Raw genomic sequence first — 55,702 nt, forward strand, 5'->3', positions numbered from 1 at the left:
CGTGTGGGAGCGGCCTTGGCCGCGATGGGTGCTTGCCGCAAGCCCCATCGCCAGCAGGCTGGCTCCCACCAAAACTCCTGCGATACCCGCTCGTGTGGGAGCGGCCTCGGCCGCGATGGGTGCTCGCCACGAGACCCCACACAGGCAGGCCCATCCGTTCGCCGCATTTTTGACGGATGACACTTATTTCTTGTCAATTCCTGCGCGTGAACGGCAAAGCGGACCCACGTCACGGAACGTGAAAGTTCGCTCCGAAAAATCGTCCGACTCACCCTATTTAGTATTGTGAGTGTCATTCGCTAGGCGGATGATCCGCCGCGACAGCGTCTGGACGGCTAAACCCTGGGCAGCGGGTTCGAACAGTCCACTCATCGCAAAACGACCGCAGGAAAGCCGGCGACCCATCGCCGGCTATCGGCGTCGTGCGCGCTGCGAACCGCGCTGTTTCCCAACGTGGCTCAAACAGGGGCTTAACCCAATGAAGCGACATCCCGCATCACCCCCGCGTCCGCGGCGAGCAGGACTTTCCGTCCTCGTCGCCATGGCCGTCCTGGGCGTGACCGCGACGGCCCAGGCCGTCACGCTCGCGCCTTCGGATCGCCAGGACATCAACCTCGGCGCGCAGCCGTGGAAGTACACCAAGCAATCCATCGTCAATCCGAACGATCCGACGGTGTACGCACCGCTGCCGAACGGCGACGAAGGCGCGGCGATCGGCTACGACGACAGCAAGTGGCTGACCGTCGGCCTGCCGCACGCCGCCAACGATTTCACGACCTTCATCAACCAGGAGTCCGGCGGTGGCCAGGGCAGCCTGGACGGCGAGACCAGCTGGTATCGCACGAAGCTCGCCGACTCCGCGTCGTATCGCGGCAAGAAGGTGATGGTGGAGTTCGAAGGCGCGCACACGGGCGACCGCGTGTACGTCAACGGCCGCTTCATCCCAGGCACCGGCGTGCTGAACCAGCCGGGCCAGGTCGATGCGCAGGCGACTCACGTGATCGGCTTCCTGCCGCACATCGTCGACCTGACGCCGTTCCTCAAGTTCGACGGCACCGACGTACTGGCGGTGAAGGTCGCGCGTGGAGGCGGCTTCTTCGAAGACCCGGGCTTCTCGGGCTCGTTCCGTTTCGGCCAGGCCGAGGCGGGCATCTTCCGTCCGGTAAAGCTGCACGTCACGAACCTCGTGCACATCCCCGAGAACGTGTACGCGGGCCAGAACACGTGGGGCACCTACGTGGGCACGCAGGCGCTGAGCGCCGACCACAAGCAGGCGACCGTCCGTGTCCAGACCAACGTGGTCAACGAAACGGCGGCCGCCCAGGAAGTCACGCTGACGACGCAGATCGTCGACGCGAACGGCAACGTCGTCGCGACCGATCAGAAGCAGGCGACGCTCGCGCCGCACGTGATCCCGGGTGACGAAAAGCCGGTGTTCGACGAGACGCTGACGGTCAACAACCCGACGCTCTGGTATCCGAACAACAGCCTCGACGGCAAGCCGTACCTCTACAAGGTCTACCACACCGTCAGCATCGACGGGACCGTGGTCGATGCGAAGCAGAGCACGCTCGGCATCCGCACCATCACGTGGGACAAGGATTTCCCGTACGTCAACGGCAAGAAGCAGTACACCTGGGGCGGTTCCGGCCGCTACGACTACCCGGGCCTTGGTTCGTCCGTGCCGGAAGAGCAGCAGTGGCGTGACCTGAAGGATCTCGCCGCCGCCGGCGGTAACCTGTGGCGTCCGGGCCATTCGCCGTCGAGCCCGGAGTTCGTGGAAGCGGCCGACGCGCTCGGCGTGTTCATCGTGCAGCCCAGCGGCGACGGCGAGAACGGCTTCGCGGACCCCTGCAAGGCCGGCGACACGCAGTGCGCCAACATGTGGACGATCAAGCGCGAGGTCCATCGCGACATCGTGATCCGCGATCGCAGCCACCCGTCGATCCTGGCGTGGGAGCACAACAATGGCGTGATGTACACGCCGTTCGCGCAGGAACTGCGCACGCTCGCCCGCACCTGGGACGCGATCGCGCCGCGCGCCGCGGCCGACCGCACGCCCAATGCGGCGAACGGCGACATCCTCAGCTGCTCGAAGGCGGGTTGCGAAACCAACCTGCACCAGACCACCCCGAACAAGCCCGCATGGGGCGCGGAATACTGGGGCGACGGCGTACTGCGTCATTCGTACGACCTCGAACTGGCATTCGCGCTGAACTACCTCGTGCCGTATTCGGAGGCGCGCAAGGCCGGTACGTTCGGCATGGCGCAGTGGTACTTCGCGGATACCCCGGGTGAAACCGTCGAACTGGCCGATGGGCTGGAAGACGATACCCACTGGGTATACGGGTACAAGAACGGTGCCATCGATCACAACGCGGATGGCACGCCGGTCAAGCAGTTCCGGCATAACGCCCGTGGAAACAACGCGTCGATGACGGACGCGAACCGTTTCCCGCGCATGCTCTACTACATCTACCAGTCCGTCTGGGTGCCTTACGACCTGCGTCCGGTGGTGAAGCTCGCCAACCACTGGAATCGTTCGGGCGACATCACGGTCAGCGCGTTCAGCAACTGCCCGAAGGTGCGTCTGCTGATCAATGGCGTGCCGCAGGGCAACGATCAGACCCCCAACCCCTGGGATACGATCGACAAGGTGTCGCAGGTCGCGGAAAACGGACCCCGCGACACGCGCACGGGCCGAATCGTCGGTGCCGACGTCGCGCAGAAGACGACGAAGCTGCCGGGTCAGGTCCACTGGGACGTGAAGTGGCAGGCGGGCACCGCGGTGGCGCAGTGCATCGACACCGTGGGCAACGTCCGGAAGGACGCCAACGGCCTCGACGTCGCCGATACGCTGACGACGGCGGGCACCGCCGACCACATCGAACTCGAGGTGGTGAACACGAAGGATCCGATCGTTCGTCCGGACGGCTCGACCTTCCAGATCACGGCCAACGGCTCCGACGCGGCGTTCATCGTCGCGCGCGTGGTGGACAAGGACGGCAACTGGGTGCCGACGGCATCGCAGAAGGTCACGTTCGACGTCGACAGCGGCGCGTCGCTGGTCACCTATAACGGTGGTACCCAGCAGGCGGTGGATTACAGCGCGGGTGAAGTGCCGGATCAGAACGGCGGCATCGCCGAGCCGATCCATTCGTACCACTCGCCGGGCTCGCACGAGCTGCAGTTCGAAGGCGGTCTGCAGAAGATCGCACTGCGCACGAAGTTCACCACCGGCACGGTCTCGGTCAGCGCTTCGGCGCCGGGTCTGCTTGCTGGCCACACGTCGTTCACGATCAAGGCAGTGCCGCAGGCACCGACGCCGTCGGGTCCGCCGTCGGTCATCGCCAACCCGGTCGACGACAACGTGACCGTCGGCGACACGGGGCACTTTGCCGTGACGGCCTCGGGCGCTCCGCCGCTCAGCTTCACGTGGAAGAAGAACGGCGTCGAGATCGCGGGTGCCACCTCGGCCAGCTACACCACCCCGGCGACGACGCTCGCCGATAACGGCGCGGTCTACACCGTCGTGGTGCACGGCAAGGGTGCCGACCAGGAGTCGAGCCCGGCACGCCTGGGCGTGTTCGCGTTCTCGCCGGTCGTCATCTCGACGCAGCCGGTGGCACAGAACGTCGATGCGGGCCAGACGGCTCACTTCGCGGTGGTCGCGTCCGGTTCGCCGAAGGTGAAGTACCAGTGGTACGCGAACGGTGTCGCGATTCCCAATGCGACCTCGCCGACGTACGACACGGGCCTGCTGACCACGGCCGACAACGCGAAGAAGTTCGAGGTTCTGGTCAACAACTCCAACAGCCAGCAGAAGTCGGACGTCGCGACGCTCACCGTGAACGCGGCCCGTCCGCCGGTGCTCACCGGCGACATGTCGGATGTGCGCGCCAACCCGGGCCAGCCGGCGACCTTCGATGCGTCGAAGATCGTGGCCGGTACCACGCCGTTCCACTACAAGTGGTCGCATGACGGCCAGCCGGTCGGCGACGACCTGCCGACCTTCACGATCGGCGCGGTCCAGCTTTCCGATATCGGTTCGTACAGCGTGACCGTCACCAACTACGTCGATGGCGCCACCGTCACCGCGACGGCGAAGCTCACCCTGGCGCCGCCGGGTGCGAACCTCGCCCGTCAGAAGCAGACGTTGTCGACGGAAGTGGAGAACGTGCAGGGCACGCCCGCATGGGCCGCCGTCGATGGCGACGCGACGACGCGTTGGGCCTCGAAGCAGAAGGTCGACGATGCCTACCTGACCGTGGACCTCGGCAGCTCGCGCACGTTCAACCGCGTGGTGCTGAAGTGGGAGAACGCGCACGCGACCGAGTACAGGATCCAGTATTCGGACAACCCGGATTCGGGCTTCAAGGACGCGTACCACAACAGTGCGAGCGTCGGCGGTACCGAAGACGTCACGTTCGACGCGCCGGTTACCGGTCGCTACGTTCGCATGCAGGGCGTCAAGCGTTCCACCGACTACGGCTACTCGCTGTACGAGTTCGAGGTGTACAACTCGGCCGGTTGCTGCGGCGCGAACGAGCGTTACACCACCACGTCCGGTTCGAAGTTCGTGACCGACACGCTGAGTGGGCTGACCTGGGATCGCGTGCAGCGCGGCTACCAGGACCAGGGCGCGCAGTTCACGCAGTCCATCGCCATCGCCGAGTGCGCGAAGGACGGCATGCGCCTTCCGACCGTGGCGGAAGCGCTGGCCATCAGCGGCCAGAGCTACTCCACCGCCGCCTTCCCGGGTGCGTGGACGACGTGGACCGAAGGTAAGGATCCGACCGATGCGACCTACGCGTTCGTCGTCAGCTCGCTCGGCGTGAAGAGCCGTGCGGTCGCGGAGAACAATCCGGGTCATGCGCTCTGCGTCAAGGGCACGAAGGTCGTTCCCCCGACGATCACGGCGCAGCCGGCGAACCAGAAGGCCGGTGCGGGTCGTTCCGCGCACTTCGCCGTCACGGCGGCGGGCGTGGGTCCGATGTCGTACGACTGGTACAACGTGAGTAAGGACGCCGATGGCGTCGACGTCGAAACGCTGCTTTCGAGCACCGCCGACGGCACCTATGCGACGCCGGCCCTCGTGGCGGCCAACAACGGTGCGCGCGTGCGTGTGAAGGTGGTCAGCGCGCAGGGTCTGTCGACGACCAGCAACGACGTGTTCCTGACGGTCGACAATTCCGGCGATGGCTTCGATCCCGTCTTCGGCGCGCCGGGCAACCAGCAGCCGCAGCAGCCGGGCGATGGCGACAACGGTGGCGGCAACCCGCCGAGCCCCGGTACGCCGGGTGACGGCAAGGGTGGCGTGAACATCGCCATCGGTGCCACGGCGTCGTCGCACGTCGACCCGGAACGCGGCGACCTGGACGTGTCCAAGGCCATCGACGGCAAGTTCGACACGCGCTGGAGCTCCGCTCCGAAGATCGATCCGACCGACTTCGTGCTCGACTTCGGCACGGCGAAGACGTTCGACCACATCATCATGCGGTGGGAAAACGCGGCGTCGGCGAAGTACACGATCGACACGTCGGACGACGGCAACGTGTGGCACACCGTCGTGGGCCCGGTCACGGGCAAGGGCGGCGTCGACACGCAGACGTTCGCCGCGCAGACGGCACGCTTCGTGCGCATGAACAGCACGGCCCGCACCACGGGCTACGGCAACTCGCTGTTCGAGTTCGAGGTGTACCAGGCCGCCGGCCAGCAGCCGGTCGGCGAGCAGCCGCAGACGCAGCCGCAGCAACCGCAGCAGCCGGAGAAGGATCCGGGCGTTCCGGCCGATGGCAACCTTGCGTTCAAGCGCACGGTGCTGGCGTCGGATAGCGAAAACCCGGTGGCGTTCAAGCCGGAGAACGTGAACGACGGCGACGCCGGCACGCGCTGGTCCTCGGAGTTCACCAACGACCAGTGGATCCAGGTCGACCTGGGTTCCGTGAAGACGATCGGCAAGGTGGTGCTCTCGTGGGAGAACGCGCATGCGCTCGCCTACCGCATCGAAACGTCGCTCGACGGCAAGCAGTGGAACGTCGCGTACGACGAAGAGAACAGCCAGGGCGGCGTCGAAACCGTCACGTTCCCGGCCGTCTCGGCACAGTACGTGCGCATGCAGGGCCTGAAGCGCTCCAGCCCCTACGGCTACTCGCTGTGGGAGATGGGCGTGTATGCCGCCAGCGACACCGGCACCCAGCCGGGTAACCCGGGTTCCAACGACCCGTCGCAGGGCTTCGACTACGAGACGTACCCCGGCTTCATCGGTACGCAGCTGCGCAACACGACGAACGGCAAGTGGCGCGACGACCAGATCTTCGTCGCCGTCATCGGTCGCGATCCGAAGTCGCAGGTGTTCTCGTGGGTGAAGCCGGATGGCACGCTGGTCGCCGCGTCCGAACAGGACAACGACGGCCAGGGCCACCTGACCAAGAACGGCCAGAACTACCCGAACTACTTCTTCACGCTCGCGCAGGCCAAGCTGCTCAAGCTGCCGAAGATGGACTCGGGCCGGATCTTCGTCTCGGTCGGTGAACCGATGTACATCAAGATCCTGAAGGCTGCCGACGGCACGATCGGTTTCGCGGGCCCCAACCCGCTCAACGCCACCGATCCGAACATCGGCGTGTACTACGACTGGTACGAGTTCACCTGGAACGACAACGCCATCTTCATCAACACGACGCAGGTCGACCAGTTCTCGATCCCGCTGTCGCTCGATGTATTCGGCGGCAACAAGACCAGGCACGAGTCCTCGGGCATCACGCAGACGCGTGCGCAGATCTTCGCCCAGTACAACCAGGAGGTTCCGGCCGAGTTCCAGCTGGCCGAAGCCGATCCGGTCCGGATCCTGGCACCGGGCAAGGCGGCGTTCGACGCCGGCAAGCCGCAGGAGCACTACTTCGACGATTACATCGACCAGTCGTGGACGTACTACCAGTCCCACGTGCTCGAGATGACGATCGGCGCGAAGAAGTTCGAGGGAACCGTCGTGGACGGCGTGCTGACCTTCGTCCACACCAACTGGAACGAGACCCGCGAACCGAACGAGCCGGAAGGCATGCTGTTCAAGGTGGAGAAGCCGACGACGCAGGCCGTGCTGGAAGGCAAGGACCAGCTCGCCCGTTCGCATGACGCGTGGGGCGTGGAAGGCCAGCTCGAAGCGCAGATCTGCGCCGCGTTCAACCGTCACGTGATGGAAGACACGACGACCTGGAAGGATCCGTCCTCGTACTACCAGCAGTCGCCCGCGAACTACTATTCGCGCTTCTGGCACCTGCATGGCGTGAACGGCAAGGCGTACGGTTTCGCGTACGACGACGTTTCGGACCAGAGCTCGACGCTGATCGAGACCCAGCCGGAGCATCTCGAACTCGGGATCGGTTGGTAAGCCGCCGACGCGGTGAAAAAAGAAAGGGCGGTGGAGAAATCCACCGCCCTTTTCTTTTGTCGTTCCTGTTCCTGGTGATCAGTCGCCCGACGAGGCTTCCAGCTCCTTCAGGATCCGATAGATCTCCCGGAACGCATGCAGCGGCTTGTTCGCCTCGCGCTCGGCCTTCGCCTGGCGCACCAGCGAACGCAGGTGCTGGCGATCGAGATCCGGGTGCTGGTCGAACAGCTCGCCCAGCGCCACGTCGCCGCCTTCGAGCAGACGCTCGCGCTTCGCTTCCAGGCGGTGCATGTGCGCGGCTTCCTGGCGCTGGCGATCGCGGTCTTCGCCCAGCGCGGCGCGCGCGTCCACGAAAGCCTCGTCGCCGTGGCGACGCATCTGCTTGGCGAGGAACGCGAGCTGGCGCTTGCGCGCGATGTGCGCCGTGACCTTACGCGTGCGACCGATCTCCTCGACGATGTCGTCGGGCAGGTTGAGCTTGGGGATGCGGCTGGGCGGCAGTTCCATCAGCTGGCCCGCCAGCTTCAGGATGTCGAGCGCGTTGCGGCGCTTTTCGCTGCGGCTGGGGCCGAGGTCTTCTTCGTCGTCATCGCGCGGACGGTCGTCGAATGGCTTCATGGGAGGAGATCCGTGATGGACTGGAAGTCGTCCGCCTCGCGCTCGAAGGCGAAGCGGGGAAACGTCTTGCCGTCGCGTTCGACGGTTTCGGCGAACATGGCGGCGGGGCGCACCCAGAGCCGGCGCTGATCGTAGAGGTCCTGGTAGATCACCATTTCCTCCATGGTTTCACTGTGCAGGGACGTGCCCAGCACGCGGTAGGGCATGCCCTTGAAGTGGCGGTAATAGCCGACACGGACGCTCATTCGGGAATTCCATGGCACCATGGGTGGTGCGTTGCTTTTGATCGGGCGACGCGACCCCATCTGTCTGGGGATGGCCGCGTACGGCCCGTCATTCTAACTCTCTGCCCCCGGGAAGCCCACGTGAGCCAAGTTGCCGCCCTCGACACCAGCCACCAGGACCTCGACCGCCTCGCCAGCCTGGCCGAGGACACGATCCGCCGCGCGCGGGCCGCGGGGGCCACGCAGGCCGAGGTGTCGGCGAGCATCGACGTCGGGCTGAACGTGAACGTGCGCCTCGGCGAGGTCGAGACGGTCGAGCACACGCGCGATCGCGGCTTCGCGCTCACGGTGTATTTCGGCCAGCGCAAGGGCTCGGCCAGCACGGCGGACCTCAATCCGGATTCCATCCAGGCCACCATCGAACAGGCCTGCGCCATCGCCCGTTTCACCGAGGAAGACCCGGCCGCCGGCCTCGCGGATGCCGATCGCATGGCGACCGCCTTCCCCGATCTCGACCTCTGGCACCCCTGGGACGTCGACGTGGACGGCGCCATCGCGCTGGGCCAGGAAATCGAAGACGCCGGCCGCGCCATCGCGGGCATCACGAATTCCGACGGTTCGAGCGTCAACGCCGGCCAGAGCCTTTCCGTCTACGCGAACTCCCACGGCTTCCGCGGCCGCGAGCGCGGCACCCGGCACTCGTTGTCGGTGGCGCTGATCGCCGGCGACGACGACGGCATGCAACGCGACTACTGGTACGACAGCCAGCGTCGCGCATCGGATTTCATGGACGCGGGCGAGCTCGGCCGCAAGGCCGCCGAGCGTACGCTGTCGCGCCTGGGCGCGCGTCGCCTCGGCACGCGACAGGCGCCGGTGCTGTTCGCGCCGGAGGTATCCCGCTCGCTCCTCGGCCACCTGCTCGGGGCGATCAGCGGCGGCTCGCTGTATCGCCGCTCGAGCTTCCTGCTCGATCACGCCGGCAAGCAGATCCTGCCGTCGTGGTTCCGTCTCGACGAGAAACCGCTCGTGCCTCGGGGCATGGGGTCGTCCGTGTTCGATGCCGAGGGTGTCGCGACCGTCGACTCGCCGCTGGTCGTCGATGGCGTGCTCCAGCGTTACGTGCTGGGCAGCTATTCGGCACGCAAGCTGGGTCTTGCGAGCACCGGCAATGCCGGTGGCGTGCACAACCTCTTCGTGAAGACGGGCGACGACGATTTCGCGGGCATGCTGCGCAAACTCGGCACGGGCCTTCTCGTCACCGAGGTGATGGGGCAGGGCGTGTCGATTGTCACGGGCGACTATTCGCGCGGCGCCTCCGGTTTCTGGGTCGAGAACGGCCAGATCGCGTTCCCGGTCGAAGAGATCACCATCGCGGCCAACCTTCGCGACATGTACGCGAATCTGGTGGCCGTCGGCGCCGATGTCGATCGCCGCTCGCACCTCCTGACCGGATCGTGGCTGATCGAGACCATGACCATCGCGGGCGAGTGAAGACCATGTGCCGTCCGTCGTCTTGACAGGCGACTGGGCGGAACGGACAGTGGGCGCGACATCGCCCACGGAGTTCCGCCATGAGTACGCCGTCCGATCAGATCCCGCCGTCGCCGCCGCCGACCCCTCCGCCCTACGAGCCCCCGGGTTCCGCCGTCGTCAACGCGGACGACCGGAACATCGCGATGCTCACGCATCTGTCCGGTCTCATCTTCAGCATCATCGTCCCGCTGATCGTCTGGCTGATCCACAAGGATCGCGCCGACAAGGCGTACCTCGTGACCGAAGCGAAGGAAGCCCTCAACTTCCAGATCACCGTGCTCATCGGCTACGTGATCTGCTGGGTGCTCACCGTGATCGTCATCGGCGCGTTCCTCACGCCGCTGCTGTGGCTGTTCAACCTGGTGTTCTGCATCGTCGCGGCCATCCGCGTCAGCCAGACCGGCAGCTACCGCTACCCGTTCACGCTGCGCCTGATCGCCTGATCAGCGGGTGACGCGCTCCCCCGTGGGAGCGCGCTCGCGCGCGATGGGTGCTTGCGACAAGCACCCATCGCGGCCAAGGCCGCTCCCACACGACGAGCCGACCTGCGGCAGAGTGCCGTCCTAATGCCCGCGCGTGGCCGAATAGCGCGCCAGCGCGGCGAGCCATGCGCCGCGTTCGCCCAAGGGGGCAATGGCTTCCAGCGCATCGTCGACCAGGGCCGCGAGTCGCTCGCGCGACGCCTCCAGTCCGATAATGGATGGAAAGGTCGGCTTGTCGGCGGCCGCGTCCTTGCCGGCGGTCTTGCCGATCACGGCGGACTCGCCCTCGACATCGAGGATGTCGTCGCGCACCTGGAACGCGAGGCCGACCGCGTGGCCGTAGCGATCGAGACGGGCGAACATCGCCTCGTCGTCGCAGCCGGCGGCCAGCGCGCCGAGACGGATGGAGGCGCGGATGAGCGCGCCGGTCTTGTAGGCATGCATGCGCTCGAGCTCATCGAGCGTCAGCGTGTGTCCGACGCCCGCGAGGTCGAACGCCTGGCCGCCGGCCATGCCTTCCGCACCGCAGGCCAGGCCGAGCGTGCGGAGCATCGCGATGCGCCGCCGTGCGTCGTCGTCGCCATCGGATCCGGTCGCCAGCAGCTCGAACGCGAGCGCCTGCAGCGCGTCGCCCGCGAGGATCGCCATGGCCTCGCCGAAGACGATGTGGCAGGTGGGGCGACCGCGGCGCAGCGCGTCGTCGTCCATCGCCGGCAGGTCGTCGTGGACGAGCGAGTACGCGTGGATGATCTCCACCGCGCAGGCCGGCGCGTCGAGGATCGCGCCGTCGCAGCCAAGCGCCTGCCCGGCGGCGTAGACGAAGAGAGGGCGCAGGCGCTTTCCGCCGCCCAGTACCGCGTATCGCATGGCGCGGTGGAGATCGGTGGGCGGGAGGTCTTCGGCGGGGAGCGCGCGCGCGAGCGCGTCGTCGGCGCGTCCGACCAGCGCCTTGAGCGGCGCCGGCAGGTCAGTCGATGCGGGAGTCAAAGGGTTCGGCGGTGTCGGGGGCTTGGGGGTCGAGCAGCAGGCGGACGCGCAGTTCGGCCTGCTCCAGCGCCGTCTGGCAGTGCCGGTAGAGGCCGATGCCGCGTTCGAACGACTTCAGCGATTCGTCGAGGCTGAGCTCGCCGCCTTCCATGCGCGTGACCAATTGTTCGAGTTCGTCGAGCGAGTGCTCGAACTCGGCGATGGACGACGCGGGTACGGGGGCGGCAGGAGACTTCGGCATGCGCGCAAAGCTAGCTCACATGGCCGTTGCGATCAATCGCCGCGATGACGCGCGGTGCGCGCGCAGGGCGCGCATATGATTGAATGCGCAAGGATTATCGCGCGGTTATGTCGACTTCGTCATGCCCGCCCGAGGGTGCGATCGCTATGCTCTCCCGATGGCTTGCATCGCAGGACGATCGATCATGGTTCCGAAGTTCATGGGCATCGCGCTGGCACTGGCGTCGATGGCCGGCATCGCGCATGCCGAAAAGACGGCCTCCGCGAAGGCCGACGTGCTCGTCAGGACGGATGCCTCGTGGAACGGGGTGGCGTACACGGCCTACACGACGGGCCGACCCGAGCTGACGGTACTGAAGATGACGATTCCCGCGCACACCGCGCTGCCGTGGCATACCCACCCCATTCCGAACGCGGCATACGTCCTGTCGGGCTCGATCACGGTCGAGGACAAGGCCTCGGGCCGGAAGCAGGCGTTCCACGCCGGGGAGGCGCTGGCGGAAGAGGTGGGTCAGGTCCATCGCGGCGTCACGGGCGACGAGCCCGCGGTGCTCGTCGTCACCTATGCGGGCACCCCGGGCACGCCGACCTTCGTTCCCGAGCAGGGGCAGAAGCCCGAGTATTGAGAGGCTGGCTCACACTTCGACGGCGGGGCGTTTCAGACCTCGGCGCCGCGCAGCCAGCGTGGCCGGGCGCCGATGCCGTCGAAGAGCACCGCCGCGTCGTCGCTGACCCAGCGATCGCCCACCGCCATCAGGCGGCCCTCGTCGTCGACGATGAGCGGCATGCACGGGCGATCCCACGGCGGCACGCCACCGCGCTGGAAGAGGTCGCGCAGTTCGCGCGTGTGCCTGTCGCCGACGGGGCGCAACGTTTCGCCGCCGCGCCGGTAGCGGACCGTGAACGCCTGTGGCAGGCGCGCGTCGCCGAGTGTCAGGACACCGCCGCCTGGCAGGTCGAGTGCCTCGCCATGCCAGGATGATTCCCACTGCGCGTCGAACGGCCCTGAGCGCGCGAGCGCCCAGAGGCGGCCGCGCCAGACGCGCACCTCGGTATCCAGCCAGCCCATCCGGGGCAGGCGATCGGCGGCGGCGTCGCGTATCTGGCGCTCCAGCGCTTCCCGTTGTCCGCTCGTCGGCGCCTGCCGTCCCGCATCGTGCAACCACTGGTCGAGCACCGGCCAGCGCAGCGCCGGGGGCAGGGCGAGCCAGCCCGGTGCGTCGAGACTGCCGTCGCGCGCGCGCAGCGCGTCGAGCGCCGGAGCCCAGGCGTCGCGGAGCGCGTCGGCGGCCTCGCGGCACAGCCGCGCGCTGTGCACGATGCTGCGCGACGCCTGCGGCCAGAGTTCGCCGAGCGCGGGCATCACGGTCGAGCGGAGGAAGGCCCGCGCGACGCGCGGATCGTCGTTGGACGGGTCGTGCACGGTGTCGAGGCCATGCAGCGCCACGTGGGCGAGCAGCGTCTCGCGCGGGAGGTCGAGCAGCGGTCGCCATTGCTCGCCCGCGCCGAGCGGTCGCCGCTCGCGCATGCCGCCGAGGCCTTCGGGGCCGGCGCCGCGCAGCAGTTTGAGCAACACGGTTTCGACCTGGTCGTCGCGATGGTGGGCGAGCACGAGTCGCTCGCCTTCCCGGAGCCGGGCCATGAAGGCTCCGCGCCGCGCGCGCCGTGCCGCGGCTTCGACGCCTTCGCCCCGGCTCAGGTCCACCGTGACGCGGAGGGATTCGAACGGCACGTCGAGCGATTCGCAGAACCGCCGGCAATGCATCGCCCAGATACCGCTTTCCGCGTGCAGGCCGTGGTCCACGTGCAGCGCGCGCATGGCCGGTCGCGGCGAGCGCGTGGCGAGGGCGTGCAGCAACGCGGTCGAATCGGGGCCGCCGCTGTACGCCACGACGAGCGCGAGCGGGCCCTGATCGTCGAGGGCCGCGTCGAGGTGTTCGCCGAGCGTGGAAGTCATTTGCCCTTGGCTTTGACGCGTACGAACAGATGCTTCGCATTGCCGATCTGGCGGTCTTCCATGTCGAACAGGCCGACCGCGTTGATCAGTCCGCTGAATTTCGAGTACCCGTAATCGCGTGGATCGAATTCGGGCGACCGCTTGTTGACGATGCTGCCGACGGCACCGAGCGATGCCCAGCCGTTCTCGTCCGACGAGGCGTCGATGGCATTGCGCAACATGTTCATGAGCTTCGTGTCGCCGCGTAGTTCGTTCGGCGTCTTCTTCGCCTTCGGTTCTTCGGGCTCGCTTTCCACCGTACCCACGAGGCGATCGGTGTAGATGAACTTGTCGCACGCCGAGACGAACGGCTGCGGCGTCTTGCGTTCACCGAACCCGTACACGGTAAGGCCCGCTTCGCGGATGCGCGAGGCGAGACGCGTGAAGTCGCTGTCGCTGGACACGATGCAGAAGCCGTCGAAGCGCGACGAATAGAGCAGGTCCATGGCGTCGATGATCATCGCCGAGTCCGTCGCGTTCTTGCCCGACGTGTAGGCGAACTGCTGGATCGGCTGGATGGAATGGTCGAGCAGCACCGACTTCCAGCCACCGAGGTTCGGGGCCGTCCAGTCGCCGTAGATGCGCTTGACGTGCGCGGTGCCGAATTTCGCGACCTCCGCGAGCAGTCCGTCCACGATGGCCGGTCGCGCGTTGTCCGCGTCGATCAGGACCGCAAGCTTGTCGGTGACGTCGTTGGCCATGGTCGGGACCGGTGTGGAGAGTGGCCTGATCGTACAACCTTCGCCCGGACCGGATCGCAGAGTGGGAGCCAGCTAGCTGGCGATGGGAGCTCGCGGCAAGCTCCCATCGCCAGCAGGCTGGCTCCCACCAAGAGCAGAGCGATCAGCCTTCGCTGAACGCGCCGTACCCACGCAGGCGCTGGTAGCGCTTCTCGAGCAGCGTTTCGAGCGGCAGCGCTTCCAGGGCGTCGAGCTCGTTGAGGAGCACGGCCTTCAGGCGCACGGCCATCGACTGCGGATTGCGATGGGCGCCGCCGAGCGGCTCGCGGACGATCTTGTCGATCAGGCCGTTCTCGAGAAGACGCGGCGCCGTGAGGCCCATGACCTCGGCGGCGTCCTTCGCCTTGTCCGCGCTCTTCCAGAGGATGGAGGCGCAGCCTTCCGGCGTGATGACCGAATAGGTGGAGTACTGGAGCATCAGCGTGCGGTCGCCGACGCCGATGGCCAGCGCGCCGCCCGAGCCGCCTTCGCCCGTGACGGTGCAGATGACCGGGACGCGCAGTTCCGCCATTTCCAGCAGGTTGCGGGCGATGGCTTCAGACTGGCCGCGTTCTTCCGCGTTGATGCCCGGCCACGCGCCGGCGGTGTCGATGAACGTGAAGACCGGGATGTGGAACTGCTCGGCCATCTTGAACAGGCGCAGTGCCTTGCGATAGCCCTCGGGGCGCGGCATGCCGAAGTTACGCTTCACCTTGGTCTTGGTGTCGCGACCCTTCTGGTGGCCGACGATCATGATCGAGCGGCCGTTGATGCGGGCGAGGCCGCCCACGATGGCCTGGTCGTCCGCGAACATGCGGTCGCCCTTCAGCTCGTGGAATTCCTCGCACATGCCCTGGATGTAGTCGAGCGTGTACGGCCGCGCGGGATGGCGCGATACCTGGCTGACCTGCCACGGCGTGAGGTTGCGGAAGATCTCGGCGGTCTTCACCTTGAGCTTCTCGCGGAGCCGGCCGACTTCTTCGTCGATGTTGAACGCCTGCCCGCTGCTGGCATGGCGGAGCTCTTCGATCTTCGCCTCCAGTTCGGCGATGGGTTGTTCGAAATCGAGGAAGTTGGGATTCATGGAGTCGGCGCTTCGGACAAGACCGCTGATTATACCCATCTGCGAAACATCGCCGTGTGCGCCAGGGTACGGAACCTGGCGCAGCGGCTAAGTCGCTGACTGAGAAAGCCTTCCGTCGGAGGCGGGCCGTGTTGGCCCGCCCGGGACATCAGCCTTCGATGTCCGTATCGGCGGACTGGACGAGGAAGACGTCGTCCACCTGCACGACCGAACTCGCGCCTTCGTTATCGATCTCGATCATGACGTGGGCGGGGGCGGGATAGGCCTTGCCGTCGACCAGCAGTTCGACCTCGGTCCACTCGTGGTGTCGCGCAGTGGTGGTGATCGCACCGAGCTTCGCGCCCCGCACGCCCGCGGCGTTGCTCATGGACAGCGTGGCGCGCACCGGCGCGTCGTGGCTTTCCGACAGCAGCCGGAAGCGCAGCACGTAGCTGGCATCCTTGCTGAGCGTGCCGAAGTCGGCGTACACCGCCTGCTTCAGGCGGGAGCCGCCGCGAATGGCGGCGTACTGGTTGCCGGTCGCGTCGCCGCCGCGCGAGACGTCGCCCTCGGCGGCCCAGCCGTCGAGCGTGTCGAAGGTCGGCTGCTTTACCGGGAGGCGGCACGCGTCGAAGACTTCGGACGAGTTGCAGGACGGGAGACCGGCCGGCGACGGGCCGATGTGCGTGAAGCCGGTCGACGAAAGGCTGCCGGCGAACGCGGTACCGGCGAGGGTGGCGGCGCAGAGGCCAGCGGCGATGAAGGCCAGGGAGGTATGACGGGTCATGGTGTTGTCCGTGTCTTGGGGAAGGGAGCGCCTGAGCGCTTGCGGAATCCGATTCCGCCCCCGGATTAAAGCTTAGTTGTCATCTGCCATGGGCGCCGCTTACGTGACACGAGCGGCACGCCTACGCTGCGGATCGGCTCACGCGAAACTGCTCGCCCCGCCCGGCATCAATCGGCCGGGCGCACCATGCGCAGCTCCGCACCGAGCACGCCGGGCAGCGTGCGCAACGTGCGCACGAGATCGGGCACGGCGCGTACGCGCCATGCGTCGCCGAGTTCGAGGCTGGCCTGTCCGACCGCGTTGCGGTAGCCGGCGAGCAGCAGCGGCGTACGGCCGCCGCGATACGCCATCAGCGCCTGGCGCAGGTGCAGCGGGAAGTCCGGACCGACGCCGTTGAGTTTCAGCGTGAGCAGCCGGCCGAAGTGCTCCATCGCATCGGACAGCGCGTATGCCTTGCGCGCGCGCAATTGGTAGCCACCCGCGAAATCGTCGATACGCAGGCCGCCCTCGACGACGATCATCGTGCCGCGGGTGAGCAGATGCGCCGACTCGCTCAACACCTCGCGGAAGAAACTGGTTTCCAGCAGCCCGGTCGCGTCTTCGACCTGCACGAACGCGTCGCTCTCGCCGCGTTTGCGCACGCCGACCACCATGCCGGCCACGGTCCACGGCGTTTCCGGCCCGCGCCGGAAACGGCTGGCGTTCTCGTCGTCGTCGTTCCGGCGCGGCTTCGGCGGCTGGTAACGCTGCGGAATCTCGCCGATGGGGCAGCTCGAGAGCTGGCCGAGCTCGGCCTTCCACGGATCCGTCGGATGGCCGGAAAGGTAGTGACCGAGCGTATCGAGTTCGCCCTGCAGCAGCTGCTCGAGCGGCCACTCGGGTACGGAGCCGGTCAGCTCGATGATGCTGGGTGCCTCGGCCTGGCCGAAGGCGTTGCCGAAGATGTCGACCTGGCCCGACGCGCGATTCTTCGCCTCCTGATCGGCGGCGCGCATCGCTTCCGGGATGTGCATGATCAGCGTGGCGCGGTTCTCGCCCAGGGCGTCGAGCGCGCCCGACTGCACCAGTGCTTCCATCGTGCGCTTGTTGAGCTTGTTCGAGCCGACACGCTGGCAGAAATCGACCAGGCCGCGATACGGGCCGCGCGCGCTGCGCTCGGCGACGATCTCTTCGCAGATGCCCTGGCCGACGCCCTTGATGGCGCCGAGGCCGTAGCGGACGACTTTCGGTTCCACCGCTTCGAACATGTACGTCGACGCGTTGACGTCCGGCGGCAGCACGGTGATGCCGATGGCGCGCGTCTCGTCGAGGAAGGTCACCGCCTTCTCGGTGTTGTCCATGTCCGACGAGATCGTCGCGGCCATGAATTCGGCGGGGTAGTGGGCCTTCAGCCACGCGGTCTGGTACGACACCAGCGCGTAAGCGGCCGCGTGCGACTTGTTGAAGCCGTAACCGGCGAACTTCTCCATGAGGTCGAAGATCGCGTCGGCCTTGTCGCCCTCGATCCCGTCCTTCGCCGCACCCTCGCGGAACGTCGCGCGGTGCTTGACCATCTCCTCGGCTTTCTTCTTGCCCATCGCGCGGCGCAGCAGGTCGGCGCCGCCGAGCGTGTAGCCGCCGACGATCTGCGCCATCTGCATCACCTGCTCCTGGTAGACCATGATGCCGTAGGTCTCTTTCAGGATCGGTTCGACGCGGGGATCGGGGTACTCCACGGCTTCCTTGCCGTGCTTGCGCGCGCAGAAGCTGGGGATCAGGTCCATCGGGCCGGGGCGGTACAGCGCCACCAGCGCCACGATGTCCTCGAAGCGGTCGGCCTGCGCGTCCTTGAGCATGCCCTGCATGCCGCGCGATTCGAGCTGGAAGACCGCGACCGTCTGCGCTTTCTTGAGCAGGTCGTAGACCTTGGGATCGTCGAGCGGCAACGACTCGATGACGAGCGGCTCGGTGCCTTCCTTCGCGCGGCGGCGATTGATCGCCTTCACCGCCCAGTCGATGATCGTGAGCGTGCGCAGGCCGAGGAAGTCGAACTTCACGAGGCCGACAGCCTCGACGTCGTCCTTGTCGTACTGCGTGACCACGCCTTCGCCGCTCGGTTCGCAGTACAGCGGCGCGAAGTCGGTCAGCGGCGTGGGCGCGATGACGACGCCGCCCGCGTGCTTGCCGGCATTTCGCGTCAGGCCTTCGAGGCTGAGCGCGAGGTCGATCAGCGTGCGCGATTCTTCTTCGGTGTCGTAGACGTCGCAGAACTCGCGCACGACGCGGTCGGGTTCTTTCTTCGCTTTCTCCGTGCGGCCGAGCGCGTCGCCGAGCGTGAGGTCGAGCGGCCGGTTGGGGATCAGCTTCGCGAGCCGGTCGACCTGGCCGTAGCCCATGCCCAGCACGCGGCCGGAGTCGCGCAGCACGGCCTTCGCGGCCATCGAGCCGTAGGTGATGATCTGGCTGACGTGGTCGCGCCCGTACTTGCGCGCGACGTAGTCGATCACCTCGTCGCGGCGGTCCATGCAGAAGTCGATGTCGAAGTCGGGCATCGACACGCGTTCGGGATTGAGGAAGCGCTCGAACAGCAGCTCGAACTGGAGGGGATCCAGATCGGTGATCTTCAGCACCCACGCCACGAGCGAGCCCGCACCCGAACCGCGGCCGGGGCCGACGGGAATGCCGTTCTGCTTACCCCAGTTGATGAAGTCCGCCACGATGAGGAAGTAGCCCGGAAAGCCCATCCGGATGATGACGTCGACTTCGCGGTCGAGGCGCGCCTGATAATCCTCGCGCGTCTTGCCGGGCGCGATGGGATGCGTCGCGAGACGCTCCTCGAGGCCCTGCTGGGCCTGTTCGCGGATGAACGTATCGAGCGTGTGGCCCTCGGGCACCGGGAAGTTCGGCAGGTAGTACGTGCCGAACTCCAGTTCGAGGTTGCAGCGCTTGACCAGTTCGACCGTGTTCTCGAGCGCCTCGGGAATGTCGGCGAACAAGGCCTCCATCTCGCCGGACGACTTGAAGTACTGCTCTTCGCTGTAATCGCGCGGACGCTTGGGATCGGCCAGCACGCGACCCTGGTTGATGCACGTGCGCGCCTCGTGCGACTCGAAGCCGTCGCGCGCCAGGAAGCGCACGTCGTTGCTGGCGATGACGGGCAGCGCGTAGTCGCCGGCGAGCGCCATCGCGGCTCGCACCCAGTGTTCTTCGTTCTCGCGGCCCGTGCGGGTCAGTTCCAGGTACAGGCGGTCGGGGAAGATGCGGACGAGCGCGTCGAGGCGCGCGCCCGCGGCCGCGAGGCCCGTGCCGAGCGCGACGCGCGCCACGTCGCTTTCGCGGCCGGCGATGGCGATCAGGCCGCGCACGGTGTCCGGTGTCATCCATGCGGCGTCGACGAGCGCGCGGCCGGTGCCCTGGCCTTCGCGCCACGCGCGGGAGACCAGCCGCGACAGGTTCAGGTAGCCGTCGCGATCCTGGCAGAGCAGCGTGAGACGCGACGGGCGCGGATCGGCCGGATGCGAGACCCAGATGTCGCAACCCGCGATCGGCTTGATGCCGGCCGCGGCGCACTGCTTGTAGAACTTCACCAGACCGAAGAGGTTGTTCTCGTCGGTCAGTGCGACGGCAGGCATGCCTTCGCGCACGCAGGCCGCGACCAGCTGCTTGATGCGGATGGTCGAGTCGACCAGCGAATACTCGCTGTGCAGGTGGAGGTGGGCGAAACGGACGGACATGGATGGTGCCTGGTAGGCCACCGGTGAGGCTAACCGGGAGGGGGTGCCGGAGCAAGAATTGACATGCCGGAAAAGCGCCCCCATGCGCGGGAACCGTCAGCGCATGTGGGCATCCGGATGTTCGATGAACCAGAGTCCCGCGAAGAGCTTGGCGTCGATCGAGTAGCCCTCCTGAGCGCGCTGGAACAGCCAGCGGCCGGCCTCCGACCGCGGCACCTCATGCACCGTGATGTTCTCGGTCTCGTCGCCGCCGCCGGCGCCAACCTTCTCCAGGTCCCACGCCCGCGCGAACGCGATCATTTCCGTGCTCATGCCGGACGACGAGGGGCCCTCGTGCACGAATTCGATCCGGCCACACGCGTAGCCGGTTTCTTCTTCCAGTTCGCGGCGCGCGGCAAGCAGGACGTCCTCTTCCTCGGAGCCGGCGATGTCGCCCACCAGGCCGGCGGGCATCTCGATCGTGTTCTGCAGGATCGAGACCCGGTATTGCTCGACGAAGATCACCTTGTCGTCCGGCGTCACGGCGAGAATGATGACCGCGCCGCCCGGGTTGTTCCGCGCCGCGTACTCCCAGCGACCGCGTTTCTTCAGCGTCAGCCACTTACCCGTGAACAGCGTTTCCTCGGGTGCGCTGGCGTCGTCGGGAACGTGGGACGCGTGGGGCAGCGTGCTGTTCTGCATGGGCGGGCTCCTTGGGGTGACGGCGAAGTATCCGCCAGAAGGTATCGCACGGATGTGACGTTGCGGGAGGGGATCCCACCCGACCGGTCAGATCAGTGCCTTCAGGCGGGTGCGGGTCAGCGGCCCGAAGCGGATGCGCTCGCAGAGATCGTCCATGGCCGCGGCGTCGCCCGACCGGCGACTGAGCGCGTCGGCGGTTTCCGCCACGGCGATGTCGAGCGCGATGCGCGTGAGGCGGCGGCACATCAGGGCCTGTTCCGCATGCTCGCGCAGGCGCGCCGCGCACGAGGCGGCCCCGCGGATGCGCAGGAAGGCCACCTCGTCGATCCGGTCGAGGAGGGCGTCGAGGCTGCCGAAGTGCGCGAGCAGCGCGGCGGCCGTCTTCGCACCGATGCCCGGCACGCCCGGGATGTTGTCCACGGCATCGCCGCAGAGCGCGAGGTAGTCGGCGACCTGATGCGGATGCACGCCCATGCGCTCGAACACGCCCGAGGCGCCCCAGCGAACGTTCTTCGCGAAATCCCACTGCTCGTCGAACTCGCCGAGCAGCTGGCCGAAGTCTTTGTCCGCCGAGACGATCACGCCACGGAAGCCATGCGAGCGAAGGCCCCACAACGCGCTGCCGATGAGATCGTCGGCCTCGTACTGGTGGTCGTTCAGAACGGTGAGCCCGAGAGCCGCCGCGATCTCCCGGCACAGCGCGAACTGGCGTACCAGCTGCGGCGGCGGAAGCTCGCGGTTCGCCTTGTAGGCGGGGTAGATGGCGTTGCGGAACGACGTGGTGAGCGACGCGTCGAATGCCACCGCGATGTGTTCGGCACGGCTGCGTTCCAGCAATTCGCAAAGGAAACGGGTGAAGCCGTGCACGGCGTTGACGGGTTCGCCGTCGTGGTCGTGGAACTCGTCGGGCATCGAGTGCCAGGCGCGGAACACGTAGAGGCTGCCGTCCACGAGATGGACGAGGGAGTCCGTGCTCACGGCGTCCACGTGCTCACGATGTCGTCGTAGGACGGACGTTCGCGTTCGGGCGCGTCCATCGTCGGGGTGCCGACGTGGATGAACCCGACGATGTGTTCGGACTTCTTCATCCCGAGCAGCTTCGCGACGCCGCGATCGTAGGCGGCCCAGCCGGTGAGCCACTGCGCGCCGAAGCCGAGCGCCTGCGCGCCCAGGAGGATGTTGTAGGCCACGCAGCCGGCGGTGAGGTTCTGCTCGAGCTCGGGCACCTTGCTGTCGGTGTCGAGTTTCGCCGACACGACGAGCACCAGCGGCGCGTGTTCGTAGCGACGCTGCTCCTTGTCGCGCTTGGCGTCGGACATGTCGGGGTTCGCTTCCACCGCGAGCCTGGCGAGGGTGCGGCCGAAGGCGAGCTTGGCCTCGCCGCGGAGCACGCGGATACGGAATGGCGTGAGCTTGCCGTGGTCGGGTACCCGCAGGGCGGATTCGAGCAGCCGACGCAGCGTGGCGTCGTCGGGGGCGGGTTCGCCGAGCTGGCGCGAAGGCACCGAGCGGCGGGCGTCGAGGAAAGCCAGGTCGGTCAGGGTCATCCGACCATTTTACCGGAGCGGGGGCGTCGCCGGACATGCGTCGACGCGGACGCCCGTGCTCAGGGCCTCGGAGGGTGGTCCCCGGGCGGGGGCGGCAGCGCGTCGTTGGGGCCGAGGTGATCGACCGCGTCCCGGCGCTGTTCCGGCGTGAGGTCCCGCCACTTGTCCACCAGCGCGTCGCGCTGCTGGGGCGTGAGCGTGCGGAAGCGCTCGAACGCGTCGTGCAGGCGGGCCCGCTGCTCGGGCGTGAGGTCCTGGAATTTCTGCCGGTTGCGGCGTGCCTCGTCGCGCTCCTGCGGCGTCATCTGCTGCCAGCGCGCGATCCGGTCGCGGATCTCGGCACGGCGCTCGGGCGGCAGGCCACGCCAGCGCTGAGCCTTGTCCAGCATTCTCGACTGTCGCTGCGGCGGGAACGTGTCCCAGTCGCGCGCGAGGGGCGAGAGGATGTCCTTCTCGTCCGCCGTGAGCGCGCTCCACGGCCGCGGGGCCGGCATGGGGGCATCGGCGCCGGGCGGCGGCCGATCCTGCGCCACCGCGCCGAGGGGCGCGCCGGCGGCGAGCAGCATGGCGAGAACGAACGGAACGCGGCGCATGGGCATCACTTGCGGGACGGGGACGGGGTGTCGTTGTAGGCCAGCCAGCTGTAGAACTGGAGGTCCTTGTAGAGCGCCGGATCCGCGCTATCGGCATCCGGCGGCAGGTCGTTCGGATCGCTGTCGACCGACGCGCCCAGCGCGGTCGGGGAGGGCGGCGCGCCGCCCGGCTGCCAGATCATCAGGCTCGCCAGCGCCAGCACCGCGAAGGCGCCCGCCGGAAGGAGCAGGCGCCGCGCCGTCGACGCGTGCGACCGGGGCGCCAGCGCGGTGCGCCGCGCGGCGCGCAGGCGGCCCGCCATCGCCGGATCCACGTCCTGGCTGGCGCGCAGGAAGAGCTTCCTGGCGCGACGTTCGAGTTCCTGATCGTGCTGGCTCATCGCCATGCCTCCAGTTGCTCGCGCAGCGCATGCATCGCGCGCGAAAGATGGGTCTTCACACTGCCATCCGAGCAGCCCATGGCCTTTGCGGTCTCGGCCACGTCCAGTCCTTCCATGATACGAAGCGTGAACGCCTCGCGCTGCCGACGCGGCAGGTTGCGCAGGGCCGCCACGATGTCGCCGTAGGCCTGCGAGTCCTGCAACCTTGCCGACGGGTCCGGACTGTCGTCCGCCGGCTCCCACGCGGGCAGGTCGTCGCCATCGTCGTCCTTGCCGCCACCAAGCCAGCCCACGACGATCGAGCGCACCTTGCGACGGCGCTGCAGGTCGACGATGCGCCGACGCAGGATGCCCCAGAACAGCGGCGTCCATTCTTCGGCGGGCTTGCCCGCGTAGTGGTGAACCAGCCGCATCATGGCGTCCTGTACCGCGTCGAGGGCGTCCTCGCGATGGCCGAGATGGATTTCGGCCATGCGCCAGGCGCGCCGTTCGATGGAGGCGAGAAACGCGTCCATGCTGGCCGGCACCTCGCGAACGTCGTCGAGTGACGCGTCGCCGAGCGCGAGCGAAGCGTTCACGCCTTTCTCCGCATCGTCGGTGTCCGCATCCTCGTGCTCCATCGGCTCGGTTCGACTCCGGTAACGCGGTCGGCGACCGCCGGTTGACTTGGCGGGAGGGATTCCCGCGGCGGCACATCTTCCGTGCCGGCGTGTTTACGGCTTATGAAGTGCCCCGCCGCGGCGCACGTCGAGCGGCCAGGCGACCAGCGCCGCCAGCAGGGCGCCGGCGCCGGCGAGGAGATAGTCGCCAGGCCCCTGGGCCAGACGCGCCAGGGCGATGAGCATCCCCGGGCCGGCGTCGGCCAGGGTGTCGGCCAGGCCCATGCCCATCATCCCCGCGATGGTCGCGGCGGCGACGAGACAGGCCGTGTAGGCGGCGGCCAGCAGGGTCGCGCCAGCCGCGAGCAGGCCGCCAGCCAGGCCCTGGAATCTCAGCCAGCGGCGCACCACCACGCCGAGCACCCATCCGGCCGGCAGCACCAGCGCGGGGAGCGCGCGCCCGAACATCATCTGGGGAACCATCCACACGGCGCCGACGGCGAAGCCGAAGGTCGCGGCGCAGAGGACGCCGAAGACGAGGGCGGGGAGGCCGGGACGCTCAGCCGGCATGGGAATCGGTCAGGTCGCGCATGGGATCGGGTGGCCGGGCAAAGCGGTCATCATAGCGGGCGAACCCCTGGCGCGCTCTTGAGGGACCGGGGTCGGGCCCCACATTGAGCCGTGGATGCTTACCCGCGCGGTCGGACGGGAGCATAATCGACGACTTTGCGGCCGCGGCGCGGCCTTCACAGGACAAGCATGAGCGGTTTCAGCCTCAGCAGCGAACCCTTCACCCTCGAGCGCGACTGCCAGGCGGTCATGGTGCCCCAGGGTGAAACGGTCACGCTTCCCGCCGGGCAGATCGGTTACATCACCCAGGCGCTGGGCGGCAGTTTCACGGTTTACGTGGAGGGCAACCTGTTCCGCATCGCGGGCAACGATGCCGACGCCCTCGGCAAGGAACCGCCGAAAGCCATCGAGCTTCCGGACGACGCGTCCGACGACGACGTCGAAAAGCTGGTGTGGTCGCAACTGCGCACGTGTTTCGATCCCGAGATCCCCATCAACGTGGTGGAACTGGGTCTGGTCTATGACGTGTCGCTGGAAACCAGCGACGACAGCGTGCGCAAGGTGTACGTCAAGATGACGCTGACCGCGCCGGGCTGCGGCATGGGCGACATCCTCGTCGACGACGTGCGCACCAAGCTCGAGCTCATCCCCACCGTCGCCGAAGCCGACGTGGACCTCGTGTTCGATCCGCCCTGGAACCATTCGATGATGTCCGACGCGGCCAAGCTCGAAACCGGGATGCTCTGACGCGGGCGGTCGTTCAGGCCGATTCCGGCGCGGTCGGCATCACGGCCGTGTCGAGCGATGCGCCGTATCCCGCGATCGCCTTGACGTTCGCGGGGGAAAGGTAGGCCGCCGGCACGCGATCGGCGTACATGCGGGTTTCCAGCGCGAAATGCGCATCGAGATCGTGAGCGCGCGTGGCGGCGACGATCTCGTCGCGATACGGCGTGAGCGCGCGGAGCAACTCCGACAGCGCATCGTCCAGCATGTACGTCCGTTGCCACGGCAATTCGAAACACCAGCCGTTCGTGCGTCGCTGCAGGTCCGATGCCGCGATGCTCTCGCCTTTCTGCCACGTGGTGGCGCCTTCCAGGCCGATGTCGCCGAGCAGGTGATCGAGCGTCTGTCGTTCCGACGTGAGGCGGAACGCCGCGCGCACGGAGGGCGTGAGCTGGCGCAGTTCGAATTCGATGTCGGAGTTCGCGCTCATCCCGGTGTCCTTCGCGGTGACGTGGTGGATTCGTGCGTAGCATCGCGTTTTTGCGACGCCTAGGGAAATCCCTAGGTAGTCGACCGTGACATCTTGCGCTAGGTTGACCGTGACCCCTCAACCGGGGCCATCAGCACACCACGGGCATCGCGCCGAGGCGCGAATTCATATCGTTCGGAATGTGGTCCTCACGGCCGCAATGGCTTCGTGCGGCCCATTCCTGGAGGAGGAACGTAATGGCAAGTCATGTTCGCTTGAAACTCCTGGTCGCGTCGCTGGCCATCGCCGCGACATCGGTCGCCATGGCAGGCGCCGAGCAGTCCCTGCAGGCACGGAGCCTCGGCGCCGTCCCGGCCAGCCAGCTCGCCGTCAAGCTCGGGCTCTCGTCCGACAACGCGTTCGTCGCGAAGAACGCGCTGCCGACCGTCAAGGGGACGCAGACCGTACGCATGCAGCAGACCTTCAAGGGCGTTCCGGTCTACGGGCGCAGCATCGCGGTGGAGCAGGATGCGCAGGGGAATTCGCTGGTCGCCTCGGGCATCGTGACCTCGGACCTCCAGGTGGATATCGCCTCCGTCACGCCGCGCCTCGACCAGGCGGCTGCCGTCGCGGCGCTGTCGAGGCAGTCGCGCACGCTCGGCGCCGCGGCGAAGCCGGAGAACGTCAAGGCCGACCTGTACGTCTACCCCGTCGACGGCGCACCCGCGCGGCTCGTCTATCTCACGTCGTACTTCGTCGGTGGCGACCACCCGTCGCGTCCGACCGCGATCGTCGATGCGAACACCGGGCAGATCGTCGAGCAATGGGAGGGCCTGACCAACGCGGAAGTGGATGCCACCGGTCCCGGCGGCAACCAGAAGACCGGACAGTACACGTGGGGCGCGGGTGGCAAGCCGGCGCTGCGCGTCACCCAGTCGGGCAGCACGTGCACGGCGCAGAACCAGTTCGTGAAGTCGTACAACATGAAGAAGGCGACCTCCGGCAGCGGCACGCTGTGGAGCTTCACCTGCTTCACGTCGTCGGGCGACGCGGTGAACGGCGCCTACGGCCCGATCAACGACGCGCATCACTTCGGCGGCGTGGTGCACGACATGTACACCGCCTACACCGGCGCGGCACCGCTGAACCAGGTGCTGATCATGAAGGTGCATTACGGCAACAGCTACGAGAACGCCTTCTGGGATGGCAGCTCGATGACCTTCGGCGACGGTGCCAGCACGTTCTACCCGCTGGTGGCGCTCGACGTGACGTCGCATGAAATCAGCCACGGTTACACGGAGCAGCATTCCAACCTCGCGTACAGCGGCCAGTCGGGCGGCATGAACGAAGCGTATTCCGACATCGCGGGCGAGGCGGCCGAATACTACGACCGCGGCAGCAACGACTTCCTCGTCGGCTCCGACATCGTCAAGGCGAGCGCGGGTATCGGCAACGCGCTGCGCTACATGTGCACGCCGTCGCAGGATGGCGCGTCGATCGACAACGCGTCGCAGTACTACAACGGGCTCGACGTGCATTATTCGTCGGGTGTGTACAACAAGGCGTTCTGCACGCTGGCCAAGAAGACCGGTTGGGATACCGTCAAGGCCTTCAAGGTGTTCGCCCGCGCCAACGCGCTCTACTGGACGGCGAACTCGACGTTCAACACCGGTTCGTGCGGCGTCGCCAGCGCGGCCACGGACCTCGGGTTCTCCGCGACGGATGTCGCGTCGGCGTTCTCGGCCGTGGGCGTCACCTGCTCCACGGGTGGCGGTGGCGGTACGCAGCTGCAGAACGGCGTCGCCGCGACCGGGCTCGCCGGTAGCTCGGGCACCGAGCTCAGCTACACCGTGGTCGTGTCCGCCGGCGCGTCGAACCTGACGATCGCCACCAGCGGCGGTTCCGGCGATGCGGACCTCTACGTGAAGTTCGGCTCCGCGCCGACCACGTCGAGCTACAACTGCCGTCCGTACAAGACCGGCAACGCCGAGTCGTGCACGTTCGCGGTGCCGCAGGCCGGCACGTACTACGTGAAGGTGCGTGGTTACAGCGCGTTCTCCGGTGTGTCGCTGAAGGCGACCTGGACGCCGTAACGCGCCGATTCGCCACGAGTACGTCGGAGGCTCCGGGCGTTGCCGCCCGGAGCCTTTTTCGTTGGATTCCACCCGGAATCGATAGCGAGAGGCTCACGAAGACACGCGGGCGGCAACGCCTGTGATCGAGGAAGGGGTTTACCTAGCGTGGTCGGACCGCGGTTCCCCGCTCACCCAAGGTGTTCCCCGTGCGCTTCGCTCCTCTCGCATTCATCGCCGCTCTCTTTTCGACTACCGCTCACGCCGAGGCCGCCCGCTACATCGTGCACTTCGCCGATACCGCATCGGCCAGGGCCGCGCGGCTTCCGTCGCGCGACGTGCATGCGCGCGGCGACCGCGGTCCACGTCACGTGCGCTCGCTGGCGACCGGCGGGGAAGTCTTCGACCTGCCCGACGGCAATCCCGCGCACCTCGCCGCGCTTTCCGGCGTGGTATCCGTCGAGGAGGACGTCTGGATCCAGCCGACGGCGGTCGTCGATCCGCTGTGGCGTCGGCAGTGGAACCTCCACGACGCGAGAACCGGCGTCGACGCCGAGGTGGCGTGGCGACGCACGCGTGGCGCCGGCGCCGTCGTCGCCGTGCTGGATACCGGCATCACGCCGCATCCGGAATTCGACGGCCAGCTGCTGCCGGGCTTCGATTTCGTCAGCGACCCGGACAATGCGCGCGATGGCGACGGCCGGGATCCCGATCCCGTCGACGCGGGCGACTGGAAGGACGTCGGCGACTGCGGCGCGAAGACGCCCCGGCGCTCCACGTGGCATGGCACGCACGTGGCCGGCATCGTCGCGGCGCGCGCCGGCAACCACCCGGGCATGGTGGGGCTCGCGCCCGAGGCGAAGCTGCTGCCGGTGCGCGTCATGGGTCGTTGCGGCGGCAGGCTGTCCGACATCGCCGATGCGGTCGTCTGGGCCAGCGGCGGCGCCGTGCCGGGGGTGCCGCCCGTCACGCGACGCGCGGACGTGATCAACCTGAGCCTCGGCGTCGGCGGCGCGTGTGGCATGTCGTTCGCACGCGCCATCGACGATGCGCGATCGCGCGGCACCGTGGTCGTCGCGGCCGCGGGCAACGACGCGGTATCGGCCAACGCCGAAATGCCGGCGAACTGCCCCGGCGTGGTTACCGTGGCCGCCGTGGCGCGCGATGGCGGCGCGGCCTGGTATTCGAACTTCGGCGAACGGATCACGCTCGCGGCGCCGGGCGGCAGCCTCGGCGATCGGGGTGCCGACGACATCGTGTCGTCGGTGGATGGCGGCGAGCGCGGGCGGGAACGGCCGGCCTATCGATGGCTGGCGGGTACGTCGATGGCCGCCCCCCACGTGTCCGCCCTGGTGGCGCTGATGCGTTCGGTCGACCCGGCGATCGACGTCGATGCCGTGACGCGACAGCTGGTGGACAACGCGCGGCCGATGGCCGGTCCTTGCCCACGGGGATGCGGGGCCGGCCTCATGGATGCGGGCGCGACGGTGGACGCGGTCTACGAAGACCGCGCCCGATCCTGACCGATCAGATCGCTTCGAAGCGGTTCGCGTCGCGGTTCTTGCGCACCGCGGCGGGATCCCACACGCGTCCGTTCATGGCGATGTAGACGCCGTCGGCCAGCGTCTGCACGGCACCGACGGCGCAGCCGATGTTGAACACGGCGTCGGAGCCCTGGAAACGCGCCGGATTGAGTGCGCCGGTCAGCACGATCACCTTGCCGGGAATGTCGGCCAGCACGCGGGCCGTCTCCACCATGGTGTCGGTGCCGTGGGTGACCAGCACGTGGCGGTGCGGCTGGGCCTCGATGGTGCTGCGGATCAACGCGCGGTCTTCCTGCGTCACGTGCAGGCTGTCCTTGCGCAGGATGGGGATCACGTCGAAGCGGAAGGCGACGCCCAGCTGCTGAAGGATGTCACCGATCTGCGGCGAGCCGATCTGGTAGTCCGACTTGTCGTCGAAATAGACCTTGTCGATCGTGCCACCGGTGGTGACGATGGTGAGTTGCTGCATGACGTGACCTGGGAAGCGGGCGGAGCGGGTCGCTCATTCTACAGGGTTGTCACTGGCGAGCAGGGCGTCCTCGTCGTTGGCCGGCAGGGCCAGGCGGTCGAGCCCGCGGGCGATGAAACGGCGGCACGCGGCGGCAGGACGCGGATCGCCGGCCGTCTCGCCCCAGCCGGCGGCGCGCACCAGCAGGGCCGCCGCCACCGTGCGCGCCAGCGTGAACGCGATGCCTCGGGCCGATGCCTCCAGGGAGGCCCGATCGGCCACGACATCGCCCAGCAAGGCTTCGGTGGCGTCCAGCGTGGCGACGATCGCCGCGCGTTCCGGGGAGTCGCCCGCCGGCAGCAGCGCGTCGACCGACCGGCGCAGGGGTGCCATGCCGGCCGACAGCGTGCGCAGCATGTCGAGCGAAAGCACGTTCGTCGTTCCTTCCCAGATCGCGTAGACCTGCGCGTCGCGCAACAGCTGGGGCAGGCCGGTGTCCTCGATGTAGCCCGCGCCGCCGAAGCATTCCAGCGCTTCGGAAATCACGCGTATCGACACCTTCGCCGTCCAGAGCTTGGCCAGCGGCGTGAGCAGGCGGAGCAGGGCGTCGTCGTCCGGCCCGCCCGCGCCGTGCTCCACGTGCCCCAGCAGTCCGGCGACATGGAAAGCGAGCGCGAACGCCGCCTCGTACTCCGCCTGCATGTCGGCGAGCGTTCGCGCGTGCAGCGGGTGGTCGATCAGGCGGGTGCCGAACGCGTCGCGCCGCGTGGCGTAATCGCGTGCGAGCGCGATCGCACGCGCCATGCTCGCCACCGCGCAGACGGCGTTCCATGTGCGCGTGACGTTGAGCATGGGCGCGATCTGTCGCACCCCGTGGTCCAGCGGACCGACCGGCGTCGCCAGCAGGCCGTCGAGATGGATCTCGGCGGTGGGCAGTTCGTGCGTGCCCAGTTTTTTCTTCAGCCGATCGATGGTGATGCCCTGCCACGCGCCGTCCGCGTCCTTCGTCTCGACGTAGAAAAGTGCGAGCGGCGCGGCGCCCGGCCCGGCGCCCTCCGGCCGTGCGAGCGCGAGCGCCGCTTCGCCGACCACGGCGGAACTGAACCACTTGCGGCCGTAGAGCCGCCACTGCCCGCCGGCGTCCTGACGGGCGACCGTTTCGGTCCGGCCGACGTCGGAGCCGCCCGGCGTTTCAGTCATCCACTGCCCGGAGAGCCAGAAGGTATCGGGGTGCCGGCTCAGGAACCGCGGCAAGGCTCGTTCGATGAGTGTCCGGTTGCCCGATGCGTGGATCGCGGTCGCCGCGCCGTCGGTCATGGCCAGCGGACAGCACCAGAATTCGCTGGCGACGTGATAGAGGTAGACGCGTGCGAATTCCTCCACGCGTGCCCACGGCGAACCGGCATGTCCCGCGGCGAGCACGGCGTGATGCGTCGTGATCGCAGGGCCTTCCTCCCACGCCGGCGTCAGGGCGATACGATCGACGCGCTTGCCCCAGGCGTCCCATTGCGTGAGGACGGGCTCGGTGCGTGGCGTGCGCCCGCGACGTTCCCACGCCATGACGGCGTAATCGCCGAGCCCGACGAGGTCGGGGCGCATGGCCGCCACGCGTTCCGCCGGCACCGTGTTCGCAAGCCATGCATGGAGCACCCGGTCGTTGTGGAACGGATGCGCCAGTCGCGGCGCCTCCTGCACGAAACCCATCGTGGCGTCCTCGCTCGTCGTCGATGGGGACTAGCCTGCACCGCCTCCGCGCCAGCGTCGATACGCTGCGCAACATGGGCGCGCAGCGCGGCGTCGTCGAGGCCTTACGTCACAGGCGCCGCCGCTTCTCAGCGCCTGCGTCGCACACCCGCCCCGAGCGTGCCGATCAGCAGCAGGGTGAGCAGGATCTCGACCCAAGCCAGCCAGCGATCGCCGGTGGAACTCCAGGCCTCCGCCACCCCGTGGCAAAAGAAGAACAGGGCCAGGATGCCGACCCAGAGCAGGGCGCGCGTGACGTTCGGCAGCGACAGCAGCGGCAGCAGCAGGGGCGGGACGGTGATCGCGAGCGCCACCCACGTGGGGATCGATACCGGCGGATAGCCGAGGTACCAGACGACCTGCACGACGAGCAGACCGGCCCAGGCCGCCAACCCCGTCTTCTGCAGCGTGGTCGCCGGCGAGGTCACGCCGGCGCGCCGAGGCGGCGGGCCACGTCGGCGAGGCGTCGGCCGAGGTTCCGGGCGAGTTCGCGTTCGTGGTCGCTGATGGCGTTGTCGCCACGCGTGCCCGACACGTGGCTGGCGCCGTAGGGCGTGCCGCCGGTCACCGTGTTGTTGAGGGCAGGCTCGGTGTAGGGGATACCGACGATCAGCATGCCGTGATGAAGCAGCGGCAGGGCCATCGACAGCAAGGTGGCCTCCTGGCCGCCGTGCATGGTGCTCGTGGAGGTGAAGACGGCGGCCGGCTTGCCGGCGAGCGCGCCGGACGCCCACTCGGCCCCCGTCGTGTCGAGGAAGTACTTGAGCGGTGCCGCCATGTTGCCGAAACGCGTCGGGCTGCCCAGGGCGAGGCCCGCGCATTCCGTCAGGTCGGCACGCGACACGTAGGGCGCGCCGTCTTCCGGTTCGGGCGGCATGGCGATTTCCGTCACCGGCGCCACCGGCGGCACCTGCCTGAGGCGGGCGCGCATGCCGGGGACTTCCTCCACGCCGCGGGCGATGAAGCGGGCCAGCTGGGCCGTGTGCCCGCTACGGCTGTAGTAGAGTACGAGGATGTCGTGGGACATGGAGGTCGGCCTTTGCGAAGGCGGCTAGTCTCGCAGAACTGACACGTGTTCCCAATCGTTCGGGATGAGGATGGACATGCCGCTTCGCATCGATCGCGACCGCGCGCTCAGCTTTTCGCGCTTCACCTGGCTGCGCTTCGTCGACGACAAGTGCTTCGAGACGGCGGGCGCCCTGTCGTACACCACCCTGGTCTCGCTGGTGCCGCTCACCGTGGCCGTGTTCGCGATTCTTTCGGCGTTTCCGGTGTTCGCCGAATGGCGCGGTTCGCTGGCGAACTACGCTTTCCAGAACTTCGTGCCCGCCACCGGCATGAAGATCCAGGAATACATGCTCGCGTTCGCCGACAAGGCCAGCCAGCTCACCGGCATCTCGATCCTGGTGATGCTGTTCAGCGCCGTGTCGATGATGATCAGCATCGAGGATCGCCTCAACCGTATCTGGCGCGTGCGCAAGCCCCGCGGCTGGACGTCGCGCCTGCTGCTGTACTGGGCGGCCCTCACGCTCGGGCCGATCCTCGTCGTCGGCGGCCTCGCGCTGTCGTCGTACATCGCGGCGTTTCCGCTGCTGCACGAAGCCGCCGGTCAGCTGGCCACGCAGAGTCGCCTCCTCAACCTGCTGCCGTTCGTGATCACGTTCGTCACGCTCGTGCTCATGTACACGATGGTGCCCAACCGGCGCGTGTCGTGGCGCCACGCCGCCATCGGCGCGATGCTCGGCGCCATCCTGTTCGAAGCCGCGCGCTGGGGGTTCGCCGAATTCATCCGCAACTCGCCTAACTACGAAGAGATCTACGGCGCGCTCGCGGCGATCCCTATCTTCCTGCTGTGGATCTACCTTTCGTGGATCATCGTGATCCTCGGGGCCTCGATCGCCGCGTCGATCTCGGCCTTCGAATACACCGTGCCGCACGAAGCGCTGCCGGAAGGCGCCGAATTCATCGGTCTGCTGGTGGTGCTTCAGCATTTCGTGCGCGCGCAGCGCACGGGCGAGAACGTCGATCCGGCCACGGTCCGCGTGCGCGAGCCCTACCTGCCTTCCAGTGCGATCGCCTGCTATTTCGACGACCTGTTGCGCGCGGACATGATCCAGCGCGGCGAGGCCGGTGGCTGGCTGCTCAGTCGCAGCCTCGACGCCACCGAACTGCTGCGCGTGTACCGTTGCACGCAGTACCGTCTGCCGCTGCATCCGCGCGAGCAGGTGCAGCGACTGGGCATCGACCTGCCGCCGGAACTCCTCGGCTTGCTCGATCATCTGGCCGCCGCACTCGACGCTACGCTCGGCGCGCGCCTCGACGCCATCTTCCCGCCGCCGGCGGTTCCCGTTCCCACCGAGGATTCCCCCGCATGATCCGCCGTTTTCTCGCTGTCGCCGCGCTCGCCCTGGCGTCGCCCGCGTTCGCCGCCGACGGCACGCCGCCGCGGCTCACGATCAAGACCATCGATGGCAAGTCCTTCGATCTCGCCGCGCAGCGCGGCAAGTGGGTCGTGGTGAACTACTGGGCCACGTGGTGCGTGCCCTGCATCAAGGAGATGCCCGACATTTCCGCGTTCGTGAAGGATCGCAAGGACGTCGTGGCCATCGGCCTCGCGTTCGAGGACACCGACCCGAAAGACATCGAGGCGTTCCTCAGGAAGCACCCGGTCTCGTACGCGATCGCGCAGGTCGATGTCATGGAGCCCCCGAAGGATTTCGGCACGCCCAAGGGTCTGCCCACCACCTGGATCATCGCGCCCGATGGGCGCATCGCGAAGCAGTTCGTCGGACCCGTGACTGCGGAAAAACTCAAGGATGCCACGTCGAAGACGCCCGATCCGAAGAGGTGACGTCATGCAGGCCGCGCGATTCATGCTGAAGGGTCGGGTGCAGGGCGTGTTCTTCCGCGCCTCGGCCCAGAAAGAGGCCGTGAAGCTCGGCCTCACGGGCTATGCGAAGAACCTGCCCGACGGCGGCGTGGAGGTGGTCGCCTATGGCGATGCGGGCGCCATCGAACAGCTCGAAGCATGGCTGCGCCATGGACCGCCCGGGGCGCGAGTGGAGGAGTTCTATCGCGAGCCGCTGGGCGCGCACGAGGCGCCGCCGGATTTCGATATCCGCTGAGCGGCTGGCTCCCACCGGAGCGATCAGTCCTTCGGACCGTTGGCGTTCGCCGGGCGTGCCACGAACGTCACCGGCAGTTTCTTTCCGTCCGACAGCGTGAAGATCACCTGCACCGGTTCTCCCGGCGTCACGGGATGCGTCGGGTGCTCGAGCATCACGTGGTACCCGCCGGGCGAGAACGCCACCGTCCCCTTGGGCGGAATCGCCACGCGATCGACCATCTCCATCCGCCCCATGCCCGTCTCGGTGCTGCTGCGATGGATCATCGCCATGCCGTAGGCCGGGCTTTCGGCATCCACGATGGCCACTTCGCGGTCGCCGGTGTTCTGGAACACCACGTAGCCGCCCGCCGGGAGACTCCCCGGCAACACGCGTATCCATCCTGCCGACGCGGTGACGGTGTCTGCCGCGTTGGCGGTTCCCGCGGCGACGAGGAGGGCGGCGGCGATCGTGCGAACCATCATGGTGTCGTCTCCATGGAAGTGAGCAGGTGCAGGTCGTGCACGATGTCGTCCTGCGAGGCGGACGGCGTGGCGAGCAGACGGGCCTTGCCCGATCCGTCGAAGATGTAGATCGCCGAGCTGTGGCTGACCTCGTAGTTGCCGTCGCCCCGATCGGGTTCGCGCGTGAACGCCGAACGGTACCGCTTGGCCAGGGCCTCGACATCGCGATCGGAGCCGACGAGCCCGACCGCGCGCTTGTCGAAGGCGTTCACGTAGGCGTGCATGATCGCCGGCGTGTCGCGCGCCGGATCAACGCTGACGAACAGGATGCGCACACGGTCGGCTGGGGCGCCGAGGCGATCGAGCACCACGTGCAGCTGCGTGAGCGTCAGCGGGCAGACGTCGGGGCAGTGCGTGTAGCCGAAGTACATCACCGTCACCTTGCCCCTGAAGTCGGCACCGGTCACGGCCTTGCCGTTGTCGTCGGTGAGCCGGAAATCGAGGTCGGGCAGGTGTCCGGAGACGTCGTTGAGCTTCCACTCGGGCTGCGGCTCGCGCTGGCACCCGACGAGCGCCACGAGCGCGAGCAAGGCGAGCAGGGCCAGGCGGACCCGGCGGCGTGTGATGTGCTTCATGCGTGGCTCCGCGGGATATCCTGCGCAGGATACGCCACGACGAGGATGCCCCCACCCATGCGACAACATGTCCCTGCGACCGATGCGGTGCTGGCCGGCGCGGCCGGCGCGACGGCGGTCGTGCTTGGCGCCTTCGGCGCGCACGCCTTGCGCGGCACGATCGGCGACGCCGCGCTCGCGATCTGGCATACCGGCGTGGAGTACCACTTCTGGCACGCACTGGCGTTGTTCGTCGCGGTCGCGGTGTTGCCGGCGGGAAGAGCGCGCGGCGTCGCGGTCTGGTCGTTCGTCGCGGGCATCGTGCTTTTCTCCGGCAGCCTCTATGCGCTGGCGCTCGGCGCACCCCGGCTGACGGGCGCGATCACGCCGTTCGGCGGTGTGGCATTCATCGTCGGGTGGCTGGCGGCGGCGTGGTCGCTTCGCTCGTCGCGCCGTTAAGAGCGCACCCGGATGCGACGGCGCGCTCGCCGTGAAGGCGCGCACGGTCGGGAAGGGGGCTCCTACCGCGGGTTCGCATCGTCGATCGGCTCGGCCGATGGCTTCAGCCTCCCCGCGCGCCGAAGCGCATCGCGGAGCACGTATTCGATCTGCGCATTGAGCGAGCGCAGCTCGTCTTCGGACCATGCCTGCATGGCGTCGAGGACGGCCGCGCTCACCCGCAGCGGATAGGCTTTTTTCTCGCTCGCCACCGGACGCTCAGTGGTAGAGCGAGCCGGCGTTGACCACCGGCTGGGTGGCCCGGTCGCCGCAGAGGACGACGAGCAGGTTGGACACCATGGCGGCCTTGCGCTCTTCGTCCAGTTCGACGACGCCCTGCGCCCGCAACTGATCGAGTGCCAGCGCCACCATGCCCACGGCGCCTTCGACGATGCGCTCGCGCGCGGCGACGATCGCCCCCGCCTGCTGGCGCTGGAGCATCGCCTGTGCGATCTCCTGCGCATACGCGAGGTGGCTGATGCGCGACTCGATCACCTGCACGCCGGCCTTGATGAGGCGCGCCTCGATCTCCTGGCGCAGATGGTTATTCACCTCTTCGCCATGGCTGCGCAGCGATGCCTTGCTGTCGTCGTGCGCGTCGTAGGCGTAGCTCTGCGCCATCTGTCGCAGCGCCGATTCGCTCTGGATCTGCACGAAGTTCTCGTAGTCGTCCACGCAGAACACGGCCTCGGCGGTATCGATGACCTGCCACACCACGATCGCCGCGATCTCGATCGGATTGCCGTCGTTGTCGTTCACCTTGAGCCGGCTGCTTTCGAAATTGCGCACGCGCAGGCTCACCGGCCGGCGCGAGTAGAACGGATTGGTCCAGCGCAGGCCTTCGCGCCGCTCCGTGCCGGCGTACTTGCCGAACAGCTGCATCACCTGGCCCTGATTGGGCTGCACCTGGAAGAAGCCCTTCGCGAGAAACGCGACGAGCGGCACCAGCACGACGGCACCGCCGGCGAGCGGGTTGCCGCCCGGCCCGATCTGGGCGAACACCCAGCCGGCGACGAGCACCAGGACGATGAGCATCGCGATGATGGTGGGAATCCCCGGAAGCGAGGCGGCGGCGCGTTCGTTCATGACGGCATGACCCCTGTTGATGTCGGGTCATTTGATATCACTGCGATATCACTTTCAAGTGCCGTCAGGGCGCGCCCCGTCCCGGAGCGGACATACCCGCGCTGCTGGGCGCCGGTACGTCGATCAGGTTCGATCCCGGCATCGCGCGGTCGATCCGGATCTTGCCCAGCGCGGACATGGATGCGAAGAAGCGCCACGGTTCGCCGTTGCCGGTGCCCATGGCGATGTGGGTGGAGTCGAAGCGGCGCTGCGCGGAGTCGAAACTGATCCAGCGATCCTTGATCCACGCCTGCGCCCAGGCGTGGGGGATGAACACGCGGTTCGCGCCACCCATGCGCTCGGCGTAGACGATGCCGGTGACGACGCGCGCGGGGATGCCCATCGACCGCGCCATCGCCGTGAGCAGCACGGCGTGTTCGGTGCAGTCGCCGCGTCGCGTGTTGGCCGTTTCCAGCGCCGAGGCGTAACCCACGTCGAGACCCTTGGCCACGATGTACTCGGAGAGGAACGTGCGCAGCCGGCGCATGCGCTGCAGGTCCGTCGCCGCGTCGCCCGCCGCCTGCTTCGCCAGCGCGACGATCGCGGGGGAATCCGACTGTACCCACGCGTTCGCGGCGGTGTCTTCCGGCAGCGGCCCCGGTTCTTCGCCATGACGCATGCCGAAACCCACATCGACGATGTACACACCGTCGCCCAGCTCGTAGACGCGCTGTTCGTCCGTCTGGATGAAGGGATTGGCGCCATGATCGCGCACCGCGATCGTGTAGCGGACGGGGGCGACGCGCAACGCCGCCACCATCGGGCGGGGCGAGACGACCATCGCGGCACGCAGCAGGTCGATGTCCTGGTCGGGCGCCTGCGCGCAGGCGGCATCGCACGCGGCCATTTCGAGGCGGAAGCCGAGCAGCGGCGCGAGGCTGCGGCGGATATAGCCGTCGTCGTCGACCCAGATGTCCACCGCATGATCGGATGCACCGACGATCGACTGCCGGAGGTGGTGCAGCGTCTCCTTGGTTTCGTCCGGCATGGTCACCACTTCCTCGCCGACGACCTTCACGTCGACGTTGGCGACCTGCTGCTTCGTGGAGTCGAAGTTGCGTACACGATAGCTGGTACCCGGCCGGAAGCCCTGGCGTACCACCGCGAGACGCTGGCCCTCGGCGAGCGTGGCGCCGGCCGGCCAGATGAGGAGATCGATCTTCGACTGGCCGCCCACGGTGTTGGAGATCTGGAACAGGCCATCGCCGCGCACTTCGCCCGTAGCGAGGTTCTCCTGCGTCGACATCCGCGTGCTGGCATAGAACGCGAGCGGATCGCCGGCCTTCGATTCGGTCGACCGCAGTTCGGTGCGCAGGGCCAGCGGCGTCTTCGCGCGCGTCATGCGGAAATCGAGCACCTGGCGGGTAAGGACCCGGTCGCCGTCGACCTCACGGTCGATGCGCAGGCTGCCCACCTTGCGGCCGTCCAGCAGGACGGTCATCCAGCGTTCGTCGGCCAGGGCGGCCGACGAGAACGCGCACAGTACGGCGAGGACGGCAAGAAAGCGTCTCATGAGCGTACGTCCGGATTGTGGGGGACGTGCTCATCACACCACTTTCGCGGCGTCAGTCAAGTCCCCCATTGGTCGTGGCGGGCAACGGTCAGTGCTTGCCGCCCGACGGCGGCGGTGGCGGCGGCATGCGGAACGGTTCGGGTGGCGGCACGCGCTGGATCGGTGGGGGCGGCATGTTCATGCCGGCCTGCAGCGCGACGACCCGGTCGATGCGGATCCGGCCCAGCGACGCCATGGCCGAGAAGAAGCGCCACGGATCGCCGTTGCCCACGCCGAGCGCGATGTGGGTCGTGTCGAAACGACGGTTCGCGGAGTCGAAACTCACCCAGCGCCCCTCCACCCACGACTGCACCCACGTGTGCGGCACGTACACGCGGGACGCGTTGGCGAAACGATCGGTGTACACGAGGCCGGTGACGATGCGCGTGGGAATGCCCAGCGACCGGCCGAGCGCGGCGAGCAGCACGGCATGTTCGGTGCAGTCGCCCTGGCGCGTGCGCAGCGTTTCGAGCGCCGACCCGTAGCCGACGTCCAGCACCGTCGGTTCGATGTATCCGGTGACGAAGCTGCGCAGGCGCACCATGCGTCGCATGTCGGTGTCCGCGTTACCGACGGCTTTCGTCGCGAGCGCGACGATGTCCGGCGCGTCGGACTGCACCCATGGATTCGAGCGCAGGTCCTCCTTCGTGGGACCGCCTTCGCCGGCGTGCTCCGACGCGGCGCCGATGGTGACGTCGTAGACCCCATCGCGAACCTGTTTGACCTGCTGCTCGTCGGTGGTCGCGAAAGGATTCGCGACCCCGCCGGTGACGGTCATGGTGTAGCGCACGGCGAAGCTGCGCAGGGCGGGCGTCATCGTGCGAGGCGCGAGGATCATCGCCGTGCGCAGCACGTCGACGTCCTGTCCCGGCGCCATCGCGCACGCCTCGCTGCACGCGAGCATCTCCATCCGGCGTCCCATCGCCGGCGACGATCCCTTGCGCATGGTGCCGGCGTCGTCGACCCACAGGTCCATGCGTTGCCCGTCCGGCGAATCCGCGAGGGACTGCCGCAGGTGGTGCAGTGTTTCGTCGCCGTCCGGTAGCTCGACGATTTCGTCGCCGACCACTTCCACGTCGAGCGTCGCCACCTGCTGCTTGGTCGCATCGAAATTACGCGTGCGGTAGCGGTGGCCCGGTGCGAATCCCTCGCGCACGATGAGGAGTCGCTGACCCTCGCTCATGCGCGCGTTGTCCGGCCAGGCGAGGAGGCCGACGGACGTCTGCTCGCCGATGCGCGTGGTGACCTGGAACTGGCCGTCGTCGCGGCGGCTGCCGTCGATCTCGGTGTCCTGCGTCGACGAGCCGTTACGCGACGCGAAGGCTACCGCGTCGCCGTCGATCGTCTCGGTGGCCGTCATCGTGCTGCCGATGGCGAGGGGCGACTTGCCGCGCATGATGCGCAGGTCGATCGCCTGCGTGGTCACGACGTTACCGTCGGCGACGCCGCGCTCCACCCGCATGCTGCCGACCTTTCGCCCGTCGAGGGTGACCGACATCCAGGTCCGTGTCGTCGGCGTGGCATGCGCGGCGCCGAGGACGGCGAAAAGCAGTGCGGCGGCGGTCCATCGTCCCATCGGCGAGCATCCCTTGACGCGAGTCGAGGCCCATCTAAGCACGTCGGGGGTCGGCGTCCAACCGTCCGTTGCAATCGCCCGTCGCCCGTGGCCGCTAGAATACCGGCCCGACCCACGCTGGAAACGCGCGCATGCACACCTTCGGAACCCCTCATTCGCATAACGCCATCAAGGTGCTCCTGCTGGGATCGGGCGAGCTGGGCAAGGAGGTCGCCATCGAGCTTCAGCGGTTCGCGGTGGAAGTGGTGGCCGTCGATCGCTATGCGAACGCGCCGGCGATGCAGGTCGCGCATCGCAGCCACGTCATCGACATGCTCGACGGCGCCGCGCTGCGAGCGGTGATCGACGAGGAGAAGCCGAACCTCGTGGTGCCGGAGATCGAGGCCATCCACACGCCGACGCTCATCGCGCTCGAGAAAGAGGGCCTGAAGGTGATCCCGACCGCGCGCGCCGCGTGGCTGACGATGGACCGCGAAGGCATCCGCCGCCTCGCCGCCGACGAGCTCGGCCTGCCGACGTCGCCCTTCCGATTCTGCGACACCCGCGACGCGTTCCTCGCCGCGATCGGGGCGCTCGGCACGCCGTGCGTCGTAAAGCCGGTGATGAGTTCGTCGGGCAAGGGCCAGAGCGTCGTGCGCACGGCGGCCGATGCCGATGCGGCGTGGGACTACGCGCAATCCGGCGGACGTGCGGGCAAGGGCCGCGTCATCGTCGAAGGGTTCGTCGATTTCGATTACGAGATCACGCTGCTGACCGTGCGCCATCGCGACGGCGTTTCGTTCTGCGCCCCCATCGGTCATCGCCAGGAAGACGGCGATTACCGCGAATCGTGGCAGCCGCAGCCGATGAGCGACGCGGCGCGGGCCGAAGCCGAGCGCCAGGCCGATGCCATCACGGCCGCGCTGGGCGGCTGGGGCGTGTTCGGTGTCGAGTTCTTCGTGCGCGGCGACGAGGTCATCTTCTCCGAGGTGAGTCCGCGGCCGCACGATACCGGGCTGGTCACGCTGATCTCGCAGGATCTTTCGGAGTTCGCGCTCCACGCCCGGGCGATCCTCGGCCTGCCCGTGCCGGAGATCCACGCCTTCTCGCCGGCCGCGTCGTGCGCGGTGCTGGTCGAAGGCGACGGCCACGCACCGACCTATCACGGCGTGGCGGAGGCGCTGGCCGAAACGGGCACGATGCTGCGTATCTTCGGCAAGCCGGAAGTACGCGGCCGCCGCCGGATGGCGGTGACGCTGGCGCGCGCGACGACGGTGGAGGAGGCGCTGGAGAAGGCCAAGCGCGCCGCCAGCCGCATCCGCGTGGAGCTCTGATCCCGGCGCGGTCGCATGAGCCGTTACGTGCTTGTCGCAGTAATCCAGACCCTTGCTTTGCGTCGTTTCAGGAGCCCGGCCGCCCTCAACGTCCGTTCACGGCCGGATGTTAAGCTTTCACGCTCCTATGGATGATTCGGCCCATGAGCGGACGCAGAGACAGCCACGATCGCGATACACGCGGTCGCACCGAACCCACGCTGGGACGCCTCGACGATCTCGACAGGCCGGCGACCCCGCCGGACGACGGCCTGCCGCACATCGTGGTCGATGGGCCGCGCCGCAGTGGCGGTGCCGCGCCGCCGCCGCGTAGCGGTCGCACTCCGCCGCGCAAGCGGGGCTGGCTCATCCCCGTCCTTGTGCTCGTGCTGATTGGTGCCGGCACGGCGCTGTGGCTGCAGCAGGACCGCCTCCGCAACATGGTCCCGGCCACGGAACTCAACGACACGCTCGCCCAGGCGAACCACGCGCTGGACGAAGGGCGCCTCGATGGAACCAACGGCGACAGCGCGCGCGAACTGTTCGAGAAAGCACGCGACCAGCAGCCGGACAGCGATCAGGCGCGCGACGGTCTGCGCCGGGTCGGTCAGGCCGAGGTCGCGCGTGCGGATGCGGCATTGAATGCCGGGCGGCTCGACGAAGCCGAAGCCGCGCTCAATGTCGCCCGCGAACTCCTCGGCGGCGGCAGCGACGTCGAGCAGCTCTCGCAACGGTTGTCGCAGGCACGCAATCCGCAGGATCGCACCGCTTCGCTGATCGATCAGGCGCAGGCGGCGTTCGCGGCCGGCAAGCTGGACGGCGACGATGGCGCGGGCGCGCTGTACCGGCGCGTGCTCGACGCCGACAAGTCCAATGCGGTCGCCGCGCGTGGCCTCGACAAGGTCGGCGGCGGCCTTGCCGCGCAGGCGCGTCAGGCGCTCGCCGACGGCGACAAGGCGAAGGCGAACGCGCTCGTCGATCGCATCGCGATCCTCGTGCCGGGGTACGGCGATCTGCCGTCGCTTCGCGCCATGCTGTCGGAAACGAAGAAGCAGGACGACCAGGCGGTGAAGACGCTCGTCCAGCAGGGCAACGACGCGATGCGCGCGGGTCGTTTCACGGGCAGCGGCGACGACAACGCGCTCGCACGCTTCCGCGCGGCGCTCGCCGCCGATCCGGACAACGCCGACGCGAAGGCTGGCCTCGGCCAGGTCGCGCAGGCGCTCATCGTGCAGGCCAACGCGTCGCTCGACAGCGAAGACGACGATCAGGCGAGTCGTCTGCTCGATCAGGCGGAGAAGCTGGCACCGAAATCCGCCGAACTCGCGGCGGCGCGCGCGCGTATCGGCGGCGATGCGAAAGTGCGCACGCCGGTGGACACCGTTCGTGGCGCCGACGCGCAGGACGGCCTGGCCGAAGCCTCGATGGCCGTGAGCCCGGAGCAGAAAGCGAAGGTGGCCGACCTCGTCCGCCGTGCGCAGAACGCGGCGACGCGCGGCGACATCATGGATCCGCCGGGCGACAGCGCGTACGACCTGTACCGCAACGCGCTCGCCATCGACGGCAACGACCCCGCCGCGCGCGCCGGACTGCAAGGCCTGCCGACGCAGGTCGAAAAGCAGATGCAGCAGGCCGTGGCCAGCGGCAACGTGCAGCGCGCGGAAAACCTCTACGCCACGTTGTCCGACCTCGCGCCGGGCGACACGTCGCAAGGCGAGCTCCGCCACCGGCTCGGCAGCGCATGGATCGACAACGCGTTGCAGCGGGCCGGGCAGGGCGACCGTCAGGGCGCCTTCCAGGCCCTCGAGCGCGCGCGCCGTTACGCGCCGGACGATCCGCGCCTGCAGAGTGCGTACGAACGCATCGCGACGGGCCGGTGAGGCACGGCATGACGGTACTCGTGCTCGGGGCGTCCGGACAGATCGGGCAGTTTCTCCTTCCGAGGCTCGACGCCGCGGGCCTCGACTGGATCGCAGTGAGCCGGCAGGCACGCGCCGACGCCCGCTGGCGTCTCGGCAGCCTGCCCACCGACATGCCCGACCTGCCGCCGCTGCGCGCGGTGGTCAGCCTCGGCCCGATCACCGAATTCGCGGCGTGGCTCTCGGCGAACCGGCTTCCCGGCACGCCGCACATCCTCGCCACCTCGTCGATGAGCGCGGAGTCGAAGCGCGAGTCGATGATCGTCGAGGAGCGCGAAGTGTCGCGCCGCCTGCGGGAAGGGGAAACCGCGATCGCCACGATCTGCGCCTCGCGCGGCATGCCGTGGACGCTGTTCCGCCCCACGCTCATCTATGGCGCGGGCGTGGACAAGAGCCTCACGCCGATCGTCCATGCCTCGCTCCGCCGCCGGGTGTTCCCCATCCCGTCGGGCCGGGGCCAGCGCCAGCCGGTGCACGCCGACGACATCGCCGCCGCGGTGGTGGCCGCCATCGCGTCCCCCTTCGCGCGGGGGCAGACCTTCCCGATCGGCGGCGGCGAACGCCTCCCCGCCGCCGAAATGTTCCGGCGGGCCCGGCGCAGCGCCGGCGGGACCACGTTGCCCGTGCCCATCCCCCGGCTGGTGCTGGACCTCGCAGCGATGATGTCGCCGGCGATGCGTGGGCCGGTGAACCGGCTCGATAGCGACCTGATCGCCGACAATGCGGAGCTGGAGCGGGTGCTCGACATCCATCCCCGCGGCTTCCAGCCATCGCCGGAGACGTGGCGGCGCAGGGTCTGAGGCCCGCCGCCACCGCTTCGCCACCTTCCGTTCAGATGGCCGCCGGGGAACTGCCCCTATCATCCGGGGATACCTTCTTCCCCAGGATCTACCCGCGTTGGCTTTCCTGAACCGTCTCGGCTCCGCCCTGCGTACCAGCTGGCCCTGGTTGCGTATCCCCTTCTGGCTGACGATGGGTCTCGTTTTCGGCTTCCTGTTGCCCTACACGCTGATCCTCAACGCGCGCCTGCAGAATCGTTTCAACGACCTCGTGTTCGCGGTGCCGACGCGCGTCTACGCGCGCCCGTTGCCGCTGGCGCAGGGGCTGCCGATGACGCCGGCCGCGCTCGAGCTCGAGCTGACCTTCGCGGGCTACACGCCCGAGGGCGGCGGCAGGGTGCAGGGCAGCTACTCGAAGAACGGCTCGCGCTTCGTCATCGCGTCGCACGGTTACGCCGGACCGGACGGCGGCGAGTTGCCGCATCGCATCCGGGTCTCGCTGTCCGACGGCCAGGTGGCGTCCGTGGTCGACGACGCGAACGGCAAGCCGATCAAGTCGATCCATCTCGACCCCGCGCGCATCGCCACGCTCTACGGCGCGCAGCAGGAAGAGCGCCGCATCGTGCGCATCGACAACGTGCCGCCGTTGCTCGTGTCGGGCCTCCAGGCGGTCGAGGACCGCGACTTCAAGAGCCACATCGGCCTCGATTTCTCGGCCATCGCGCGCGCGTCGTTCGCCAACATCCGCGCGGGCCACACGGTACAGGGCGGCTCGACGCTCACGCAGCAGCTCGTGCGCAACCTGTTCCTCGACCGTAGCCAGAACATGCTGCGCAAGGTCAACGAGGCCATCCTGTCGCTGCTGATGGAAGCGCACTACTCGAAGGGCCGTATCCTCGAGGCGTACGTCAACGAGGTATTCCTCGGCCAGCAGGGCAGCCAGGCCGTGCACGGCTTCGCCGCCGGCGGCGAGTTCTTCTTCGGTCGTCGCCTCGAAGACCTGCGCCCGCAGGAGATCGCGCTGCTCGTCGGCCTGGTGAAGGGGCCGAGCTATTACGACCCCCGCCGCTATCCCGACCGCGCGCTCGCGCGCCGCAACCTGGTGCTCCAGCAGTTCCACGACACGGGCCTGCTAGACGACGCGCAGACGAAGGCGGCGCAGGCCTCTCCGCTCGGCATCGCCGCGAACGCGCAGCTGCCGCACAACCGCTTCCCGGCGTTCATGCAGCTCGTCCGCTCGCAGATCACGGCCGACTTCGACGAAGCCGCGCTACGCGATGGCAGCCTGTCGATCTTCACCACGCTGGACCCGTCGGCCCAGCTGTACACCGAGCAGGCGATCGTCTCCACCATGAAGGGCCTCGGCAAACGCGGCGCCGCCGCGCAGGCCGCCGCCGTGGTCACCGACACCACCAACGGTAGCGTGCTCGCCGTCGTCGGCTCCCGCGACCCGGGCGATCAGGGTTTCAACCGCGCGCTCGACGCGCGCCGCCCGATCGGCTCGCTGGTCAAGCCGCTCGTCTACCTCGTGGCGCTTGCGCAGCCGTCGAAGTGGTCGCTGGCATCCATCGTCGACGATTCGCCGATCAACATCCGGCAACCCGACGGCAAGCCCTGGACACCTCAGAACGACGATCGCGAGATCCATGGGCAGGTGCCCATGCTCGACGCGCTCGTGCATTCGTGGAATCTCGCCACGGTGAACCTCGGTCTGCAGGTGGGGGTGCCCCGCATCAAGGGCTTCCTCGAATCGTTCGGTCTGGAGGACGTCAACCCGAGCCCGTCGCTCCTGCTCGGCGCCGTGGATCTCTCGCCGCTGCAGGTCGCCCAACTCTACGAATACATCGCCGCCGATGGCCACGCGTTGCCGCTCGTCGCCGTGCGCGGCGTGATGGACGACAAGGGTCAGGCCATCAAGCGTTACGAAGTGAAGGGCGGCGAAGGCGAATACCAGACCGCCGCGCGGCTCACCACGTGGGCGATGCAGCAGGTCGTCAACGGCGGTACCGCCGCGGCCATCGGCAATTCGGGCCTGTCGTGGCTGCACGCGGCCGGCAAGACGGGCACCAGCGACAGTCAGCGCGACAGCTGGTTCGCGGGCTTCACGGGCGACCGCCTCGCGATCGTATGGATGGGTCGCGACGACAACAAGCCGACGGGTCTCTACGGTGCCACCGGCAGCATGCGCGTGTGGCAGGATCTGTTCCGCAAACTGCCGACGCGCCCACTGGCCGCCACGCCGGGCGAAGGCCTCGAAATGGCCTATGTGAATCCGCAGACCGGCAAGCGCACGGACCCGTCGTGCGAGGGGGCCCGCTCGTTCCCGTTCGTGGCCGGTTACGTGCCGGAAGCGGAGGAGGGCTGTTTCTGGCAGCGATTCAAGGGTATGTTCGGCGGCGACGCCGAGCCCTCCGCACCGGCCGCACCCAGTAATCCCGTGGATTGACCCATGCATCGCCTTCGTTTCTGCGCCATCGCCACCGTTACGCTCGTCGCCGCCTGCAGCCAGCCCGCGCCGCCGCAGGCCACGCGACCCACCAAGCCCACCTACGACATCGTCGCGCAGGTACGCGCGGCGGGTGAGCGCGAAAAATCCGCCATCGAGGTCGCGCCGCTGCGCGATCCGGGCGTGCAGGGCCTCGCGCAGTCGGCGCAGGCCGACGATCGCGCCGGCAAGTACGACGACGCCGACGCCAAGCTGGTGCAGGCGCTGAAGCTGGCGCCCGAAGCGCCGGAGCTCATCCAGGACCGCGCCGAGAACGCGATCCGTCGCCAGGACTACACGGCGGCGGAGAAGCTGGCGAAGCAGTCGTTCGATATGGGTCCTAAGTCGGGCAGCCTGTGCGCCCGCAACTGGCAGACCGTCGTGGAAATGCGCCTGCAGGCCGACGACAACGCCGGCGCCAACGCGGCACGCGGCGAGCTCGCCAAGTGCCACATCGCCGGCCCGAACCGCTTCTGATATCCGTCATCGCCAGCAGGCTGGCTCCCGTCCGAGACCGGGTGGGAGCCAACCTGCTGGCGATGCGCGATAGCGGGCCCATGAACCGGTGACGGCAAGCACTGGTGGGAGCCAGCCTGCTGGCGATCCCGCGATAGCGGCCTATGTACCGATGACGCGGAACCGTCAACGGCCGCGAATCACCCGTCCGTGCTCATGCACGGTATCCACCAGCACCTTCACGTTCTCCGGGTCCACTTCCGGCGTGATGCCGTGCCCGAGATTGAACACGTGCCCCGGATGGTTGCCGAAGGCGTCCAGCACGGCACGCGCCTCGCGCGCCACGATTTCCGGCGTGGCACGCAGCACGCTCGGATCGAGGTTGCCCTGAAGCGCCACGCGATCGCCTACGCGGCGGCGTGCTTCGCCGATGTCGAGCGTCCAGTCGACGCCGAGGCCGGCGCAGCCCGTATCGGCCATGGCTTCCAGCTGTCCACCCGCGCCCTTCGAGAACAGGATGGCCGGCAGCTCGCGGCTGACGGGATCGGCTTTCAGCGCGTCGACCACCTGCGCCATGTAGCGCAGCGAGAGCTCGCGGAACGGGCCGGGGCCGAGCAGGCCGCCCCAGGTGTCGAACACCATCAATGCCTGCGCACCGGCATGCGCCTGCGCGACGAGGTAGGCGGCGACGGCGCGCGCGATGGTATCGAGGAGACGGTGCGCGAGCATCGGCTCGTTCCACGCCAGCGCCTTCACGCGCGCGAAATCGCGCGACCCTTCACCCTCGACCATGTAGCAGGCAAGCGTCCAGGGGCTGCCGGAGAACCCGATCAGCGGCACGCGGCCGTCGAGTTCATTGCGAATGAGCCGGACGGCGTCCATCACGTAGCGCAGTTCGCCGTCCATGTCGGGCACGACGAGGGCATCGATCGCGGCGGCGTCGCGCAGCGGTCGCGCGAAACGCGGACCCTCGCCCTGTTCGAACGACAGGCCGAGACCCATCGCGTCGGGGATGGTGAGGATGTCCGAGAACAGGATGGCGGCGTCGAGGTCGAAGCGATCCAGCGGCTGCAGCGTCACCTCGCAGGCGAATTCCGGATTCGTCGCCAGCCCCATGAAGCTGCCGGCCCGGCCACGCGTCGCGCGGTACTCCGGCAGGTAGCGGCCGGCCTGGCGCATGACCCAGATCGGCGTCGTGTCGGTGGGCTCGCGACGAAGCGCGCGGAGAAAGCGATCGTTACGGAGCTCAGCGGCCATGCGCCGACTCCTGTCCCTGACTGAACATGACCTTGAAACCTTTCTTGATCTGCGCGTCGCGCGCCTTGGTGAAGGCGACCATCGCCGCGTCGCGGTCGACGTAGACCTCGCGCTTGAGCATCGCCTTGCCGCCCTGCACGCCGCTTTCGCGATACAGCGTCCAGCCGCCCAGGAGATCCTGTTCGAGCGTTATCTGGACGTAGCGGGGCGCTTCCGCTCCCGCTTCGGGCATGGTTTGCAGGTAGATCCGCATCGAGCGATCCGGGGCAGACGCAGGGCCGGCCATTGTAGGCGCTTTGCGCCTCAGGCGGGCAGGAGCACGCCCAGTACGTCGTCTTCGGCCACACCCGACACGATCTCGGCCCGGCCGATGCCGCGCCAGAGGATCAGGCGCAACGTGCCGGCGGTGTTCTTCTTGTCGAGCCGCATGAGGTCGAGGATCCGGCTGGCCGCGTGCACGCGCGACGGCTCGGTGGGAAGGCCGAGGCGCTGCAGCAGGGCGATCAGGCGCTCGGTGTCGGCGGCCGACGCCATGCCCAGCCGCTCGGAGAGCCGCGCGGCCAGCACCATGCCGATCGCGACGCCTTCGCCATGCAGGATCTCGCTGTAGTTGCCCGCGGTTTCCAGCGCGTGCCCGAAGGTGTGACCTAGGTTGAGCAGCGCACGCTCGCCCTGTTCGGTTTCGTCGCGGGCGACGACACCAGCCTTGTAGCGACACTTGCGGGCGATGGCTTCGATCAGGATGGCGGAGTCGCGTGCGGCGAGGGCATCGGCGTGCGCTTCGAGCCAGGCGAAGAAGGCGGTGTCGCCGATCGCGGCGCCCTTGACGATCTCGGCCAGCCCGGCGCGGTACTCGCGCTGCGGCAACGTGCGCAGGGTGTCGATGTCGGCGACCACGGCCCGCGGCTGGTGGAACGCGCCCGCGAGGTTCTTGCCCGCCGGGAGGTTCACGCCCGTCTTGCCGCCGACGGAGGAATCGACCATCGAGAGCAGCGTGGTGGGCACCTGGATGAAGTCGATGCCGCGCATCCAGCAGGCGGCCGCGAAGCCGGCGAGATCGCCCACGACGCCGCCGCCCAGGGCGATCACGCAGGCGTCGCGCGTGGCGCCCAGCTGGCCCAGCGCTTCGAGCACGCGTCCGACGTTCGCGAACGTCTTGTGCGTTTCGCCATCGTCGAGCAGGTAGGACGTCCAGCGCAAGCCGTCGAGGCCCTTCGCCAGCGCGTCGAGCCAGAGCGGCGCGACGGTGGTGTTGCTCACCACGAGCACGTGCCGCCCGCGGATCGCCGCGCGCCAGCGCGCGCTATCGGCGATGAGGCCGGGGCCGATCCAGACGTGGTAGCTACGTCCGGCGAGGTCGACGTCGACGGTTTCCATCAGCTGCGTTTCCAGTGGCGTTCGAGAAGCGCGATCGCGCGCGGCGCGGCGTCGTCCACGGACTCGTGGCGTCCGCGGAAGATCAGGTCGGCGATGGCTTCGTAAAGATGGTTGCGGTGTTCGGCCAGCGACTCGAGCCGGCCGCGGCGGTCGTCGCCGGCGATCATCGGGCGTGCGGTGTCGTGACGCAGGCGGTCGAGCTGCTCGTCGACGTCCACGCCGAGCATCATGACCGTGCCGCGGGCGGCGAGCGTCTCGCGGTTGGCGGGATCCATCACCGCGCCGGCGCCCGTGGCGAGCACGATGCCCTCGCGGCGACTAAACTCGGCGAGGCACGCGCTCTCGCGCGTGCGAAAACCCGCTTCGCCTTCGCGTTCGAACATGTCGGCGATCTTCATGCCGCAACGCGCCTCGATCTCGACGTCGAGATCGATGAAAGGCAGGCCATAGTGCGCCGCGAGGCGCTGTCCGATCGTGGTCTTGCCGGCGCCCGTGGGGCCGACCAGGAACAGGTTGGGCGAAGGATTCATCGCTCCGATGCTAACAACAAGCCATCCGCAGGGATATGCAACGGTCCTCGTCGCGGGGGCTGGCGACGTCGGCACCCGCGTGGCGCGCCGCCTTGTCGCGCAGGGTCGGCAGGTGTTCGCGTTGCGCCGGAGCGACGCCGATCGTGACCACGGCATCCACTGGCTGCGCGGCGACCTGACGCGACCGGCGTCGCTCGAAGGCCTGCCGGCGGTCGACGCCGTGGTATTCGCGCCGGCTCCCGATGCGCGTGACGAGGCGACGTACCGATCCCTCTTCGTCGACGGGCTGCGCCACCTCCTGCATGCCCTGCCGGAGGCGCCGAAACGCACGCTGTTCGTGTCGTCGTCCGCGGTGTATGGCGAACACGGCGGGGCCTGGGTCGACGAGGCGACGCCGGTCGCCCCACCGGGCTTCAACGGTCGCGTGCTGGTCGAGGCCGAGCGATGGCTGGCCGGGAACGCCGTGGGCGGGATCGCGGTGCGCCTTGCCGGACTCTACGGGCCCGGCCGGACGCAGCTGTTCGACCGGTTGCGCGAAGGGAAGGCGTCGGCGCCGCACGGCGGCCGGGTGTACGCCAACCGCATCCATGTCGACGACGCGGCGGCGGCGCTCGCGTTGCTGCTCGACGTCGACCGGCCGGAGCCCGTGTACGTCGGCGTCGACGACACGCCGCTGCCCATCGACGTGCTCTACGGCCATCTGGCGACGCTGCTCGGCGCGCCTGCGCCTGCCGACGGTACGCCGCCGGCCGGCATCGGCAACAAGCGGCTCTCGAACGCGCGGCTGCGCGCCGCTGGTTTCCGCTGCGCATGGCCCGATGCCCGCGATGGCTACGCGGCGTTGATCGGCTCGGGTCACTCTCCGACGTAGCGCTTCGATCCTTCGCCAGCAGGCTGGCTTTCCCACCCGATCATCGGCCCCTGGTAGGAGCCAGCCTGCTGGCGATGGCCGGAGCGGCAGGTCGACGCGTGCGTGCGACGCGACGATGTCTGTCGAGGGGGACGAGCAGGTCGGCCGTTGCGCCCAACGACGCCAACGCCCAGCGACTGATCCGCTCGTAATGCTGCAGAAACCGCGCAAGCTCAACGGCATCCATCGCGCGCGCGTCGCCACGCTCGCGCAGCGGCCGCTCGGCTTCGTCGCGCCATGTCGCAACGACATCCCACGACGGGGCCTGCAGCACGACGAGCGCGTCGAGGCGCGCCCATATCGGCGCGTAACTCGCGAGTTGCGCGTTCACCCAGCGTCGCCAGCGCCCATCGGGATCCTCGTCGCGTTCGAGCGCGTTGACCGGCAGGTCGAGCGCGGCATCGTCCTCGGGCGTCACGCCGAGGCACCAGCCTTCGAGCAGCACGAGCGCCGGCACGTCGGCCACCGTGGGCCATTGCGCCGCCGGATACCGGTCGTCACGGCCTTTGTCGAAGCGAGGAACGGCGACCGGCCTGCCGGGCGTGGCCTGCGCCAGCGCGTCGAGTGTCGAGGCGAGCAGGGCGAGGTCGTGCGTGCCCGGTACGCCGCGTGTGCGCAGCAGCGGATGCACATCCGCGGCCAGCGCCGCACGCTCGGCCCGTGTCAGGTAGACATCGTCGAGCGAGAGCGCGACGGCGCCCCAGCCTCGCTCCGCGGCCGCATCGACCAGCGCGGCGGCGAGGAAGCTCTTGCCGGCACCCTGCAAGGCGGAAATGCCCAGCACGAAGGGGCGCCCGGCGTGCCCGATGTCCGCGGCGAAGCGCCCGAGGACGGTGGCGGCCAGCGTGCTAGCATCGGGCGATTCCATGGCCGACAGCATAGTCCATCGTCATGCTTACCCCCGATATCCTCCATACGTTCCGCGGCCTGCTCGACGAAGCGAAGGCCAGCGGCGATCGCGAACCGAGCGCGATGAATCTTTCCACCTGCGACAAGGACGGCCGGGTTCATTCGCGCATCGTGCTGCTCAAGGCGATCGACGAACGCGGCCTTCGGTTCTTCACCAACTACGAGAGCGCCAAGGCCGCTCAGATCGCCGAGCATGCGCAGGTCGCGCTGTGCTTCCACTGGAAGCAGATCCGCGAGGGTATTCAAGTGCGCTTCGAGGGCCGCGCCACGAAGGCGAGCGAGGCCGAATCGGATGCCTATTTCGCCAGCCGCCCTCGCGGTAGCCAGATCGGTGCCTGGGCTTCGTTGCAGAGCCAGGAGCTGCCGGATCGCGAGACGTTCGACGCACGCGTCGACCATTACGAGAAGGAGTTCGCCGACCGCGACGTGCCGCGTCCTCCGCACTGGGGCGGCTACGTCGTGGAGCCCGACCGCGTGGAGTTCTGGTACGGCGCCACGTTCAGGCTGCACGAACGCGTGGTGCATACGGAAGCCGGCACCCACTGGACGAGCCACCTGCTGTATCCCTGACCGGAGTTCCGCATGAGCCGCGCCCAACCCGTCCAGCACATCGCGCAGTCCACCTTCACGGTGCACACGCGCGGCCGTTCGCTCAGCGAGATCAGCGATCGCATCGCCGACGCGGTATCGGCGAGCGGCGTCGGCACGGGCATCGCGCACGTGTTCGTCCAGCACACCAGCGCGTCGCTGCTGATCGGCGAGAACGCGGACCCGACCGTCGTGGCCGATCTCGAGCGTTTCTTCGCGCGATTGGTCCCCGACGGCGATCCGTTGTTCCGCCATCGCGACGAAGGCCCCGACGACATGCCGGCCCACGTGCGATCGGTGCTGACCGGCGTGTCGCTTTCGATCCCCGTGCACGGTGGAAAGCCGTTGCTGGGCACGTGGCAGGGCGTGTTCCTCTACGAACACCGGCACGAAGCGCACCAGCGCAAAATCACCGTCACGGTATCGGGGCACTGATGCCGGACGCGTATCCGCAGCGTATCGTCTGCCTGACCGAAGAGCCGACCGAAGTCCTCTACGCGATCGGCGAGGAGCATCGCATCGTCGGCATTTCGGGCTTCACCGTGCGGCCGCCGAGAGCGCGCAAGGAAAAACCGAAGGTCTCCGCGTTCACCAGCGCGAAGATCGAACAGATCCTCGATCTGAAACCCGACCTCGCCATCGGGTTTTCCGACATCCAGGCCGACATCGCACGCGAACTGATCCGCGCAGGCGTCGAGGTCTGGATCAGCAACCATCGCAGTGTCGAGGGCATCGTCGCGTACATCCGCCGCCTCGGCGCGATGGTCGGCGCTGCTGCGAAGGCCGACGCACTGGCCGATCGCGCACAGGCCAACCTCGATCGCATCGCGACGCTCGCCGCAGCCCTGCCGCGCCGTCCGCGTGTGTACTTCGAAGAATGGGACGACCCGCTCATCACCGGCATTCGCTGGGTCGGCGAACTGGTGCGCATCGCCGGTGGCGACGACGTGTTCCCCGAACTGCTCGAAGAGCCGCTCGCGAAGCAGCGCATTCTGGCGGATCCACTGGAGGTCGTGCGCCGCTCGCCGGACATCGTGCTGGGGTCGTGGTGCGGCAAGCGCTTCCGCCCCGAACGCGTCGCCGCGCGACCCGGCTGGCAGGACATGCCCGCCGTACGCGACGGCGAGCTGCACGAGATCAAGTCGCCGATCATCCTGCAGCCCGGCCCGGCGGCGCTGTTCGATGGCGTCGAGGCGATGCACGACATCATCGCGCGCTGGGCGCGCAAGGCCTGAAACATCCCCTGTGGGAGCGCGCTCGCGCGCGAATGGGTGCTCGCGGCAAGCACCCATTCGCGCGCGAGCGCGCTCCCACAGGGGTTCCGGCGGTTCGTCAGGTGGACCTACGGCATCGCGATCCAGCGCCCCAGCTTGCGGATCTCCAGCGGTTTGAACCGGCGCTTGTAATCCATCTTCGGATGCCCGGCGATCCAGAAACCCAGATAAACGTACGGGATGCCGCGGCGCTTCGCGAGCGCGACCTGCTGCAGGATGCCGAAAGTCCCCAGGCTTCGCGACCCCTCGTCCGGGTCGAAGAACGTATAGACGGCCGAAACGCCGGCGAGCGTGACGTCGGTGACGGCGATGCCCAGCAGGCGATCGCGCTGGCGGAACTCGACGAAGAGGGTCGGGCTCCACGGCGCGGAGAGAAAGCGCTGGAAATCGTCGGCATCGGCCGCGTCCATGCCACCGCCGCTGTGCCGGGCGTGCAGGTAACGCCGATACAACGCATGGCGCTCGTGCGTGAAGCCCGCCTGGGCTTCGATCACGGTGAGATCGGCGTTGCGTGTGAGACAGCGGCGCTGCGTGCGGTCCGGCGCGAACGCTGCCACATCGATGCGGCAGGGCACGCAGGCCTGGCATGCCGTGCATTGCGGCAGGTAGAGATGGCCACCGGCGCGGCGAAAGCCTTTGGCGAGCGCGGGAGCGTAGAGGCGGTCGAGATGCGGCGCGCCCGGATCGACCACCAGATTCTGCGCCGTTCGCTCGGCGTAATAGCCGCAACTGTGCGGCAGGGTCTGGAACAGGCGGACGCGGTCGGTCATGGACCCATGTTATAGCCCCATGGCGCGCCCGGCGTCACCGCGGATTCTGGTGATGTTTCCGTTCCATGACTTCGATCAGCACGCGCAGGCTGCGGGCGGACTCGAGGTGCTGTCGCGACCACGGCCGCGAGCGACCGCGCACGGTCTGCTGCCACGCATCGAAACTCTGCCGTGGCGAGAGGCGCGCCCCGGGAATGTTCTCCAGCTTGGCGAGCGACGGATTGCCGCCCCAGCGAACCTGCCGCACCTGTTCGGTGCGCGTCCAGAGCACGGCATTGTGCGACTCGGCCCGCAGCGGCATGAAGATGACGCCGGCGGCGAGCTCGGTCACGGCCGGATCGGCGAGCGCCACGTGCCACTCCGCGACCGAGTCGGTGTGCAGCACGCCCGCGATGCGATCCGGCGAGTCGCCCGCCTTGTGCATGGCCACGACATCGCGCATCCGCAGCAGCGTCGCTTCGTCGGGGAGATGGCCGTGGCGCACCACGCGATCGCCCGAATAGATGGCGACGCCGTCCGCGTCGACGACCTCGAGCAGCTCGGGCGCGAGTGTCGCGAGCAGGTCCGGATCGATACTGTCGGTCTCGCTGAACGCCGTGATCAGCTTTTCGCGCACCGTCAGCAGCGTGCTCTCCACCTCGATCTTCGCGAGCTCCTCGATGGCCGCCACGCGCGCGGCGAAGGAGCGAGCGATGGCATCCGCGACCTCGCGCATCTGGTGATCGGCGAAGAACGGCGCGTAGTGATGGCAGGAAATGAGGCCCCACAAGCGGCCGTTCGTCACGATCGACGCTACGAGCGTGCCGGTCACGCCCATGTTGCCGAGGTACTCGAGGTGCACCGGCGACACGCTGCGTAGCGACACGTCGCTCAGGTCGGTGGGTTGCGAGGTTTCCGGATCCAGCGGCGGGCGGATGACCGCGGGCACGTAGCCACAGTCGCTGATCTGCCGCACGCGGTTGCGCAGGTAGAGCGCCCGCGCCTGCGCGGGGATGTCGGTCGCGGGGTAGTGGAGGCCGAGATAGGCTTCCAGCTCGTCGCGACGGGCCTCGGCGATCACCTCGCCATGCCAGTCGTGGTCGAAGCGATAGACCATGACGCG

At 68.3% G+C, this 55,702-nt stretch carries 54 protein-coding genes (1 of these 54 running past the window's edge); 20 read left to right on the top strand and 34 right to left on the bottom strand.

Features of this window, described 5'->3' with window-relative positions:
* Positions 1–556: 556 nt before the first annotated feature.
* Positions 557–7,390 (top strand): beta-1,3-glucanase family protein, encoded by a 6,834-nt coding sequence (locus tag BMX32_RS10350; protein ID WP_170843628.1) that lies wholly within the window; start codon positions 557–559, stop codon positions 7,388–7,390.
* A gap of 78 nt (positions 7,391–7,468) precedes the next feature.
* On the opposite strand, the gene yjgA is transcribed toward BMX32_RS10350, so the two are convergent.
* Together yjgA and BMX32_RS10360 are read right to left on the bottom strand one after the other, a co-directional pair.
* Positions 7,469–8,008: a ribosome biogenesis factor YjgA gene (gene yjgA / locus BMX32_RS10355; protein WP_089978343.1), complete on the bottom strand. Its 540-nt coding sequence runs from the start codon at positions 8,006–8,008 to the stop codon at positions 7,469–7,471.
* A complete protein-coding gene (locus tag BMX32_RS10360; protein WP_089978346.1) occupies positions 8,005–8,253 on the bottom strand; it encodes a DUF1653 domain-containing protein in 249 nt (82 codons plus the stop codon). The genes yjgA and BMX32_RS10360 overlap by 4 nt, the downstream gene beginning before the upstream one ends.
* 120 nt (positions 8,254–8,373) lie before the next feature.
* Here BMX32_RS10360 and pmbA point away from each other — a divergent pair, with 120 nt between their 5' ends.
* Both pmbA and BMX32_RS10370 read left to right on the top strand, forming a co-directional pair.
* Positions 8,374–9,723: a metalloprotease PmbA gene (gene pmbA / locus BMX32_RS10365; protein WP_089978348.1), complete on the top strand. Its 1,350-nt coding sequence runs from the start codon at positions 8,374–8,376 to the stop codon at positions 9,721–9,723.
* Between the two features lie 80 nt (positions 9,724–9,803).
* Positions 9,804–10,208 (top strand): DUF4870 domain-containing protein, encoded by a 405-nt coding sequence (locus BMX32_RS10370; protein ID WP_089978351.1) that lies wholly within the window; start codon positions 9,804–9,806, stop codon positions 10,206–10,208.
* 120 nt (positions 10,209–10,328) lie between these two features.
* Here the strand turns inward: BMX32_RS10370 and ispA are convergent, their stop codons facing one another.
* Both ispA and BMX32_RS10380 read right to left on the bottom strand, forming a co-directional pair.
* On the bottom strand, positions 10,329–11,234 hold the full coding sequence (ispA, locus tag BMX32_RS10375; RefSeq protein WP_089978354.1) for a (2E,6E)-farnesyl diphosphate synthase: 906 nt from the start codon (positions 11,232–11,234) through the stop codon (positions 10,329–10,331).
* On the bottom strand, positions 11,215–11,475 hold the full coding sequence (locus BMX32_RS10380; protein ID WP_089978357.1) for an exodeoxyribonuclease VII small subunit: 261 nt from the start codon (positions 11,473–11,475) through the stop codon (positions 11,215–11,217). Before BMX32_RS10380 ends, ispA begins: the two co-directional genes overlap by 20 nt.
* 184 nt (positions 11,476–11,659) lie before the next feature.
* On the opposite strand from BMX32_RS10380, the gene BMX32_RS10385 reads away from it, so the two are divergent.
* Positions 11,660–12,100, top strand: a complete 441-nt coding sequence (locus tag BMX32_RS10385) for a cupin domain-containing protein (RefSeq protein WP_211664205.1) — start codon at positions 11,660–11,662, stop codon at positions 12,098–12,100.
* 32 nt (positions 12,101–12,132) lie between these two features.
* On the opposite strand, the gene tilS is transcribed toward BMX32_RS10385, so the two are convergent.
* From tilS to BMX32_RS10445, 12 genes are all read right to left on the bottom strand, one after another.
* The gene (gene tilS / locus BMX32_RS10390) at positions 12,133–13,431 is read right to left on the bottom strand and encodes a tRNA lysidine(34) synthetase TilS (RefSeq protein ID WP_089978361.1); all 1,299 of its coding nucleotides are present in this window, start codon (positions 13,429–13,431) and stop codon (positions 12,133–12,135) included.
* Complete coding sequence (locus BMX32_RS10395; RefSeq protein ID WP_089978363.1) at positions 13,428–14,171, bottom strand: NYN domain-containing protein; 744 nt, start codon at positions 14,169–14,171, stop codon at positions 13,428–13,430. The genes tilS and BMX32_RS10395 overlap by 4 nt, the downstream gene beginning before the upstream one ends.
* Positions 14,172–14,313: 142 nt before the next feature.
* Positions 14,314–15,273: an acetyl-CoA carboxylase carboxyltransferase subunit alpha gene (locus BMX32_RS10400; RefSeq protein ID WP_089978366.1), complete on the bottom strand. Its 960-nt coding sequence runs from the start codon at positions 15,271–15,273 to the stop codon at positions 14,314–14,316.
* A gap of 148 nt (positions 15,274–15,421) precedes the next feature.
* Positions 15,422–16,039 (bottom strand): hypothetical protein, encoded by a 618-nt coding sequence (locus BMX32_RS10405; protein WP_089978369.1) that lies wholly within the window; start codon positions 16,037–16,039, stop codon positions 15,422–15,424.
* A gap of 167 nt (positions 16,040–16,206) precedes the next feature.
* A complete protein-coding gene (dnaE, locus tag BMX32_RS10410) occupies positions 16,207–19,752 on the bottom strand; it encodes a DNA polymerase III subunit alpha (protein ID WP_089978372.1) in 3,546 nt (1,181 codons plus the stop codon).
* 96 nt (positions 19,753–19,848) lie between these two features.
* The gene (locus tag BMX32_RS10415; protein WP_089978374.1) at positions 19,849–20,433 is read right to left on the bottom strand and encodes an NUDIX hydrolase; all 585 of its coding nucleotides are present in this window, start codon (positions 20,431–20,433) and stop codon (positions 19,849–19,851) included.
* An 87-nt stretch (positions 20,434–20,520) separates the two neighbouring features.
* Entirely contained in the window at positions 20,521–21,420 is a 900-nt protein-coding gene (locus BMX32_RS10420; RefSeq protein WP_089978377.1) for a 5'-3' exonuclease, read from the bottom strand.
* Complete coding sequence (locus BMX32_RS10425; RefSeq protein WP_089978380.1) at positions 21,408–21,980, bottom strand: nitroreductase family protein; 573 nt, start codon at positions 21,978–21,980, stop codon at positions 21,408–21,410. The genes BMX32_RS10420 and BMX32_RS10425 overlap by 13 nt, the downstream gene beginning before the upstream one ends.
* 59 nt (positions 21,981–22,039) lie before the next feature.
* Entirely contained in the window at positions 22,040–22,573 is a 534-nt protein-coding gene (locus tag BMX32_RS10430) for a DUF3106 domain-containing protein (protein ID WP_170843629.1), read from the bottom strand.
* A gap of 5 nt (positions 22,574–22,578) precedes the next feature.
* Positions 22,579–22,953, bottom strand: coding sequence for a hypothetical protein (locus BMX32_RS10435; protein ID WP_089978386.1), 375 nt, complete (start codon positions 22,951–22,953; stop codon positions 22,579–22,581).
* Positions 22,950–23,531 carry an RNA polymerase sigma factor gene (locus tag BMX32_RS10440; RefSeq protein WP_089980196.1) on the bottom strand — a complete coding sequence of 194 codons (582 nt, stop codon included), beginning with the start codon at positions 23,529–23,531 and terminating at the stop codon, positions 22,950–22,952. Before BMX32_RS10440 ends, BMX32_RS10435 begins: the two co-directional genes overlap by 4 nt.
* A 135-nt stretch (positions 23,532–23,666) precedes the next feature.
* The gene (locus BMX32_RS10445) at positions 23,667–24,122 is read right to left on the bottom strand and encodes a hypothetical protein (protein WP_089978388.1); all 456 of its coding nucleotides are present in this window, start codon (positions 24,120–24,122) and stop codon (positions 23,667–23,669) included.
* A 189-nt stretch (positions 24,123–24,311) separates the two neighbouring features.
* Here BMX32_RS10445 and sufT point away from each other — a divergent pair, with 189 nt between their 5' ends.
* Entirely contained in the window at positions 24,312–24,869 is a 558-nt protein-coding gene (gene sufT / locus BMX32_RS10450) for a putative Fe-S cluster assembly protein SufT (RefSeq protein WP_089978392.1), read from the top strand.
* Positions 24,870–24,882: 13 nt separating this feature from the next.
* On the opposite strand, the gene BMX32_RS10455 is transcribed toward sufT, so the two are convergent.
* Positions 24,883–25,335: a DUF4279 domain-containing protein gene (locus BMX32_RS10455; RefSeq protein WP_089978395.1), complete on the bottom strand. Its 453-nt coding sequence runs from the start codon at positions 25,333–25,335 to the stop codon at positions 24,883–24,885.
* A gap of 236 nt (positions 25,336–25,571) precedes the next feature.
* Here BMX32_RS10455 and BMX32_RS10460 point away from each other — a divergent pair, with 236 nt between their 5' ends.
* A complete protein-coding gene (locus tag BMX32_RS10460) occupies positions 25,572–27,407 on the top strand; it encodes a M4 family metallopeptidase (protein WP_089978398.1) in 1,836 nt (611 codons plus the stop codon).
* A 188-nt stretch (positions 27,408–27,595) separates the two neighbouring features.
* A complete protein-coding gene (locus BMX32_RS10465) occupies positions 27,596–28,909 on the top strand; it encodes a S8 family peptidase (RefSeq protein WP_170843631.1) in 1,314 nt (437 codons plus the stop codon).
* A 4-nt stretch (positions 28,910–28,913) separates the two neighbouring features.
* Here BMX32_RS10465 and BMX32_RS10470 read toward each other — a convergent pair whose 3' ends face one another.
* The 4 genes from BMX32_RS10470 to wrbA form a co-directional block, all read right to left on the bottom strand.
* Positions 28,914–29,399, bottom strand: a complete 486-nt coding sequence (locus tag BMX32_RS10470; RefSeq protein ID WP_089978404.1) for an asparaginase domain-containing protein — start codon at positions 29,397–29,399, stop codon at positions 28,914–28,916.
* 33 nt (positions 29,400–29,432) lie between these two features.
* On the bottom strand, positions 29,433–31,082 hold the full coding sequence (locus BMX32_RS10475) for an acyl-CoA dehydrogenase family protein (RefSeq protein WP_089978407.1): 1,650 nt from the start codon (positions 31,080–31,082) through the stop codon (positions 29,433–29,435).
* A 128-nt stretch (positions 31,083–31,210) separates the two neighbouring features.
* Positions 31,211–31,549, bottom strand: a complete 339-nt coding sequence (locus BMX32_RS10480; protein ID WP_089978410.1) for a DUF2069 domain-containing protein — start codon at positions 31,547–31,549, stop codon at positions 31,211–31,213.
* Positions 31,546–32,148: an NAD(P)H:quinone oxidoreductase gene (gene wrbA / locus BMX32_RS10485; protein ID WP_089978412.1), complete on the bottom strand. Its 603-nt coding sequence runs from the start codon at positions 32,146–32,148 to the stop codon at positions 31,546–31,548. Before wrbA ends, BMX32_RS10480 begins: the two co-directional genes overlap by 4 nt.
* Before the next feature lie 76 nt (positions 32,149–32,224).
* On the opposite strand from wrbA, the gene BMX32_RS10490 reads away from it, so the two are divergent.
* The 3 genes from BMX32_RS10490 to yccX are packed head-to-tail and all read left to right on the top strand — an operon-like array spanning position 32,225 to position 34,246.
* A complete protein-coding gene (locus tag BMX32_RS10490; RefSeq protein WP_089980199.1) occupies positions 32,225–33,496 on the top strand; it encodes a YihY family inner membrane protein in 1,272 nt (423 codons plus the stop codon).
* Positions 33,493–33,972, top strand: a complete 480-nt coding sequence (locus BMX32_RS10495; protein WP_089978416.1) for a TlpA family protein disulfide reductase — start codon at positions 33,493–33,495, stop codon at positions 33,970–33,972. Before BMX32_RS10490 ends, BMX32_RS10495 begins: the two co-directional genes overlap by 4 nt.
* Positions 33,973–33,976: 4 nt before the next feature.
* A complete protein-coding gene (yccX, locus tag BMX32_RS10500) occupies positions 33,977–34,246 on the top strand; it encodes an acylphosphatase (protein ID WP_089978419.1) in 270 nt (89 codons plus the stop codon).
* Positions 34,247–34,269: 23 nt separating this feature from the next.
* On the opposite strand, the gene BMX32_RS10505 is transcribed toward yccX, so the two are convergent.
* Together BMX32_RS10505 and BMX32_RS10510 are read right to left on the bottom strand one after the other, a co-directional pair.
* Positions 34,270–34,710, bottom strand: a complete 441-nt coding sequence (locus BMX32_RS10505) for a copper chaperone PCu(A)C (RefSeq protein ID WP_089978422.1) — start codon at positions 34,708–34,710, stop codon at positions 34,270–34,272.
* Positions 34,707–35,324 (bottom strand): SCO family protein, encoded by a 618-nt coding sequence (locus tag BMX32_RS10510; RefSeq protein WP_089978425.1) that lies wholly within the window; start codon positions 35,322–35,324, stop codon positions 34,707–34,709. The genes BMX32_RS10505 and BMX32_RS10510 overlap by 4 nt, the downstream gene beginning before the upstream one ends.
* Positions 35,325–35,381: 57 nt before the next feature.
* Here BMX32_RS10510 and BMX32_RS10515 point away from each other — a divergent pair, with 57 nt between their 5' ends.
* Complete coding sequence (locus tag BMX32_RS10515; RefSeq protein WP_089978428.1) at positions 35,382–35,762, top strand: DUF423 domain-containing protein; 381 nt, start codon at positions 35,382–35,384, stop codon at positions 35,760–35,762.
* A gap of 62 nt (positions 35,763–35,824) precedes the next feature.
* Here the strand turns inward: BMX32_RS10515 and BMX32_RS10520 are convergent, their stop codons facing one another.
* The 4 genes from BMX32_RS10520 to BMX32_RS10535 form a co-directional block, all read right to left on the bottom strand.
* A complete protein-coding gene (locus BMX32_RS10520; RefSeq protein ID WP_089978432.1) occupies positions 35,825–36,013 on the bottom strand; it encodes a type II toxin-antitoxin system antitoxin in 189 nt (62 codons plus the stop codon).
* Between the two features lie 7 nt (positions 36,014–36,020).
* Positions 36,021–36,887 carry an SPFH domain-containing protein gene (locus BMX32_RS10525; protein ID WP_089978435.1) on the bottom strand — a complete coding sequence of 289 codons (867 nt, stop codon included), beginning with the start codon at positions 36,885–36,887 and terminating at the stop codon, positions 36,021–36,023.
* Positions 36,888–36,951: 64 nt separating this feature from the next.
* Positions 36,952–38,439, bottom strand: coding sequence for a transglutaminase-like domain-containing protein (locus tag BMX32_RS10530; protein ID WP_089978438.1), 1,488 nt, complete (start codon positions 38,437–38,439; stop codon positions 36,952–36,954).
* Between the two features lie 88 nt (positions 38,440–38,527).
* Complete coding sequence (locus tag BMX32_RS10535; protein ID WP_089978441.1) at positions 38,528–40,054, bottom strand: transglutaminase-like domain-containing protein; 1,527 nt, start codon at positions 40,052–40,054, stop codon at positions 38,528–38,530.
* Between the two features lie 131 nt (positions 40,055–40,185).
* Between BMX32_RS10535 and purT the strand changes: the two genes are divergently transcribed.
* From purT to BMX32_RS10560, 5 genes are all read left to right on the top strand, one after another.
* Positions 40,186–41,367, top strand: coding sequence for a formate-dependent phosphoribosylglycinamide formyltransferase (gene purT, locus BMX32_RS10540; RefSeq protein WP_089978445.1), 1,182 nt, complete (start codon positions 40,186–40,188; stop codon positions 41,365–41,367).
* Between the two features lie 143 nt (positions 41,368–41,510).
* Positions 41,511–43,226 (top strand): tetratricopeptide repeat protein, encoded by a 1,716-nt coding sequence (locus tag BMX32_RS10545; RefSeq protein WP_089978449.1) that lies wholly within the window; start codon positions 41,511–41,513, stop codon positions 43,224–43,226.
* 8 nt (positions 43,227–43,234) lie between these two features.
* Positions 43,235–44,065 carry an SDR family oxidoreductase gene (locus BMX32_RS10550; RefSeq protein ID WP_089978453.1) on the top strand — a complete coding sequence of 277 codons (831 nt, stop codon included), beginning with the start codon at positions 43,235–43,237 and terminating at the stop codon, positions 44,063–44,065.
* A gap of 172 nt (positions 44,066–44,237) precedes the next feature.
* Positions 44,238–46,490, top strand: coding sequence for a penicillin-binding protein 1B (gene mrcB, locus BMX32_RS10555; protein WP_089980202.1), 2,253 nt, complete (start codon positions 44,238–44,240; stop codon positions 46,488–46,490).
* A gap of 3 nt (positions 46,491–46,493) precedes the next feature.
* Positions 46,494–47,006 (top strand): tetratricopeptide repeat protein, encoded by a 513-nt coding sequence (locus tag BMX32_RS10560; RefSeq protein WP_089978456.1) that lies wholly within the window; start codon positions 46,494–46,496, stop codon positions 47,004–47,006.
* 165 nt (positions 47,007–47,171) lie between these two features.
* Here the strand turns inward: BMX32_RS10560 and hemE are convergent, their stop codons facing one another.
* From hemE to BMX32_RS10580, 4 genes are read right to left on the bottom strand one after another with little or no spacing between them, the layout of a single operon-like run.
* The gene (gene hemE, locus BMX32_RS10565) at positions 47,172–48,242 is read right to left on the bottom strand and encodes a uroporphyrinogen decarboxylase (protein WP_089978459.1); all 1,071 of its coding nucleotides are present in this window, start codon (positions 48,240–48,242) and stop codon (positions 47,172–47,174) included.
* Complete coding sequence (locus tag BMX32_RS10570) at positions 48,232–48,495, bottom strand: WGR domain-containing protein (RefSeq protein ID WP_089978463.1); 264 nt, start codon at positions 48,493–48,495, stop codon at positions 48,232–48,234. The genes hemE and BMX32_RS10570 overlap by 11 nt, the downstream gene beginning before the upstream one ends.
* Before the next feature lie 50 nt (positions 48,496–48,545).
* Complete coding sequence (gene aroB, locus BMX32_RS10575; protein ID WP_089978466.1) at positions 48,546–49,619, bottom strand: 3-dehydroquinate synthase; 1,074 nt, start codon at positions 49,617–49,619, stop codon at positions 48,546–48,548.
* Entirely contained in the window at positions 49,619–50,149 is a 531-nt protein-coding gene (locus BMX32_RS10580; protein WP_089978469.1) for a shikimate kinase, read from the bottom strand. Before BMX32_RS10580 ends, aroB begins: the two co-directional genes overlap by 1 nt.
* 7 nt (positions 50,150–50,156) lie before the next feature.
* On the opposite strand from BMX32_RS10580, the gene BMX32_RS10585 reads away from it, so the two are divergent.
* Entirely contained in the window at positions 50,157–51,020 is an 864-nt protein-coding gene (locus tag BMX32_RS10585) for an NAD-dependent epimerase/dehydratase family protein (protein WP_089978472.1), read from the top strand.
* A gap of 40 nt (positions 51,021–51,060) precedes the next feature.
* Here the strand turns inward: BMX32_RS10585 and BMX32_RS10590 are convergent, their stop codons facing one another.
* Positions 51,061–51,927 carry a kinase gene (locus BMX32_RS10590; protein ID WP_211664206.1) on the bottom strand — a complete coding sequence of 289 codons (867 nt, stop codon included), beginning with the start codon at positions 51,925–51,927 and terminating at the stop codon, positions 51,061–51,063.
* A gap of 23 nt (positions 51,928–51,950) precedes the next feature.
* On the opposite strand from BMX32_RS10590, the gene pdxH reads away from it, so the two are divergent.
* The 3 genes from pdxH to BMX32_RS10605 are packed head-to-tail and all read left to right on the top strand — an operon-like array spanning position 51,951 to position 53,791.
* Positions 51,951–52,538 carry a pyridoxamine 5'-phosphate oxidase gene (gene pdxH / locus BMX32_RS10595; protein WP_089978475.1) on the top strand — a complete coding sequence of 196 codons (588 nt, stop codon included), beginning with the start codon at positions 51,951–51,953 and terminating at the stop codon, positions 52,536–52,538.
* 12 nt (positions 52,539–52,550) lie between these two features.
* Complete coding sequence (locus tag BMX32_RS10600) at positions 52,551–52,991, top strand: secondary thiamine-phosphate synthase enzyme YjbQ (protein ID WP_089978479.1); 441 nt, start codon at positions 52,551–52,553, stop codon at positions 52,989–52,991.
* A complete protein-coding gene (locus BMX32_RS10605; protein ID WP_029214054.1) occupies positions 52,991–53,791 on the top strand; it encodes an ABC transporter substrate-binding protein in 801 nt (266 codons plus the stop codon). The genes BMX32_RS10600 and BMX32_RS10605 overlap by 1 nt, the downstream gene beginning before the upstream one ends.
* Before the next feature lie 107 nt (positions 53,792–53,898).
* On the opposite strand, the gene BMX32_RS10610 is transcribed toward BMX32_RS10605, so the two are convergent.
* Together BMX32_RS10610 and BMX32_RS10615 are read right to left on the bottom strand one after the other, a co-directional pair.
* Complete coding sequence (locus BMX32_RS10610; RefSeq protein ID WP_089978482.1) at positions 53,899–54,600, bottom strand: arginyltransferase; 702 nt, start codon at positions 54,598–54,600, stop codon at positions 53,899–53,901.
* A 34-nt stretch (positions 54,601–54,634) separates the two neighbouring features.
* Positions 54,635–55,702, bottom strand: the 3' portion of a protein-coding gene (locus BMX32_RS10615; RefSeq protein ID WP_049808714.1) for a GAF domain-containing protein. 471 nt of this gene lie beyond the right edge of the window; the window shows 1,068 of its 1,539 coding nt (coding positions 472–1,539); the start codon falls outside the window, past its right edge; its stop codon occupies positions 54,635–54,637.

Source organism: Luteibacter sp. UNCMF331Sha3.1, assembly GCF_900109915.1.
In the GTDB taxonomy this organism is placed as follows: Bacteria; Pseudomonadota; Gammaproteobacteria; order Xanthomonadales; family Rhodanobacteraceae; genus Luteibacter.

Excerpts from the sequence above, each read along its gene's own strand:
- BMX32_RS10600 (WP_089978479.1), top strand. The coding sequence starts at position 52,551 with ATGAGCCGCGCCCAACCCGTCCAGCACATCGCGCAGTCCACCTTCACG.
- BMX32_RS10525 (WP_089978435.1), bottom strand. The coding sequence starts at position 36,887 with ATGAACGAACGCGCCGCCGCCTCGCTTCCGGGGATTCCCACCATCATC.
- BMX32_RS10405 (WP_089978369.1), bottom strand. The coding sequence starts at position 16,039 with ATGACCCGTCATACCTCCCTGGCCTTCATCGCCGCTGGCCTCTGCGCC.
- BMX32_RS10545 (WP_089978449.1), top strand. The coding sequence starts at position 41,511 with ATGAGCGGACGCAGAGACAGCCACGATCGCGATACACGCGGTCGCACC.
- BMX32_RS10505 (WP_089978422.1), bottom strand. The coding sequence starts at position 34,710 with ATGATGGTTCGCACGATCGCCGCCGCCCTCCTCGTCGCCGCGGGAACC.
- yjgA (WP_089978343.1), bottom strand. The coding sequence starts at position 8,008 with ATGAAGCCATTCGACGACCGTCCGCGCGATGACGACGAAGAAGACCTC.
- BMX32_RS10610 (WP_089978482.1), bottom strand. The coding sequence starts at position 54,600 with ATGACCGACCGCGTCCGCCTGTTCCAGACCCTGCCGCACAGTTGCGGC.
- BMX32_RS10460 (WP_089978398.1), top strand. The coding sequence starts at position 25,572 with ATGGCAAGTCATGTTCGCTTGAAACTCCTGGTCGCGTCGCTGGCCATC.
- BMX32_RS10535 (WP_089978441.1), bottom strand. The coding sequence starts at position 40,054 with ATGGGACGATGGACCGCCGCCGCACTGCTTTTCGCCGTCCTCGGCGCC.
- BMX32_RS10380 (WP_089978357.1), bottom strand. The coding sequence starts at position 11,475 with ATGCCGAAGTCTCCTGCCGCCCCCGTACCCGCGTCGTCCATCGCCGAG.
- BMX32_RS10605 (WP_029214054.1), top strand. The coding sequence starts at position 52,991 with ATGCCGGACGCGTATCCGCAGCGTATCGTCTGCCTGACCGAAGAGCCG.
- BMX32_RS10470 (WP_089978404.1), bottom strand. The coding sequence starts at position 29,399 with ATGCAGCAACTCACCATCGTCACCACCGGTGGCACGATCGACAAGGTC.
- BMX32_RS10425 (WP_089978380.1), bottom strand. The coding sequence starts at position 21,980 with ATGACCCTGACCGACCTGGCTTTCCTCGACGCCCGCCGCTCGGTGCCT.
- BMX32_RS10455 (WP_089978395.1), bottom strand. The coding sequence starts at position 25,335 with ATGAGCGCGAACTCCGACATCGAATTCGAACTGCGCCAGCTCACGCCC.
- BMX32_RS10395 (WP_089978363.1), bottom strand. The coding sequence starts at position 14,171 with ATGGCCAACGACGTCACCGACAAGCTTGCGGTCCTGATCGACGCGGAC.
- yccX (WP_089978419.1), top strand. The coding sequence starts at position 33,977 with ATGCAGGCCGCGCGATTCATGCTGAAGGGTCGGGTGCAGGGCGTGTTC.
- tilS (WP_089978361.1), bottom strand. The coding sequence starts at position 13,431 with ATGACTTCCACGCTCGGCGAACACCTCGACGCGGCCCTCGACGATCAG.
- BMX32_RS10445 (WP_089978388.1), bottom strand. The coding sequence starts at position 24,122 with ATGCCGGCTGAGCGTCCCGGCCTCCCCGCCCTCGTCTTCGGCGTCCTC.
- aroB (WP_089978466.1), bottom strand. The coding sequence starts at position 49,619 with ATGGAAACCGTCGACGTCGACCTCGCCGGACGTAGCTACCACGTCTGG.
- BMX32_RS10495 (WP_089978416.1), top strand. The coding sequence starts at position 33,493 with ATGATCCGCCGTTTTCTCGCTGTCGCCGCGCTCGCCCTGGCGTCGCCC.
- mrcB (WP_089980202.1), top strand. The coding sequence starts at position 44,238 with ATGGGTCTCGTTTTCGGCTTCCTGTTGCCCTACACGCTGATCCTCAAC.
- BMX32_RS10510 (WP_089978425.1), bottom strand. The coding sequence starts at position 35,324 with ATGAAGCACATCACACGCCGCCGGGTCCGCCTGGCCCTGCTCGCCTTG.
- BMX32_RS10400 (WP_089978366.1), bottom strand. The coding sequence starts at position 15,273 with ATGAATCCCAACTTCCTCGATTTCGAACAACCCATCGCCGAACTGGAG.
- purT (WP_089978445.1), top strand. The coding sequence starts at position 40,186 with ATGCACACCTTCGGAACCCCTCATTCGCATAACGCCATCAAGGTGCTC.
- BMX32_RS10490 (WP_089980199.1), top strand. The coding sequence starts at position 32,225 with ATGCCGCTTCGCATCGATCGCGACCGCGCGCTCAGCTTTTCGCGCTTC.
- BMX32_RS10590 (WP_211664206.1), bottom strand. The coding sequence starts at position 51,927 with ATGGAATCGCCCGATGCTAGCACGCTGGCCGCCACCGTCCTCGGGCGC.
- BMX32_RS10370 (WP_089978351.1), top strand. The coding sequence starts at position 9,804 with ATGAGTACGCCGTCCGATCAGATCCCGCCGTCGCCGCCGCCGACCCCT.
- BMX32_RS10430 (WP_170843629.1), bottom strand. The coding sequence starts at position 22,573 with ATGCGCCGCGTTCCGTTCGTTCTCGCCATGCTGCTCGCCGCCGGCGCG.
- BMX32_RS10560 (WP_089978456.1), top strand. The coding sequence starts at position 46,494 with ATGCATCGCCTTCGTTTCTGCGCCATCGCCACCGTTACGCTCGTCGCC.
- BMX32_RS10585 (WP_089978472.1), top strand. The coding sequence starts at position 50,157 with ATGCTAACAACAAGCCATCCGCAGGGATATGCAACGGTCCTCGTCGCG.
- BMX32_RS10360 (WP_089978346.1), bottom strand. The coding sequence starts at position 8,253 with ATGAGCGTCCGTGTCGGCTATTACCGCCACTTCAAGGGCATGCCCTAC.
- BMX32_RS10570 (WP_089978463.1), bottom strand. The coding sequence starts at position 48,495 with ATGCGGATCTACCTGCAAACCATGCCCGAAGCGGGAGCGGAAGCGCCC.
- hemE (WP_089978459.1), bottom strand. The coding sequence starts at position 48,242 with ATGGCCGCTGAGCTCCGTAACGATCGCTTTCTCCGCGCGCTTCGTCGC.
- sufT (WP_089978392.1), top strand. The coding sequence starts at position 24,312 with ATGAGCGGTTTCAGCCTCAGCAGCGAACCCTTCACCCTCGAGCGCGAC.
- dnaE (WP_089978372.1), bottom strand. The coding sequence starts at position 19,752 with ATGTCCGTCCGTTTCGCCCACCTCCACCTGCACAGCGAGTATTCGCTG.
- BMX32_RS10580 (WP_089978469.1), bottom strand. The coding sequence starts at position 50,149 with ATGAATCCTTCGCCCAACCTGTTCCTGGTCGGCCCCACGGGCGCCGGC.
- BMX32_RS10475 (WP_089978407.1), bottom strand. The coding sequence starts at position 31,082 with ATGGGTTTCGTGCAGGAGGCGCCGCGACTGGCGCATCCGTTCCACAAC.
- BMX32_RS10515 (WP_089978428.1), top strand. The coding sequence starts at position 35,382 with ATGCGACAACATGTCCCTGCGACCGATGCGGTGCTGGCCGGCGCGGCC.
- BMX32_RS10550 (WP_089978453.1), top strand. The coding sequence starts at position 43,235 with ATGACGGTACTCGTGCTCGGGGCGTCCGGACAGATCGGGCAGTTTCTC.
- wrbA (WP_089978412.1), bottom strand. The coding sequence starts at position 32,148 with ATGTCCCACGACATCCTCGTACTCTACTACAGCCGTAGCGGGCACACG.
- BMX32_RS10530 (WP_089978438.1), bottom strand. The coding sequence starts at position 38,439 with ATGAGACGCTTTCTTGCCGTCCTCGCCGTACTGTGCGCGTTCTCGTCG.
- BMX32_RS10385 (WP_211664205.1), top strand. The coding sequence starts at position 11,660 with ATGGTTCCGAAGTTCATGGGCATCGCGCTGGCACTGGCGTCGATGGCC.
- BMX32_RS10435 (WP_089978386.1), bottom strand. The coding sequence starts at position 22,953 with ATGAGCCAGCACGATCAGGAACTCGAACGTCGCGCCAGGAAGCTCTTC.
- BMX32_RS10415 (WP_089978374.1), bottom strand. The coding sequence starts at position 20,433 with ATGCAGAACAGCACGCTGCCCCACGCGTCCCACGTTCCCGACGACGCC.
- pdxH (WP_089978475.1), top strand. The coding sequence starts at position 51,951 with ATGCTTACCCCCGATATCCTCCATACGTTCCGCGGCCTGCTCGACGAA.